The sequence below is a fragment of the Stenotrophomonas chelatiphaga genome, assembly GCF_032054965.1.
Classification (GTDB): domain Bacteria; phylum Pseudomonadota; class Gammaproteobacteria; order Xanthomonadales; family Xanthomonadaceae; genus Stenotrophomonas; species Stenotrophomonas chelatiphaga.
This window is the reverse complement of record NZ_DAMBRS010000013.1, coordinates 55,341-112,014: the sequence shown is the minus strand read 5'-3', so window position 1 is coordinate 112,014 and position 56,674 is coordinate 55,341. Positions and strand designations below refer to the sequence as shown.

At 65.6% G+C, this 56,674-nt stretch carries 52 protein-coding genes and 1 pseudogene (2 of these 53 only partly in view); 29 read left to right on the top strand and 24 right to left on the bottom strand.

What is annotated here, in order from left to right:
* On the top strand, positions 1-1,098 hold the 3' portion of the coding sequence (locus RTX79_RS15100; RefSeq protein WP_312684585.1) for a UbiH/UbiF family hydroxylase. It extends 84 nt beyond the left edge of the window; the window shows 1,098 of its 1,182 coding nt (coding positions 85-1,182); its start codon lies off the left edge, out of view; it ends in the stop codon at positions 1,096-1,098.
* A gap of 49 nt (positions 1,099-1,147) precedes the next feature.
* Here RTX79_RS15100 and RTX79_RS15095 read toward each other — a convergent pair whose 3' ends face one another.
* Positions 1,148-1,549, bottom strand: coding sequence for an EF-hand domain-containing protein (locus RTX79_RS15095; protein ID WP_312684584.1), 402 nt, complete (start codon positions 1,547-1,549; stop codon positions 1,148-1,150).
* A 100-nt stretch (positions 1,550-1,649) separates the two neighbouring features.
* Here RTX79_RS15095 and RTX79_RS15090 point away from each other — a divergent pair, with 100 nt between their 5' ends.
* The gene (locus RTX79_RS15090) at positions 1,650-2,102 is read left to right on the top strand and encodes a hypothetical protein (protein WP_312684583.1); all 453 of its coding nucleotides are present in this window, start codon (positions 1,650-1,652) and stop codon (positions 2,100-2,102) included.
* Complete coding sequence (locus RTX79_RS15085) at positions 2,099-2,575, top strand: hypothetical protein (protein WP_312684582.1); 477 nt, start codon at positions 2,099-2,101, stop codon at positions 2,573-2,575. The genes RTX79_RS15090 and RTX79_RS15085 overlap by 4 nt, the downstream gene beginning before the upstream one ends.
* Before the next feature lie 78 nt (positions 2,576-2,653).
* On the opposite strand, the gene rlmM is transcribed toward RTX79_RS15085, so the two are convergent.
* The 3 genes from rlmM to RTX79_RS15070 form a co-directional block, all read right to left on the bottom strand.
* Positions 2,654-3,736, bottom strand: coding sequence for a 23S rRNA (cytidine(2498)-2'-O)-methyltransferase RlmM (gene rlmM, locus RTX79_RS15080; protein WP_312684581.1), 1,083 nt, complete (start codon positions 3,734-3,736; stop codon positions 2,654-2,656).
* Positions 3,720-4,280 carry a nucleoside deaminase gene (locus RTX79_RS15075; protein WP_057687288.1) on the bottom strand — a complete coding sequence of 187 codons (561 nt, stop codon included), beginning with the start codon at positions 4,278-4,280 and terminating at the stop codon, positions 3,720-3,722. Before RTX79_RS15075 ends, rlmM begins: the two co-directional genes overlap by 17 nt.
* A gap of 142 nt (positions 4,281-4,422) precedes the next feature.
* Positions 4,423-6,171, bottom strand: coding sequence for a glutamine--tRNA ligase/YqeY domain fusion protein (locus RTX79_RS15070; protein ID WP_312684580.1), 1,749 nt, complete (start codon positions 6,169-6,171; stop codon positions 4,423-4,425).
* A 130-nt stretch (positions 6,172-6,301) separates the two neighbouring features.
* Here RTX79_RS15070 and RTX79_RS15065 point away from each other — a divergent pair, with 130 nt between their 5' ends.
* Positions 6,302-6,565, top strand: a complete 264-nt coding sequence (locus tag RTX79_RS15065) for a DUF2007 domain-containing protein (protein WP_312684579.1) — start codon at positions 6,302-6,304, stop codon at positions 6,563-6,565.
* A gap of 30 nt (positions 6,566-6,595) precedes the next feature.
* Positions 6,596-7,258 carry a peptide-methionine (S)-S-oxide reductase MsrA gene (gene msrA / locus RTX79_RS15060; RefSeq protein ID WP_312684609.1) on the top strand — a complete coding sequence of 221 codons (663 nt, stop codon included), beginning with the start codon at positions 6,596-6,598 and terminating at the stop codon, positions 7,256-7,258.
* 497 nt (positions 7,259-7,755) lie between these two features.
* Here msrA and RTX79_RS15055 read toward each other — a convergent pair whose 3' ends face one another.
* From RTX79_RS15055 to ahpC, 5 genes are all read right to left on the bottom strand, one after another.
* A complete protein-coding gene (locus RTX79_RS15055; protein ID WP_312684578.1) occupies positions 7,756-8,715 on the bottom strand; it encodes a transaldolase in 960 nt (319 codons plus the stop codon).
* A 54-nt stretch (positions 8,716-8,769) separates the two neighbouring features.
* The gene (gene rnk / locus RTX79_RS15050) at positions 8,770-9,174 is read right to left on the bottom strand and encodes a nucleoside diphosphate kinase regulator (protein WP_312112093.1); all 405 of its coding nucleotides are present in this window, start codon (positions 9,172-9,174) and stop codon (positions 8,770-8,772) included.
* A 130-nt stretch (positions 9,175-9,304) separates the two neighbouring features.
* The gene (locus RTX79_RS15045) at positions 9,305-10,270 is read right to left on the bottom strand and encodes a LysR substrate-binding domain-containing protein (RefSeq protein WP_312684577.1); all 966 of its coding nucleotides are present in this window, start codon (positions 10,268-10,270) and stop codon (positions 9,305-9,307) included.
* An 83-nt stretch (positions 10,271-10,353) separates the two neighbouring features.
* Positions 10,354-11,946 carry an alkyl hydroperoxide reductase subunit F gene (gene ahpF / locus RTX79_RS15040; RefSeq protein ID WP_312684576.1) on the bottom strand — a complete coding sequence of 531 codons (1,593 nt, stop codon included), beginning with the start codon at positions 11,944-11,946 and terminating at the stop codon, positions 10,354-10,356.
* A 185-nt stretch (positions 11,947-12,131) separates the two neighbouring features.
* The gene (gene ahpC / locus RTX79_RS15035) at positions 12,132-12,695 is read right to left on the bottom strand and encodes an alkyl hydroperoxide reductase subunit C (RefSeq protein WP_057687484.1); all 564 of its coding nucleotides are present in this window, start codon (positions 12,693-12,695) and stop codon (positions 12,132-12,134) included.
* 339 nt (positions 12,696-13,034) lie between these two features.
* Between ahpC and prmC the strand changes: the two genes are divergently transcribed.
* The 6 genes from prmC (at position 13,035) to RTX79_RS15005 (ending at position 21,842) form a co-directional block, all read left to right on the top strand.
* Positions 13,035-13,886, top strand: coding sequence for a peptide chain release factor N(5)-glutamine methyltransferase (gene prmC, locus RTX79_RS15030; RefSeq protein ID WP_312684575.1), 852 nt, complete (start codon positions 13,035-13,037; stop codon positions 13,884-13,886).
* A gap of 51 nt (positions 13,887-13,937) precedes the next feature.
* Complete coding sequence (gene pip / locus RTX79_RS15025) at positions 13,938-14,879, top strand: prolyl aminopeptidase (RefSeq protein WP_312684574.1); 942 nt, start codon at positions 13,938-13,940, stop codon at positions 14,877-14,879.
* A 342-nt stretch (positions 14,880-15,221) separates the two neighbouring features.
* The gene (locus RTX79_RS15020) at positions 15,222-19,490 is read left to right on the top strand and encodes an RHS repeat domain-containing protein (RefSeq protein ID WP_312684573.1); all 4,269 of its coding nucleotides are present in this window, start codon (positions 15,222-15,224) and stop codon (positions 19,488-19,490) included.
* Between the two features lie 544 nt (positions 19,491-20,034).
* The gene (locus RTX79_RS15015) at positions 20,035-20,556 is read left to right on the top strand and encodes a hypothetical protein (RefSeq protein ID WP_312684572.1); all 522 of its coding nucleotides are present in this window, start codon (positions 20,035-20,037) and stop codon (positions 20,554-20,556) included.
* A 54-nt stretch (positions 20,557-20,610) separates the two neighbouring features.
* Complete coding sequence (locus tag RTX79_RS15010) at positions 20,611-21,156, top strand: RHS repeat domain-containing protein (RefSeq protein WP_312684571.1); 546 nt, start codon at positions 20,611-20,613, stop codon at positions 21,154-21,156.
* Entirely contained in the window at positions 21,153-21,842 is a 690-nt protein-coding gene (locus RTX79_RS15005; RefSeq protein ID WP_312684570.1) for a hypothetical protein, read from the top strand. The genes RTX79_RS15010 and RTX79_RS15005 overlap by 4 nt, the downstream gene beginning before the upstream one ends.
* Before the next feature lie 169 nt (positions 21,843-22,011).
* Here the strand turns inward: RTX79_RS15005 and RTX79_RS15000 are convergent, their stop codons facing one another.
* Complete coding sequence (locus RTX79_RS15000; protein ID WP_312684569.1) at positions 22,012-22,899, bottom strand: LysR family transcriptional regulator; 888 nt, start codon at positions 22,897-22,899, stop codon at positions 22,012-22,014.
* 108 nt (positions 22,900-23,007) lie between these two features.
* Between RTX79_RS15000 and RTX79_RS14995 the strand changes: the two genes are divergently transcribed.
* Positions 23,008-24,399: an MFS transporter gene (locus RTX79_RS14995; RefSeq protein ID WP_312684568.1), complete on the top strand. Its 1,392-nt coding sequence runs from the start codon at positions 23,008-23,010 to the stop codon at positions 24,397-24,399.
* Positions 24,400-24,528: 129 nt separating this feature from the next.
* Here the strand turns inward: RTX79_RS14995 and RTX79_RS14990 are convergent, their stop codons facing one another.
* The 4 genes from RTX79_RS14990 to RTX79_RS14975 are packed head-to-tail and all read right to left on the bottom strand — an operon-like array spanning position 24,529 to position 27,461.
* A complete protein-coding gene (locus tag RTX79_RS14990; protein WP_312684567.1) occupies positions 24,529-25,323 on the bottom strand; it encodes an N-formylglutamate amidohydrolase in 795 nt (264 codons plus the stop codon).
* Positions 25,316-25,870, bottom strand: coding sequence for an NUDIX hydrolase (locus tag RTX79_RS14985; RefSeq protein ID WP_309687948.1), 555 nt, complete (start codon positions 25,868-25,870; stop codon positions 25,316-25,318). Before RTX79_RS14985 ends, RTX79_RS14990 begins: the two co-directional genes overlap by 8 nt.
* Positions 25,867-26,832: a 5'-3' exonuclease gene (locus RTX79_RS14980; RefSeq protein WP_312684608.1), complete on the bottom strand. Its 966-nt coding sequence runs from the start codon at positions 26,830-26,832 to the stop codon at positions 25,867-25,869. Before RTX79_RS14980 ends, RTX79_RS14985 begins: the two co-directional genes overlap by 4 nt.
* Positions 26,833-26,879: 47 nt before the next feature.
* On the bottom strand, positions 26,880-27,461 hold the full coding sequence (locus RTX79_RS14975) for a nitroreductase family protein (RefSeq protein ID WP_312684565.1): 582 nt from the start codon (positions 27,459-27,461) through the stop codon (positions 26,880-26,882).
* A 445-nt stretch (positions 27,462-27,906) separates the two neighbouring features.
* Here RTX79_RS14975 and RTX79_RS14970 point away from each other — a divergent pair, with 445 nt between their 5' ends.
* The 6 genes from RTX79_RS14970 (at position 27,907) to RTX79_RS14950 (ending at position 37,401) form a co-directional block, all read left to right on the top strand.
* Positions 27,907-30,222 carry a DUF1631 domain-containing protein gene (locus RTX79_RS14970; protein ID WP_428696016.1) on the top strand — a complete coding sequence of 772 codons (2,316 nt, stop codon included), beginning with the start codon at positions 27,907-27,909 and terminating at the stop codon, positions 30,220-30,222.
* A 189-nt stretch (positions 30,223-30,411) separates the two neighbouring features.
* The gene (locus tag RTX79_RS14965; RefSeq protein ID WP_312684564.1) at positions 30,412-30,738 is read left to right on the top strand and encodes a hypothetical protein; all 327 of its coding nucleotides are present in this window, start codon (positions 30,412-30,414) and stop codon (positions 30,736-30,738) included.
* Positions 30,692-34,090 (top strand): DUF6531 domain-containing protein, encoded by a 3,399-nt coding sequence (locus tag RTX79_RS14960; protein ID WP_312684563.1) that lies wholly within the window; start codon positions 30,692-30,694, stop codon positions 34,088-34,090. Before RTX79_RS14965 ends, RTX79_RS14960 begins: the two co-directional genes overlap by 47 nt.
* Positions 34,087-34,809, top strand: coding sequence for an RHS repeat-associated core domain-containing protein (locus RTX79_RS18310; RefSeq protein WP_428696015.1), 723 nt, complete (start codon positions 34,087-34,089; stop codon positions 34,807-34,809). The genes RTX79_RS14960 and RTX79_RS18310 overlap by 4 nt, the downstream gene beginning before the upstream one ends.
* 538 nt (positions 34,810-35,347) lie before the next feature.
* A complete protein-coding gene (locus tag RTX79_RS14955) occupies positions 35,348-35,647 on the top strand; it encodes a hypothetical protein (RefSeq protein WP_312684562.1) in 300 nt (99 codons plus the stop codon).
* A 992-nt stretch (positions 35,648-36,639) separates the two neighbouring features.
* Positions 36,640-37,401: a hypothetical protein gene (locus RTX79_RS14950; protein ID WP_312684561.1), complete on the top strand. Its 762-nt coding sequence runs from the start codon at positions 36,640-36,642 to the stop codon at positions 37,399-37,401.
* Positions 37,402-37,663: 262 nt separating this feature from the next.
* Here RTX79_RS14950 and RTX79_RS14945 read toward each other — a convergent pair whose 3' ends face one another.
* Positions 37,664-37,891: a hypothetical protein gene (locus RTX79_RS14945; protein WP_312684560.1), complete on the bottom strand. Its 228-nt coding sequence runs from the start codon at positions 37,889-37,891 to the stop codon at positions 37,664-37,666.
* Between RTX79_RS14945 and RTX79_RS14940 the strand changes: the two genes are divergently transcribed.
* Together RTX79_RS14940 and RTX79_RS14935 are read left to right on the top strand one after the other, a co-directional pair.
* Positions 37,881-38,321 carry a hypothetical protein gene (locus RTX79_RS14940; protein WP_312684559.1) on the top strand — a complete coding sequence of 147 codons (441 nt, stop codon included), beginning with the start codon at positions 37,881-37,883 and terminating at the stop codon, positions 38,319-38,321. The two genes, RTX79_RS14945 and RTX79_RS14940, sit on opposite strands and share 11 nt — an antisense overlap.
* Positions 38,322-38,423: 102 nt before the next feature.
* Complete coding sequence (locus tag RTX79_RS14935) at positions 38,424-39,509, top strand: NAD(P) transhydrogenase subunit alpha (RefSeq protein ID WP_312684558.1); 1,086 nt, start codon at positions 38,424-38,426, stop codon at positions 39,507-39,509.
* Between the two features lie 216 nt (positions 39,510-39,725).
* Here the strand turns inward: RTX79_RS14935 and RTX79_RS14930 are convergent, their stop codons facing one another.
* Genes RTX79_RS14930 through RTX79_RS14920 form a run of 3 tightly spaced genes read right to left on the bottom strand, consistent with a single transcriptional unit; the run spans position 39,726 to position 41,081 of the window.
* Complete coding sequence (locus tag RTX79_RS14930) at positions 39,726-40,175, bottom strand: DUF3106 domain-containing protein (protein ID WP_312684557.1); 450 nt, start codon at positions 40,173-40,175, stop codon at positions 39,726-39,728.
* Between the two features lie 4 nt (positions 40,176-40,179).
* On the bottom strand, positions 40,180-40,506 hold the full coding sequence (locus tag RTX79_RS14925) for a hypothetical protein (protein ID WP_312684556.1): 327 nt from the start codon (positions 40,504-40,506) through the stop codon (positions 40,180-40,182).
* Positions 40,503-41,081, bottom strand: coding sequence for an RNA polymerase sigma factor (locus RTX79_RS14920; protein WP_312684555.1), 579 nt, complete (start codon positions 41,079-41,081; stop codon positions 40,503-40,505). The genes RTX79_RS14925 and RTX79_RS14920 overlap by 4 nt, the downstream gene beginning before the upstream one ends.
* A gap of 96 nt (positions 41,082-41,177) precedes the next feature.
* Between RTX79_RS14920 and RTX79_RS14915 the strand changes: the two genes are divergently transcribed.
* The gene (locus RTX79_RS14915) at positions 41,178-41,498 is read left to right on the top strand and encodes an NAD(P) transhydrogenase subunit alpha (RefSeq protein ID WP_312684554.1); all 321 of its coding nucleotides are present in this window, start codon (positions 41,178-41,180) and stop codon (positions 41,496-41,498) included.
* Positions 41,495-42,955, top strand: coding sequence for an NAD(P)(+) transhydrogenase (Re/Si-specific) subunit beta (locus RTX79_RS14910; protein WP_312684553.1), 1,461 nt, complete (start codon positions 41,495-41,497; stop codon positions 42,953-42,955). The genes RTX79_RS14915 and RTX79_RS14910 overlap by 4 nt, the downstream gene beginning before the upstream one ends.
* Positions 42,956-43,112: 157 nt before the next feature.
* Here RTX79_RS14910 and RTX79_RS14905 read toward each other — a convergent pair whose 3' ends face one another.
* Entirely contained in the window at positions 43,113-43,544 is a 432-nt protein-coding gene (locus RTX79_RS14905) for a hypothetical protein (protein ID WP_312684552.1), read from the bottom strand.
* A 121-nt stretch (positions 43,545-43,665) separates the two neighbouring features.
* Here RTX79_RS14905 and sufT point away from each other — a divergent pair, with 121 nt between their 5' ends.
* From sufT to RTX79_RS14880, 5 genes and pseudogenes are all read left to right on the top strand, one after another.
* Positions 43,666-44,217, top strand: a complete 552-nt coding sequence (gene sufT / locus RTX79_RS14900) for a putative Fe-S cluster assembly protein SufT (protein ID WP_057508116.1) — start codon at positions 43,666-43,668, stop codon at positions 44,215-44,217.
* Positions 44,218-44,283: 66 nt separating this feature from the next.
* Positions 44,284-45,378 carry a branched-chain amino acid aminotransferase gene (locus tag RTX79_RS14895; RefSeq protein ID WP_312684551.1) on the top strand — a complete coding sequence of 365 codons (1,095 nt, stop codon included), beginning with the start codon at positions 44,284-44,286 and terminating at the stop codon, positions 45,376-45,378.
* 391 nt (positions 45,379-45,769) lie between these two features.
* Positions 45,770-47,521 carry a S8 family peptidase gene (locus RTX79_RS14890; protein ID WP_312684550.1) on the top strand — a complete coding sequence of 584 codons (1,752 nt, stop codon included), beginning with the start codon at positions 45,770-45,772 and terminating at the stop codon, positions 47,519-47,521.
* A gap of 297 nt (positions 47,522-47,818) precedes the next feature.
* A complete protein-coding gene (locus RTX79_RS14885) occupies positions 47,819-49,570 on the top strand; it encodes a S8 family peptidase (protein ID WP_312684549.1) in 1,752 nt (583 codons plus the stop codon).
* Positions 49,571-49,780: 210 nt separating this feature from the next.
* Positions 49,781-51,085, top strand: a pseudogene (locus RTX79_RS14880) (S8 family peptidase); the annotation flags it as partial.
* A gap of 69 nt (positions 51,086-51,154) precedes the next feature.
* Here RTX79_RS14880 and RTX79_RS14875 read toward each other — a convergent pair.
* From RTX79_RS14875 to wrbA, 3 genes are all read right to left on the bottom strand, one after another.
* Positions 51,155-51,640 (bottom strand): asparaginase domain-containing protein, encoded by a 486-nt coding sequence (locus tag RTX79_RS14875; protein WP_057508134.1) that lies wholly within the window; start codon positions 51,638-51,640, stop codon positions 51,155-51,157.
* A gap of 76 nt (positions 51,641-51,716) precedes the next feature.
* Positions 51,717-52,055, bottom strand: a complete 339-nt coding sequence (locus tag RTX79_RS14870; protein ID WP_083491972.1) for a DUF2069 domain-containing protein — start codon at positions 52,053-52,055, stop codon at positions 51,717-51,719.
* The gene (wrbA, locus tag RTX79_RS14865) at positions 52,055-52,645 is read right to left on the bottom strand and encodes an NAD(P)H:quinone oxidoreductase (protein WP_312684604.1); all 591 of its coding nucleotides are present in this window, start codon (positions 52,643-52,645) and stop codon (positions 52,055-52,057) included. Before wrbA ends, RTX79_RS14870 begins: the two co-directional genes overlap by 1 nt.
* A 77-nt stretch (positions 52,646-52,722) precedes the next feature.
* On the opposite strand from wrbA, the gene RTX79_RS14860 reads away from it, so the two are divergent.
* Together RTX79_RS14860 and RTX79_RS14855 are read left to right on the top strand one after the other, a co-directional pair.
* Positions 52,723-53,997, top strand: coding sequence for a YihY family inner membrane protein (locus tag RTX79_RS14860; RefSeq protein ID WP_057508122.1), 1,275 nt, complete (start codon positions 52,723-52,725; stop codon positions 53,995-53,997).
* Positions 53,994-54,590 (top strand): TlpA family protein disulfide reductase, encoded by a 597-nt coding sequence (locus RTX79_RS14855; RefSeq protein WP_312684548.1) that lies wholly within the window; start codon positions 53,994-53,996, stop codon positions 54,588-54,590. The genes RTX79_RS14860 and RTX79_RS14855 overlap by 4 nt, the downstream gene beginning before the upstream one ends.
* A 69-nt stretch (positions 54,591-54,659) precedes the next feature.
* Here the strand turns inward: RTX79_RS14855 and ppk2 are convergent, their stop codons facing one another.
* Both ppk2 and RTX79_RS14845 read right to left on the bottom strand, forming a co-directional pair.
* The gene (ppk2, locus tag RTX79_RS14850; RefSeq protein WP_312684547.1) at positions 54,660-55,439 is read right to left on the bottom strand and encodes a polyphosphate kinase 2; all 780 of its coding nucleotides are present in this window, start codon (positions 55,437-55,439) and stop codon (positions 54,660-54,662) included.
* 46 nt (positions 55,440-55,485) lie between these two features.
* Positions 55,486-56,674: the 3' portion of a tetratricopeptide repeat protein gene (locus RTX79_RS14845; RefSeq protein ID WP_312684546.1), read on the bottom strand. The gene runs 515 nt beyond the window's last position; only the last 1,189 of its 1,704 coding nucleotides appear in the window; the start codon falls outside the window, past its right edge; the stop codon is at positions 55,486-55,488.

Below are 56,674 nucleotides of genomic sequence, written 5' to 3'. Positions count from 1 at the left end.
GGCCTGTCGGTGGCCGTGGTCGAAGGCCACGAGCCGGCACCGTGGCAGGCCGCGCAGCCGGACCTGCGGGTGTTCGCCTTCGCCACGGACAATGTGCAGCTGCTGCAGCGGCTCGGGGTGTGGGAATCGATCACGCGCGGTCGCGCGCATCCCTATCGGCGCATGCAGGTGTGGGATGCCGCCGGGGGCGATGACCTGCTGTTCGACGCGGACCGCTTCGGCCGCAGCGAACTGGGCTGGATCATCGAAAACGGCCTGCTGGTGGATCGGCTGTGGGCGGCCCTGCCGGGCGCCGGGGTCGAGGTGCATTGCCCGGCCCGCGTCGAAGGCATGGAACAGGACGAGCACGGCGTGCGCCTGCGGCTGCAGGACGGGCGCCGCATCGAGGCGGGCCTGGCCATCGCCGCCGATGGCGCCGAATCCACGCTGCGCCAGCTGGCCGGGATCGCCGTGGACCGCCACGATTACCATCAGCGTGGCGTGGTGGCCTACGTGGACAGCGAGCTGCCCAACCAGGCCACGGCATGGCAGCGTTTCCTGCCGGGCGGGCCATTGGCGCTGCTGCCGGTGGCCGAACGACGCAGCTCAATCGTGTGGACCTTGCCGGAAGACGAGGCCGCGCGCGTGCTGCAGCTGGACGAAGCCGCGTTCAACCGCGAACTGACCCGCGCCTTCGGCGGGCGGCTGGGCGCGCTGCAGCTGGCGTCCAGCCGCGCCGCTTTCCCGCTGCGCCGCCAGCTGGCCCGCCATTACGTTGCCGGCCGCGTGCTGGCGCTGGGCGATGCGGCGCACGTGGTGCATCCGCTGGCCGGCCAGGGGGTCAACCTCGGCCTGCGCGACGTGGCCGCGCTGCAGCGCTGGCTGGCGCCGTCGGCGCAGCGGCGTGGCCAGCCGCAGCTGTCACCGCAGCGGCTGCAGCGCTGGGCGCGTGAGCGCCGCAGCGACAACACGATCGCCGCCTACAGCTTCGATGGCATCAACCGGCTGTTCTCCAATGACGAACTGCACCTGACCCTGGCACGCGGCCGCGTGCTGGGTTGCACCGGCAAGCTGTCACCGCTGCTGCAGGTGTTCTGGAAGCGCGCGGCGGGGGTCTGATCGCCGCCTTCGAGGTGGGTGACGACCGTTGGTCGTCACAGCTCAACCCTCAATCCAGCAACCACCCGGCCAGGTCATCACGATCCAGCTTGCCGCGGCGTTTCACGTCCAGCGAAATGAACTCATCAGCCAGCGATGGATTGGCCTGCGCCTCGTCGCGACTGATGTAGCCGTCAGCGTCGACATCCAGTTCGGCGAAGTGGATCCGGTACTGGCCGGCAGCGCTGGACGGCGTCAGCGAACGCACCGTCACCGGCGTCTCGCCCAGCGGCACCACGATGTCCACGCTGCCGGTCACCCGGCCGGCGGACAGCTCCTGCGCACGCACCACGCCGCCGTCATCGCGCAGCGGCTGGCTCTGCGCGGGGGCAGGACGCGGCTGTTGCGCGACTGCGGCCGCGCTGGCGAGCAGCAGGAGGAAAAAGTAGAGGCGGCGGGGTGACGACGACATCAGCGAACTCCGGACAGTCCAGGCAGCATGCGCGCCGAATCTGAAAGCTGCCATTGCGCGCAGCCGCCATAGTCTCACGAACGCCAATCAGCAGGAATTATTGAAGATGTACGTGAGCGATTGGGCCACGAATGCGAGCAACGCGCTTTGGAGGTTGTTCCACCCCGCTCGGGCGGACCGGGTGGACACGGCCCTTCGCATCGCGAACGGAAAAGACCTGGAGCGCAAGCCGCTGGCCGTCCTGCTCCGCGCGGTCAGCAACGCTGCCAGTCAGCGCAATGATGCCGGGTGCAGCTCGCCCGCGTACTGGCTTTGGGCGCATGCGAGCGGGAAAACGCAATTGTCACCGTTGATGGTGGTTGACGCGGTACAAGCGCTCAAGCAGGACGAGAGCGGGAGGTTGGAGTCCCTGCTACGGAACAGCGGAGGTACGCGGCCGGGGAGTACCCATGCAGGACAGATCAACGCGACCCGCGAGGTGATCGCTGCGGCGCGACAGTTCAGCAGGCACGTGCGCGTGGCGGCGTCTTCCGCGCAGGGCGGCACGCCGTGAGCTTTGCGGTAAAGGGCTGCCTGGCCCCTCTGCGTGCGCTGCAGCGCCATTGGCCCGGCATGAGCAGCCGAACCGCCGACCCGCTGGATGCGGGAACCTGCAAGGCGGTGGAGAGCGTGCTGATCACGGTGGCCAATGCCAGCGACGCCGGCCTGGTGCCCTCCAGCCGAGCACAGAAACTGCACGATCGGGTGCAGCGCGAGCAGCTGCAGGAAACGGCGCGGCCGATGAGCCGGCGCAAGCTGGCGTGCAACCTGCGGCGCCTGCAGGGAGAGTATGAAGCCAAGCGCAGCGAGCTGCGGGCATCGGGACTGCGCTGGTCGAAGGACTGGATGATGGGCGTGGAAGACTACGATGCCGACGCGCTCGCCCGGGTGTACGCGCGTATCGAGGCGGCGTCGGCCGTCATCAACAGTGCGGAAGCGGCGCGGGCCGAAATGGAGCTGCCACGCGCGCGTCCCGCGACCTGGTGACGCAGGTGCCAAGCCCGCGCCGGCCTGCGAGGACCCGGTGGCGCGCCACGTGCACGCCACCCGGCGTCACCGGGTGGCTCAGCGCAGTGGCGATGCCAGCACGGTGATCTCTTCGCGGTCGTGGTAGAGCTGCTTGGCGCGCACGGTCAGCGACTTGCCGGCCTGTTCCTCGAACAGTTCCAGGCACAGGCGGGTTTCATCCCAGCGCTTCTTCATCGGCAGTTTCAGGTTGAAGATCGCGTGCTTGCACCAGCCTTCGCGGAACCAGGTCGCCATGCGCTCGGCCACCCGGCGCGGCTGCTCCACCATGTCGCAGACCATCCAGTCCAGCGACTGTTCGGGCGACCAGTGGAAGCCATCGGCACGCAGGTGTTCGACCAGGCCGGTGTCCAGCACGTGCTGGCGCAGCGGACCGTTGTCGATGCTCAGCACCCGCAGGTGCTGGCGGGTCAGTACCCAGGTCCAGCCGCCCGGTGCGGCGCCGAGATCGGCCGCGCGCATGCCGGGTTTCATCAGCGCTTCGCGTTCTTCGGCGGTGAGCAGCGTCAGCAGGGCCTCTTCCAGCTTCAGTGCGGAGCGCGAAGGCGCGTCCGGCAGCAGCTTCAGGCGCGGTATTCCCAGCGCCCACGGGGCACTGTCGGCGGGTGCAGCGACGCAGACGAAGGCATGGGTGCCGTCGACGAACACCACGTGCAGGCGCGGCAGCTTCTCGTTCGGCTTGTCGGTCAGCTTGCCGGCCTTGCGCAACGCCGGACGCAGCGCGTTGCCGAACGCGCGCGACAGCCCGGACAGCGGCTTGCCGGCGTCCGAATCGGGATGTTCCACCCACAGGTCGCCAAAGCGCGGTGCATCGCGCAGTACCGCCAGCATCGGGGTGATGCGGTCGGCCGGATCCAGCTGCGGCAGTTCAGCCAGTACCACCAGCTTCTGCCGCGCGAAGATCAGCTCGCGCCAGGACAGCATGCGGCTGAGCGCGGCGGCTTCGTCGCACATGAAAAGCACGTAGCCATCATTGCGCTGGGTACGCGCATAGCCGGCGAAACCGAACTCGCCCGCGCGCGCGGTCAGTTCGCCCGCCAGTTCCGGTTCGAAGCCCTGGCGGCACAGGCACAGCAGGCCTATCCCTGCCGTGGCAGCAGACGTATCAGTAGCGGGCGCCATCGGCTTCTCCATAAGCGCGCAGCACGGCGCGCGCGTCGTCGCGGTTGAGGCCCTGCACCACCTCGATACCGCGCTTGTTGAGTTCACCCACCCAGTCCGCCGGCAGCGGGCCTTCGTCGAACGGGGTCAGTTCTTCCACGTCGGCCGCACTGGCGCCGATCAGCAGCCGATCGATGCCAGCCCAGACGGTGGCGCCGTAGCACTGGCAGCAGGGCTGGGACGACGTCGCCAGCGTGATCGGGGACAGCACATCGTTCAGTCGCGGGGTCTGCAGGCGCTGCTGGGCCAGCATGTAGGCCATGTTCTCGGCGTGCGCCAGCGACGTGTTGTGGGGCATCACGCGGTTCACGCCCACGGCGATGACCTGGTCATCCGGGCCGAACACCACCGCGCCGAACGGGCCGCCGCTGGCATGCTCGACGTTCGACCTGGACAGCGCGATGGCCAGCGCGACCTTGGCCTCGTCGCCGGGATAGCGCTGATCCAGGTCGATCTGGTCATGGATCCAGGCGGGAAGGGTCAGGTGGACTTGCGCATACAGCATCGCGGGGTGCCTCTCATCGGGTTACGGGGGTGGAACACAACAGCAGCCGCGCGCAGTGTAGCCCGCGTCCGATGAAGCGGACGGGCAGGGGCGGCAGGCGGCGATGGCGCGCGGGGGTGGCCGCGCGCGCAGGATGTCGGGGTCAGGCCGACCAGGTATCGCGCAGGGTGACGCTGCGGTTGAACACCGGGCGGGTCGCGGTGTGGTCGCGGCGATCGGCCACGAAGTAGCCGGTGCGCTCGAACTGGAAGGACAGCTCCGGCGGCGCGATGGCGGCGGCGGGCTCGACGTAACCTGTCACGGTGCGGCGCGATTCCGGATTCAGGTAGTCGCGGTAGGTCTTGCCTTCCGATTCGTCGTCCGGGTCGGCGACCGAGAACAGGCGGTCGTACAGGCGCACTTCGGCCGGCACCGCATGCACGGCGCTGACCCAATGGATGGTGCCCTTGACCTTGCGGTTGGCGCCTTCCATGCCCGGGCGCGATTCCGGATCCAGCCAGCCGCGCAGTTCGGTGATGGTGCCGTCGGCATCCTTGATCACCTCATCGCAGCGGATGATGCCGGCACCGCGCAGGCGCACTTCGCCACCCGGCAGCAGGCGTTTGAAGCCCTTCGGCGGCACTTCGGCGAAGTCTTCGCGCTCGATCCACAGTTCGCGCGAGAACGGCACGTTGCGGGTGCCGAACGACTCGTCCTTCGGGTGGTTGCTGAAGGTCAGCGATTCTTCATGGCCTTCCGGCAGGTTGACCAGCACCAGCTTGACCGGGTCGATCACCGCCATGCGGCGCGCCGCAGCGCTGTCCAGGTCTTCGCGCAGCGCGCCTTCCAGCACGCTGAAATCGATCTGCGAATTCTGCTTGCTGATGCCCACGCGTTCGGCGAACAGGCGCATCGCCGCCGGCGTGTAACCACGACGACGCAGGCCCTGCAGGGTCGGCATGCGCGGGTCATCCCAGCCGTCCACCAGCTGTTCGGTGACCAGCGCCATCAGCTTGCGCTTGCTCATTACCGTGTAGTTGATGTTCAGGCGCGAGAACTCGATCTGGCGCGGCTTGGCCGCTTCACGCGGCAGCCCGGCATCGACCAGCGGCGCGGTCAGCGCATCGTCATGCGCGAAGTCCACGTTGTCCACGCACCAGTCATACAGCGGCCGGTGGTCTTCGAATTCCAGCGTGCACAGCGAATGGGTGATGCCTTCCAGCGAATCGCCGAGCGCATGGGCGAAGTCGTACATGGGGTAGATCGGCCAGTCCGAACCGGTGTTCTGGTGCTCGACGTGCTTGATGCGGTACAGCGCCGGATCGCGCAGGTTGATGTTGCCGCTGGCCATGTCGATCTTCGCGCGCACGGTGCGTGCACCGTCCGGGAACTCGCCGGCGCGCATGCGCGCGAACAGGTCCAGGTTTTCTTCCACGCTGCGCTCGCGGTAGGGCGAGGGGCGGCCGGGTTCGGTCAGGGTGCCGCGGTAGGCGCGCACTTCTTCGGCCGACAGGTCGCACACGTAGGCCTTGCCGTCGCGGATCAGCTTCTGCGCGGCCAGGTAATAGGCCTGGAAGTAGTCCGAGGCATGCCGCAGCTCGTTCCATTCAAAGCCCAGCCAGCGCACGTCGTCCTGGATGGCGGCCACGTACTCGGGGTCTTCCTTGGCCGGATTGGTGTCGTCGAAGCGCAGGTTGCAGACGCCGCCGAACTCGCCGGCGATGCCGAAGTTCAGGCAGATCGACTTGGCATGGCCGATGTGCAGGTAGCCGTTGGGTTCGGGCGGGAAGCGGGTCTTGATCGCCTGGTGCTTGCCGCTGGCCAGGTCCTCGCGCACGATCTGGCGGATGAAATCGCGCTTCTCGGGGCTGTCGACGGGGGTCTCGGGGCTGGCAGGGGTGTGCTCGGACATGATGCGGCAATCAAGGGCAGAAAGACCGCCAGTCTAGCGTGTCGGGGGCTGGCTTGCCCGGTGCGGCTGCAGGCAGCGGTCCGTACATCGGGGCGGGCGTATGCTGGCAGCCAGCCGCCGAGGAGATGCCATGCACATCGTATACAAGGCCGACAACCTGTTTGACGCGCATCTGGTCAAGCACGCGCTGGAGGAAGCGGGCATTCCTGCCTTCGTGTTCGGCGAATCGCTGCTGGGCGGGATGGGTGAACTGCCGCTGTTCGGCGTGCTGCGGGTGGCCATCCCCGAGGCGGCACGGCCGGAAGCTGAAGCGATCGTTGCCGGACTGGACTTGGGCCCTGCCCCTGGCGACCCCATTTCAGACACAGACGATCTTGCCGGACAGCCGGCCTAGGAGCACCACATGTTGGGACTTGGTAACGGCATCCTCGGCATCGGGGCCTTCAAGCAGCGCCTGCCGCGTCCGGAAGAGGCCCTGCCGGGCCGCGACCAGCCGCTGCCGCTGCACAGCAACCAGCACTTCGTGAACAGCCATCCGCTGAAGGACCGGTTCGCCGGATTCGAGCGGATCCGCTTCGCGCTGGGCTGCTTCTGGGGCGCCGAGCGAAAGTTCTGGACGCTGCCGGGGGTGTACAGCACCTCGGTCGGTTATGCCGGTGGCGTGACGCCGAATCCGACCTACGAAGAGGTGTGTTCCGGGCTCACCGGCCACACCGAGGTGGTGGAGGTGGTGTTCGACCCGAAGCTGGTCAGCGTGGCGCAGCTGCTGCAGGTGTTCTGGGAAAGCCACGACCCGACCCAGGGCATGCGCCAGGGCAACGACACCGGCACCCAGTACCGTTCGGCGATCCACTGCCTGACCGAGGCCGAGTACGCCGCGGCGGTGGCCAGCCGGGATGCGTATGCGGTGCAGTTGGAGGCGGCCGGCTATGGGCCGATCACCACCGAGATCGTGTATCCGGCACCGGAGTACTACTACGCCGAGGACTATCACCAGCAGTATCTGGCGAAGAATCCGAATGGTTACTGCGGGATCGGCGGCACCGGTGTGAGCTGCCCGATCGGGTTGCCGCCTGCGGCGGGCTGAGGCTTTTCAGTCAACGTCAACGTCTACGTCAACGTCAAAAGCGGGCAGGGCTGCGGGTTGGTGGGGCGGGGTGGCTGTGCAGGACACGCCGTGAATCCGTCCATGGAGGCTCGCTTTTCGCATCCATGCGAAAAGACGGTCCTGCACAGCCACCCCGCCCCACCTTCGACAGGTCCATGGTGGCCATGGACAAGGCGGTGGGCGGGAAGGTTAGGAGGAAGAAGGGGTCAGGATCCTTTCGCGCAGCGAAAGGACCCTGACCCCTTCCTTTGCTTTTTTTTTATTTTCATTGCGCGGGTGGCGGCCACCGGAACCTGTCAGAGGGTCGGGCGGTGGGGCTGGGCGGGGGCGTTGAGCGCCATGGATGGCGCGAAACGAGGCCCGCATGGATGCAGCTTCTGCCGTCCCCCGCATAGCCTCCCCGCCCGGCCCACCCCCAGCTTCAGCCTGAAAGCCACCCGCGAGGGGGTCTCACCCGTTCGACCACCCCAACCCCATCACAGCTCCGCGCGGATCCGCGCCCGCAGGCTTTCCAGATCCTTGGCGAACGCCTCGATCCCGGTCGCCAGCTTCTCCGTCGCCATCGGATCGGCAGCAAGGTCGGCGGCAAAGCGTGCCCCATCGATCGGTGCAGTTGCCACCGCTTCAGCGGAACCTGCTACCAGCACGCGCGGCAGGTCGCCGTGCTCGGCATCCAGCTTTTCCAGCAGATCCGGCGAAATCGTCAGGCGATCGCAGCCGGCCAGTGCTTCGATCTGCGCAGTGGAACGGAACGAAGCGCCCATCACCACGGTCGGCGAACCGCGGCGCTTGAACTCGGCATATACGCCGCGCACGAACACCACGCCGGGGTCTTCATCGATGCTGGCCGGCGCCTGGCCGTTGGCCACGTACCAGTCCAGGATGCGGCCGACGAAGGGCGAGATCAGGAACGCACCGGCTTCGCTGCAGGCCAGTGCCTGGGTGGGATTGAAGATCAACGTCAGGTTGCAGTCGATGCCTTCGTCCTGCAGCACGCGTGCCGCTTCGATGCCTTCCCAGGTCGCGGCGATCTTGATCAGGATCTTCTCGCGCGGCACGCCGGCGTCGGCGTACATCTGCACGAAGCGGCGCGCCTTGGCGATGGTGGCCTCGGTGTCATGCGACTTGTCCGCATCCACTTCGGTGGACACGCGGCCCGGCACCAGCGTGCTCAACAGCGTGCCGACACCGACGGTCAGGCGGTCCGCAACAGCGTTGACCACGCTTTCGCGGTCACCGCCCTGTGCGCGGCCCCAGGCCAGTTCGCGGGCGATCAGGTCCGCATAGACCGGCAGGTCCAGCGCCTTCTTCACCAGGGTCGGATTGGTCGTGCAATCGACCGGCTGCAGCCGCTTGATGGCGTCGTAATCACCAGTATCGGCGACCACCACGGAGAGGTCGCGCAGCTGGGCCAGTTTGGACGGGGTAGTGCTCATTGCAGCTCCATCAGTGCGGGCGCGCGTGGGGCGCAGCCGGGTAACAGGAATTCTTCAGAGGGCGTCGTCGTGCACCGCGGTGACGCGCAGCTTGAGCTTGCGTCCGCCGGGGGCATCCCAGTCGATGCTCTGGCCGATGGACAGGCCCAGCAACGCGGTACCGACCGGCGCCAGCACCGACACCTTGTGTTCGTCGACGTTCGCTTCGCGCGGGTAGACCAGGGTCAGGACGTGCTTCTCACCGGAGGTGGCATCTTCGCATTCAACGCGCGAGTGCATCTTGACGACGCCTTCGGGCATCTCGCCGGGCGCCTTCACGGTGGCGCGGGTCAGTTCGTCGGACAGCGCAGCAGCAGCCGGCAAGGCGCTTGCGGCGGGGGAATCCAGCAGGGCCTCCAGACGGGCCAGATCATGGGAAGAAACGGTAATGGACGGCGGCAGGCCGCTTGCGGTGGTCATGGGACTACTCCTTGAAAGGGACCATACAAAAGGCGGCACCAGTTGGCGCCGCCTGATTCTATTGTGGGGACAAACGGGGCAGGAATCGACCCACCCGCGCGCGCCGCCGTCTTCATTGTTCGGCTGCGGCTCAGCCCGGCAGGGCGTTGATGTCGCTTTCGGCTTGTCGTGAGGGCAGCAACGGCCCGCCCGACAACGTGAACAGGGAGGCGGGAAGGTGCTTGAACTGGTCCGCCAGCTGCTCCAGGAACCCGTTCATCGCCGAGCTGCGTCGCCACGCCATCGCGATCCGGCGACTTGGCGGATTGTCACCGACCAGGTCGAGCAGCCGGATGTTGTCCGAACGCGGAACCGGCGGCTTCACCGACAGCGTCGGCATCAAGGTGATGCCCACGTCGGCAGCGACCATCTGGCGCAGTGTCTCCAGGCTGGTGGCGCGGAACTCGGATTTCTCGTTGGCGCCGAACAACCGGCAGACTTCCAGCGCCTGGTCGCGCAGGCAGTGGCCATCTTCCAGCAGCAGCAGGCGCTGTGCGGACAGCTCCTGCACATCCAGCTGGCGGCGGTTGGCCAGCGGATGCTGGGCCGACACGGCGAGCAGGAACGGCTCCTCGAACAGGAACTCGGTGTGCAGCTGCTCATCCAGCACCGGCAGCGCCAGCAGTGCGGCATCCAGCTTGCCTTCGCGCAGCCGGGCCAGCAGCACGTCGCTCTTTTCTTCAACCAGCAGCAGCTCCAGGTGCGGGAAGCGCTCGCGGATGCGTGGAATCACATGGGGCAGCAGGTAGGGCCCCAACGTCGGGAAGATCCCCAGCCGGACCGCGCCTGCTTCCGGGTCGCGGCTGCGGCGCGCGGCTTCCTTCATCTGTTCCACTTCAGCCACGATGACGCGGGCCCGCGCGGCCGCATCCACGCCGGCGGGCGTCAGCATCACTTTGCGCGGCGCGCGTTCCACCAGCGGCAACCCCAGCTCTTCTTCCAGCTTGCGGATCTGGGTGGAAAGGGTGGGTTGGCTGACGAAACACGCCGCGGCGGCCTTGCCGAAATGGCGATGGTCGGCCAACGCCACCAGGTACTTCAGATCACGTAGGTTCATCCTGAGACCTCATTGGGTAGGGACCGGGACGGCGTGGCTTACCCAGCGGACATGCGGTGATCCCGGTGACCTGGGACCCTGTGTCAGGCAGCTTCGGCGACGGCACCGCTGCTCTTGGTCATGGACGAACGGATCAGGTGATCGAAGGCACTCAAGGCAGCCGTCGATCCAGCGCCCATGGCGATGATGATCTGCTTGTACGGTACGGTCGTGCAATCTCCGGCGGCAAACACTCCGGGAAGATTGGTCTGGCCGCGATCATCGATGACGATTTCACCTCGCGGCGAAAGGGTGATGACGTCAGTCAGGAATTCGGTATTGGGCAGCAGTCCTATTTGCACGAAGATGCCTTCCAGTTCCACCCGGTGCGAATCGCCGCCGATGCGGTCCTTGTAGACAAGCCCGGTCACCTTCTGCCCGTCACCCAGGACTTCCGTGGTCTGTGCGCTGGTCAGCACGGTCACGTTGCCCAGGCTGTGCAGCTTGCGCTGCAGGACCTCGTCGGCGCGCAGCCTGTCGTCGAATTCCAGCAGGGTGACGTGGGACACCAGGCCGGCCAGGTCGATCGCCGCTTCCACGCCGGAATTGCCGCCGCCCACCACCGCCACGCGCTTGCCCTTGAACAGCGGGCCATCGCAGTGCGGGCAGTACGCCACGCCCTTGTTGCGGTACTGGTCTTCACCGGGCACGTTCATCTGCCTCCAGCGCGCGCCGGTGGACAGGATCACGGTGCGCGACTTGAGCACCGCGCCGTTTTCCAGCTGCACCTGGACCAGCCCGTCGTCGCCGGCCGGCACCAGGCCGGTGGCACGCTGCAGGTTCATGATGTCCACGTCGTACTCGCGCACGTGCTGTTCCAGCGCCATGGCCATCTTCGGGCCTTCGGTTTCCTTCACCGAAACGAAGTTCTCGATCGCCATCGTGTCCAGCACCTGGCCGCCAAAACGCTCGGCAGCCACGCCGGTCCGGATGCCCTTGCGTGCGGCATAGATCGCCGCGGCCGCGCCGGCCGGACCGCCGCCCACCACCAGCACGTCGTAGGCCTCCTTGGTCGCCAGCTTGGCGGCGTCGCGCTTGGCTGCACCGGTATCGAGCTTGGCCACCACCTGTTCCAGCGTCATCCGGCCCTGGTCGAACAGCTCACCGTTGAGGTAGACCGTCGGCACCGACATGATCTGGCGCTGCTCCACTTCGTCCTGGAACAGGGCGCCGTCGATGGCCACGTGCTGGATGCGCGGGTTCAGTACGGCCGCCAGGTTCAGCGCCTGCACCACGTCCGGGCAGTTCTGGCAGGACAGCGAGAAATAGGTCTCGAACTTGTACTCGCCTTCCAGGTTCTGCACGGCCTCGATGACCTCGGCAGTGGCCTTGGACGGGTGGCCGCCGACCTGCAGCAGGGCCAGCACCAGCGAAGTGAACTCATGGCCCATCGGCAGGCCGGCGAAGGTCAGGTGGATGTCCTGGCCCGGGCTGCCCAGGTCGAAGGAGGGCACCCGGCCGACGCCGTCGCGCAGCACGGTCAGGCTGATCTGGTCGGACAGGACGTCAAGGGTGGTCAGCAGCTCCAGCATCTCCTGCGCCTTGGCGCCGTCATCGGCACGCGCGGTGATCTGGATGGGGCGCGTCACGCGCTCCAGGTAGGTTTTCAGCTGCGACTGCAGGTTGGCGTCCAACATGGTCTTCTCCTGGCTTCAGGCAAAACGGGGGCGTGGCACCGCGACAGAGCGTAGCGGACCAGCAGGGGGTAGGGGTGAACCGAAGACAGCCGCAGGGGAAGGGGCTGGCGGCTGCTGGCATCAGCGGCTGGCTTCGGTTCACCCCCACGCCCGCGTGGGGCGGGCATGGGAGCAACGTGCAGCGTTTAGATCTTGCCGACCAGGTCCAGCGACGGGGTCAGGGTCTTCTCGCCTTCCTTCCACTTGGCCGGGCAGACCTGGTTCGGGTTGGCGGCGGTGAACTGGGCAGCCTTCAGCTTGCGCAGGGTCTCGGACACGTCACGGGCGATCTCGTTGGAGTGGATCTCCAGGGTCTTGATCACGCCTTCCGGGTTGATGACGAAGGTGCCACGCAGGGCCATGCCATCTTCCTGGATGTGCACGCCGAAGGCGTTGGTCAGCTGGTGGGTCGGATCGCCGACCAGCGGGAACTGCGCCTTGCCGACGGCCGGCGAGGTTTCGTGCCAGATCTTGTGGGCGAAGTGCGAGTCGGTGGTGACGATGTAGACCTCGGCACCGGCCTTCTGGAACTCGGCGTAATGGTCAGCCGCGTCTTCGATTTCGGTCGGGCAGTTGAAGGTGAAAGCGGCCGGCATGAAGATCAGGACGGACCACTGGCCCTTCAGGGTACGGTCGGAAACCTTGATGAACTCGCCATTCAGGTACGCATTGGCTTCGAACGGCTGGATCTGGGTGTTGATCAGGGACATGGATATTCCTCTTGGGTGAAGGGGAGTGGGTCTAGCGACAGGACCTAGAGTACCGGCTTCAATTCAATAAGGACAATGCATTGATCGCATCTATCCAATAGGCTGTAACTATTAATAAGGAGGTGCGTCGTGAAGTCTGTCGGCGGGTGTTCGCGCTTTAAATAAATAGATTCAATGCCTTGCGTGCGTGATCGGATCGGGCTCCTGATAGCCTCAGCCAATGCTGGGTGACGCTGCAGCTGAACGAAGCGCATCGGCTCCGGTCCCGTGATGTCGCCGCGTGCCGGGTTCGTTGCGACGCCTTGGGCTAAGCTGCCGCCCCCACGCAAGGTCCTGACCATGAGCGCGCGACCCGACATGCTGATACGCGACCTGCTGGCTGACGCCTCAGCCCGGCTGGGCGGTGCGCAGGCCCGGCACGAGGCCGAGCTGTTGCTGCTGCATGCACTGCAGCGCCCCCGCAGCTGGCTGTTCGCGCATGCCACGGATCCGGTCGGCCTGGCCGAGCGCGACAGCTTCCACGCACTGCTGACGCGTCGCGTGGCAGGCGAGCCGGTGGCCTACATCACCGGCCAATGGGGCTTCTGGACGCTGCAGCTGGAGGTCACCCCGGCCACCCTGATCCCGCGGCCGGAAACCGAGTTGCTGGTCGAACAGGCGCTGGCCCGGTTGCCTGCGGAACAGCCATGCACGATCGCCGATCTCGGCACCGGCAGCGGCGCCATCGCACTGGCGCTGGCCAGTGAGCGTCCCCTCGCACAGGTGCTGGCGACCGATTTCAGTGCCGAGGCGCTGGCGGTGGCCACGCGCAATGCCGCGCGCAACACGGTGACCAACGTGGCGTTCGCGCAGGGCGCCTGGTATGCGCCGCTGCAGGGACGCCGCTTTGACCTGATCGCCAGCAATCCGCCCTACATCGCCAGCGACGATCCGCACCTTGCGCGCGGTGACCTGCGCTTCGAACCTGCGACCGCGCTCGCCTCCGGACACGACGGGCTGGATGACATCCGGCTGATCGCCGATGGGGCGACCGCCCACCTGCTGCCCGGTGGCTGGCTGCTGCTGGAACATGGCTGGGATCAGGGCGCGGCGATCCGCGCGCTGCTGCAGCAGGCGGGATTGAATGAAGTGGAAACGGTGCACGACCTGGAGCAGCGCGACCGGGTCACGCTGGGCCGGCGACCGGCCTAGAATGAGGGCTCTGTCCTGCCGCGCGCGGGGCATCACCACGGAGCTGCAAGCATGCGTACGCTGTACCCCGCCATCACCCCCTACGACGTCGGCACCCTGAAAGTCGATGACCGCCACACGCTGTACTTCGAACAGTGCGGCAACCCGGACGGCAAGCCGGTGGTGATGTTGCACGGTGGGCCGGGCGGCGGCTGCAGCGACAAGATGCGCCAGTTCCACGATCCGGCCAGGTACCGCATCATCCTGTTCGACCAGCGCGGTGCCGGGCGGTCCACCCCGCATGCGGACCTGGGGGACAACACCACCTGGGACCTGGTGGCCGATATCGAAAAACTGCGCGAGCACCTGTCGGTGGATCGCTGGCAGGTGTTCGGCGGCAGCTGGGGTTCCACGCTGGCGCTGGCGTATGCCGAAACCCATCCGCAGCGGGTGACCGAACTGGTGCTGCGCGGCATCTTCATGCTGCGCCGCTGGGAACTGGAATGGTTCTACCAGGAAGGCGCCAATCGCCTGTTCCCGGATGCGTGGGAGCATTACCTCAAGCCGATCCCGACCGTCGAGCGCCACGACCTGATTTCCGCCTTCCATCGTCGCCTGACCAGCGAAGACGAAGCCACCCGGCTGGCCGCGGCCAAGGCCTGGAGCGTGTGGGAAGGGGCCACCAGCTTCCTGCATGTGGACGATGACTTCGTCAACAGCCATGAAGACCCGCAGTTCGCGCTCGCCTTCGCGCGTATCGAAAACCACTACTTCGTCAACGGTGGCTTCTTCGAGGTGGAAGACCAGCTGCTGCGTGATGCGCACCGCATCGCCGACATCCCCGGGGTGATCGTGCACGGCCGCTACGACGTGGTGTGCCCGCTGGCCAACGCGTGGGAGCTGAGCAAGGCCTGGCCGAAGGCGAAGCTGGAGATCAGTCCGGCCTCCGGCCATTCCGCGTTCGAAGCCGAGAACGTGGACGCGCTGGTGCGCGCGACCGATTCGTTCGCCTGAACCCGCCCCGGTAGTGACGGCCGCTGGCCGTCGACAGCAACGGTAGTGACGGCCGCTGGCCGTCAGCTGCACCCGGTGGGTGACCGTCCCCGACCCGGTGGGTGACGACCGTTGGTCGTCACCGCGTGCAAATCCCAACCGACGCAATCGATCCGGAACCAGTAGATAACTGCCCCCTACTTTCGCGTTTCCCTGAGCGATGCAGTTCAATAAAAAACGATTGAACACTGCCCAAGTGCGGAACCGCGCACAGTGTTGAACGAATTGATCGACTGACAGCGCTGCGCGAGCCGCAGCATCACCTCCTCAGCTTCGCGCAGATAAGCGCTCGGGGAGGTTGTCATGGGTACACCGGAACGTTGCTCGGTTCGGATGGCGCTTGCACTCGCGCTGTGTATAGCCGCTGGCCCGGCAGATGCCATCGAGCACTATCTGGAGTACAGGAAGCAGGTCGAGACAGCGCAGAAGCTGTCCACGCTCAAGGACGATCTCTTCGGCGAGAACGTAAGCCTCTACAATGGTAAAACCGAGTTCGCCAACGTCGATATCGACGTTCCGGGTAATAGCGCGCTGCCGGTGCAACTGAGAAGACGCTTCAGCATAGAGCTGGACCTGATAGGCAGCACCAGCTTCAACGCCAATATCGACGGCGTAGGCGGATGGGAGATTGACGTACCCAGCATCTCTGGAACTTTTCCCAATTCCGGCTGGCCCGATGACCGCTGTACGGGAACGATGGTGCCCGGTCACCCTCCCATCTTCCAGCTGACCGAGATATGGCAAGGCAATGTCGTCCATATCCCGGGCGACGGCGACCGGGCGCTGCTGGGTGCGCTTCCATCCACTCCTGTGCCGACAGATGGTGTCCAACGCAAATGGACGACGTCCCAACGCGACGCCATCGATTGCATCCCCATGAAAAGCGGCCTCACGGGGGAAGGCTTCAGGCTGAAGACGACCAAGGGAATCGTCTATCACTTTGATACCGCGACCAGTCGCCTGGCGGGCACCATGGAGAAGTCGACTGGCGTGGGCCACCGTGCACGCGTAAGTCGCGTACGACGCTACCTGCTGGCCAGCCGGGTAGAGGATCGCTTCGGAAACTGGGTTCAGTACGAATACAACAGCCGGGGCCGGCCCGTTCGGATATGGTCCAACGATGGCCGCGATATCGTGCTTGTGTACGACGGCGAGCACCTGGCATACGCATCGTCGTCAGGACGGACGTGGCGATACCGGTACGGCACCGTGGAAGAGTCCGTCAGGCTTACCGAAGTCGTCCTGCCCGACAACTCGAAATGGACCTATTCCTACTCCACAGCCCTGAGGGTGCAAGTAGGGCAGTGGGACGGACATTCAAGGCCGGATTGCAGGGAGCAGCCGCCCGAGGCGGCAGGGGAGCTCACGCTGCAGATTGGCCATCCCTCAGGTGCGACAGGCACGTTCTATCTGAAGAATCTGCGTCACGGGCGCAGCGGGCTGCACATAAGCGAATGCGCCCAGCGCATCATCTCCGACGATGCAGGAACCCGGATTTACCACGAACTGCGCACACCCTTTTTCTTCGACGTCGTTTCGTTGCTCAACAAGACGATTACCGGTCCCGGCATTCGAGCGCCATTGGTCTGGAGCTATCGGTACGGCGCGGGCCTGGAGAAACTGTGGGGCTCAATCGGACAACCCGCAGAATACCCTTGCACCACGTGCAAACAGCACAAGACCGCCATAGTCACCAATCCAGATGGAACATCGACCCACTACATCTACGGCGCCCAATATGCATTGAACGAAGGGCGGCTGCTGGGAACTCGCGTCGTGGCTGCCGATGGCACGACCCTGCAGTCCCGTAACTCGCTGTACATGACCAATGAAGAGGCGGCCGCGCAGGCCTTTGCACCTGTCTACGGACTCATCCTTCATGGCGATGACCCCAGCACGGCCCAGGTCAGGCCCATTGTCGCCGAAGGAATCGAGCAGGAATCGACGCTATACCAACGTAGCCTGTTGGAGTTTGACGCCTTGGCGCGGCCGACTCGCAGTAATCACAAGGGGCCAAGCGGTGACCGCAGTGATCGGGTTCTCTACCACGATGACCGGGTTGCGTGGGTGCTGGGTCAGACGGCGTCCGTCACCAATGAGGACACAGGCAGTCTCGTCGAACGGACAGTCTTTGATTCACTGAGTCGACCGATTGAGGAGTGGGCCCACGAGCGGTTGGTCCAGCGGATGGCGTACCACGCAGATGGAATGCCAGCCTCGGCCACCGATGCGAGGGGCAACGCGACCCATCTCTCTGCGTGGAAGCGAGGTACCCCTGGCCTGATCGGATTCGCAGACGGCGCCTCGCAATCGGCGGTGATCGATGACAACGGCTGGCTCAAGGAAGTCATCAATGAACTCGGTGCGATCACACGCTATGAGCATGACGCTCTGGGTCGAATCACGCGCATCGGGTGGTCAGGAGACGAGGATGTCGAATGGACGCCCAGCACACTTCGATTCGAGCAGATCCATGCCGAGGAGCACGGCATCGCAGCCGGACACTGGCGCAGCACGGTAGTCCAGGGAAACTCAGTGCATGCCACCTACTACGATGCCTTGTGGCGCCCGCTGCTGACCGAGGCTTACGACGCCGCTGCACAGACCGAAACGCAACGTTGGCAGCGCTTCGACTACGATGAGGCAGGTCGTCAGATATTTGCTTCCTATCTGGCAGCTTCACCCTCGGTCAGCACCGGGGTGTGGACGAGCCACGACCCCCTTGGCCGCGCCCGCTCCGTTTCAAATGACTCCGAACAGGGAGTGCTGACCACCACCACCGACTATCTGCCGGGGGGAAGAACGCGCGTGACCTCGCCGCGCGGCTTCAGCACAGTGACGACTTTCATGGCCTTCAGTGAGCCCACTTACGATGCTCCGCTGCGGATAGAGCAGCCGGAAGGTGTCGTCACCGAGATCGCACGGGATGTCTTTGGCCAACCGAGCAGCATTGTCCGCAGAAACCTCGACGGCAGCACCCAGTTACGAAGAAGCTACGTCCAGAATCGCGAACGTCAGGTCTGCAAAATCATCGAGCCCGAAACCGGCGCAACGCTGTTCGCCTACGATGCGGCAGGTAATGTCGCATGGGGCGCGCAGGGGCTCGATCTGCCTTCAACGGACTCCTGCAACGAGGACTCGGATCAGCTTCAGGGAAAGAGGATTTTCAGAACGTGGGACGCGAGAAACCGACTGAGCAGCGTGAGGTTCCCCGACGGATCGGGTGATCAGGACTGGGTATACACAGCCGACGGGCTGGTGGAACGCGTGGTTACACGCAGTGCCAATGACGAAGGGTTGGTCACCAACACGTTTGCTTACAACACGCGTGGCCTGCTTGTGCACGAAACCGCGACCGATGCCGCTGTCGGTTTGCAATCGCTTGGTTATCGCTACAACGCGTTGGGCGCGCTCGCGGGGATCACCTACCCCAGTGGAGCAGAAGTCGATTACGCACCGAATGCCCTTGGCCAGCCTACGCGAGCGGGCATGTACGTATCGGGCGTCCGCTATCACCCTGGCGGAGGCATGAAAGATTTTACATACGGTAACGGCATCGTGCATTCAATGGAAACCAATGCACGGCAGATGCCTTCGCGCGTGGTCGATTCCCACGGTGCGATTGATGTGCAATACGAATACGACGTCGACGGCAACCCGTCTGCCATCCTCGATATCCGCGACGCGACCAGAACACGTACCCTGACGTACGACGGCCGTGGCCGTCTCATCACTGCAGCATCCCCTTCATTTGGCGGGGCAGGTGTATTCAACTACGGGTATGACGCGCTGGACAATCTTCGCGCCGCCAGGTTGGACGGTGGCAGGCACTACGACTATGACTACGACGCGCGTAATCGCCTGACGAACATTCGAAATCAACGTGGCGAAACCATCATTGGTCTGAATTACGACGCGCGCGGGAATTTGAGAAGACGAAATGCCGTCGGTTACATGTTCGATACCGGAAACCGGCTGCGCGGGACAGAGCGGGCGGAGCAGTACCGCTACGATGCGCACGGCCGCCGGATACTGTCATGGCAGCCGGAGACCGGAGCTTGGGTCCGGTCACTCTATGGAAACGATGGTGTGCTGCGCCGCAGGGACGACTGGAGTACAGGTAGCAGTACCGAGTACGTAACGCTCAATGGGAGTCTGGTCGCAGAAGTGACACGGGTTGTGGTGCCATTGACGCCGCAGCTCTCGCTGCCGGACTACAGTGCCGACGGCAATTATGAAGCGACATGGACGGCGCCTGCAGGGGCCACGCGCTATCAGTTGCGGGAACAGATCGGCGGCGGTGCCTGGAATACCGTGCTGGACGGGGCGGATCGCCGTTGGGCGGTGGTCAGTCGGCCAACCGCCGTCTATGGCTACGAAGTGCGCGCCTGCAGTCCGGGGGGGCTGCAGTCCATGGAGTCCTACGGCCTCGGTTGTGGTGCAGTTGGCGCCAACAGATGCGACGAGCATCAGCCTGCGAAGCGAGGCGGCCAACGGAATCTATGTAGTCAGCTGGACGGGCGTAGCGGGCGCCACTACCTACACGCTGGAGGAGCGCAGCGGGGCTTTTGACCCTTGGCGTGTAGTCCTGTCGTCGGCCGACACGGCCAAGGCATATAGCGGAAAGCCGGCTGGCAGGTATGACTATCGGGTCCAGGGCTGCAATCGTTCGGGGTGCGGGCCTTGGTCCCACGTTGCGACGACCGTGGTTCTCTACCCTCCGGCTGGCGCACCCACGCTGGCAGCCATTCCAAAAAATCTGACCGGTACGTTTGCAGTCACTTGGAGTGAAGCCCGCGGCGCTGACAGCTACGCGCTGGAGGAGAGCGTAGCCGGCGGTCCATGGGCGCAGGTGGCTTCGGGGGCGATACATCGACAAACCTTCCACGACAAGCCGAGCGGCCGCTACGCCTATCGGGCGCGTGGGAACAATAAAGCGGGCTGGGGCCCCTACTCGGCGCCGATTGAAGTGTCGGTCGTCCGACCGCCCGCAGCGCCGACGATCAGTGCGCCAGGGCATAGCGGGGACGGAAGTTACGTCATCAGCTGGTCAGCCGTACCGTTCGCGGTTACTTACGAGGTGCTCGAACGTCGCGATGGCGGCCCTTGGTCGCGCGTGTATACCACCGTCTCTACCCAGGCGCCCCGCAGCGGGATGGGCTTCGGGACCTATGACTATCAGGTGCGCTCCTGCAATGAGGCCGGTTGTGGGGCGTTCTCCAATGTCCTGCAGGTCAGGTCGGTACCGCCGCCGCGCACGCCGACAATCCAGAAATCACTGCAGACGCGGTGGACGTGTGCCGGCAAGGTCAAGGTCGCCTGCCAGATCGAATGGAAAGCGGAATTGGGCGCATCACGCTATGAAGTGCGCTCCACTCCTGAGCGGGTCGTCTATTCCGGGCCGGATACCAGCGTCTCCAAGGCGCACTCCAGCATCTATTGCGCGCCGACACACATCATCAGGGCCTGCAATGAGACTGGCTGCTCCGCAGACAGTGCACCCTTTGCGCAGGGGCTGCTGGACTTGGGCGAGGCGGGGATTCCGCGGCGCATCCCGGCACCAGGCGTCGTCGATTCCGATCAACCGGGCTTGGAAGGCCGCGGTGCGGCCGCTTGGCCTTCGTGTCCTGCCGGATGAGCTTGGCGAGGCATGTGAGTTCCTGTTGCAGGTAAACGCGGGGGAGGTAGGGCGATGAAGATCTTCAAGTGGCTGGTGTCAGCAGCGCTGATGGCGGCATCTGCCGTCGGGGGGGCGCAGACCCACGAAACCGTGCGGTACATCCATACCGATGCGCTGGGTTCGCCGGTCGCGATCAGTGACTCAGCCGGCACGGTCGTCGAGCGGTTCGATTACGAGCCCTACGGCGCGGCGATCGGCCAAGGCAGGACCGAACAGCCTTCCTATACCGGTCACGTAGCAGACAGCGCGACCGGGCTGCTCTACATGCAGCAGCGTTACTACGATCCGGAGCTGGGTGTCTTCATCAGCACCGACCCGATCGGCGTTGACGGAGCCGCGGCGCGGCCTCGCATTGATTTCGTTTTGGAAGGGACACCTCCCACGCCGTTGGATTCAAAAGCGGGCAATGCGAGGCTATCGCCCGCACAGCGCTCGCTGCAAGCTGATATCACTGCTGGAAGAGCTGTCACACCTGTCGGAAAGAATGCTGCTAAGGCAGGGTATGAGCCTGGTGAAAAAGTAACCCCGAGATTCTTTACCATAGAGAGATGGAAATGAGCAGCAAGTTCAAACGTCGCGTACTTGATGCATGCGAGGCGGCGCTGGTGAGGCATGGATTCAGGCGGGTGCGGTTGCATACCATCGCTCTGGATATATCGCCAGATTTTCAGGGCTGGGTTGGCCTGAACACTGGCGTCTATGGCGATAGAGTGTGCGTCACGCCAGCTGTAGGCATACATTGCGTGCCGCTGATGCGGCTGATCTGCAGTCTAAAAAAGCGGCATTACAAAGTCTCGGAGATTACAACATTTGCGTTTTCGTTGAACACCATCAAGAAAGGTATCGATCCGTTCAATTTCTTGTCGGAAGCAGACCTGGAGCATGAATCGGAGCGTCTTGCATCGTTCGTCGAGCAGTACGTCCCATTGATGCGCGATTTCTCAAGCTACGAGGCCGTTGTTGCAGTCTCCAAGTGGCGAAGCGATATGCTTGGCGGGTACCCCGAGAAGGTCGCTACTGCCCTGTACCTGATGGGTCGATCAGAGGAGGCAAGGGCATGGCTGGCTATCCAGTTGGAACATTTTCGCCTGAAGGAGCGTTCAACCTTCGAGCCTTTTGAGGAATTTGCTTCGAGGCTGCTGCACCTTATCGAGACGGAGGAGGTCAGTGCTCCGGCAGCGGCAGCGTCTTCGAGTGCTCATCTTGATGCGCGGTGGGACCATCTTCGCGGTTCATACCTCTGAGAGGTTCGGATGGCTATGGAGCTGCAGGCACGGCGAATGGCGGGTGTGCCGTTGCGATGTAGCTTCTAATGGCCTTCGCACACCGGTAGGCGGCGCGTCTACAGGGGCTTCTGATATGTATGAGCTCACCGCCTCGCGGCTGACGGCCAGCGGCCGTCACTGCCGGCGCCTACCAGTCGCCGGCCAGCAGCGCGTCGGCCAGCACCTTCATCTTCGGCGAGGCCTGCCGCGACGGTGGATACACCAGCGACAAGGCGCGTTCGCGGCCTTCAAACGGCTGCAGCACGCGCTGCAGCCGGCCATCGGCCAGTGCATCGGCCACCGCGAAATCCATCACCTGCACGATGCCGATCCCGGCCAACGCCGCATCCACCAGCGGATCGCCACTGTCGAACACCATCGGCGCCGCGGCGGTGAACTCGCGCAGCTGCCCATCGTGCAGGCGGAACTGCCAGTCCACCAGCCGCCCGCTGCGCAGGTTGCGCACCGCCAGGCAGGTGTGGTCCTGCAGCGCATCCACCGACGCCGGAGCGCCGTGCCGGGCGATGTAGCCAGGCGAGGCGACGGTCACCCAGCGCAGCGGCCGCAGCGGCCGCGCGACCATCCGCACATCACTGATCGGGCCGGTGCGCAGCGCGGCATCGAAGCCTTCTTCGACCAGGTCGACCAGCCGATCATTGAGCACCAGCTCGAACTGCAGCTGCGGGTGCTCGGCCATCAGCTTTCCCGCCATCGGCACCAGCACCTTGCGCCCGAACATCGACGGCGCGGTGAGCTTGAGCACCCCCGATGGCGTGCACGGCCGATCGCCGAGCTTGCGCTCGGCATCTTCCAGGCCACACAGCAGGGGCGTGCAGTGCTCCACGAACTGGCGCCCGTCCGGGGTCAGGCTGACGTTGCGCGTGTTGCGATGGAGCAGGCGCACGCCCAGCGCGCTTTCCAGCCGCCCGATCGCCCGCGACAGGCCGGACTGGCTGATGCCCAGCTGTCCTGCAGCGGTGGTGAAGCTGCGTGCCTCGGCGACCTGTACCAGCATGCGCACGGCATTGAGATCCATCGCTGATCCTTGATTGATGCGCTGATGCATTACAGAAATCGAAGTATCCCGCTTTCAATGTCGGCCGTCATCAATGAGACTGCCCGCCTTCCCCGCACGACCTTCGGCATGAGCGCTCCCACTTCCCCGTTTCCCCCGCGCCTGGCGCTGACCCTGCTGGCGATGGCGCAGCTGATCATCGCCCTGGACGCCACCATCATCTTCGTGGCCCTGCATGAGATGGGCGTGCAGCTGCGGATCAACGCACAGCAGCTGCAATGGATCGTCAGTGCGTACACCGTGGCCTTCGGGGGCTGCCTGCTGCTGGGCGGGCGCGCCGCCGACCTGCTCGGCCGTCGCCGCATGTATCGGCTGGGCATGGCGCTGTTCGCGCTGGCCTCGCTGGTCGGTGGCCTGAGCAGCAGCGCGGGGACGTTGATCGCCGCGCGCGCTGCGCAGGGCATCGGCGCGGCGCTGCTGTTCCCGGCCACGCTGTCGCTGATCAATACCATCTACGCCGAAGGTGCGACGCGCAATCGTGCGCTGGCGATCTGGAGCATGGCCAGCGCCGGTGGACTGGCGTTGGGCACGCTGCTGGGCGGGGTGCTGACCCAGGCCTTCGGCTGGTCGTCGGTGCTGCTGGTGATCGTGCCTTTCGCCGCTGCCTGCGCGGTGCTGGGCGGTTGCTGGCTGCCGCGTGACGCGGCGCCGCAGCGTGGTCGATCGTTCGATCTGGCCGGCTGTCTGACCGTGACGCTGGGCGGCAGCCTGCTGGTGACCTCGCTGGTGCAGGGGCCGGAATGGGGCTGGTCGGCACCCGCCACGCTCGGCTGCCTGCTGGTGGCGGTGGTGCTGCTCGGGGTGTTCGTGCTGATTGAACAGCGCAGCCGTGATCCGTTGATGCAGTTCTCGCTGCTGCGGCTGCGCAGCCTGCGCGCGGCGATGCTGCTGACCCTGCTGTTCATGAGCAGCTTCGGGGTGCAGTACTACTTCCTGGCGCTGTACTTCCAGGATGGTTACGGCTGGAGTCCGCTGCAGGCCGGACTGGCTTTCCTGCTGCCCACGCTGGTATGCACCTATGGCATCACCGTGGCTGAAAAGATGCTGGCGCGGCGCTCGCCGCGGCAGGTGCTGGCGTGGGGCATGGGGGCCGGTGCGCTGGGTATCGCGGCGGTGGCGCTGGCGCTTCCGCATGGCGCCAGCTACTGGGCGCTGTTGCCGGGCGTGGTGGTGTTGAGCCTGGGGCAGGGCATGACCTGGACGGCGATGTGGATCGTGGCCGGGCAGGGTGTGCCGGCGGCGCAGCAGGGCGTGGCATCGGGCATGGCCGCCACCGCACAGCAGATTGGCGGGGCGCTGGGATTGGCGGTGCTGGTGATGCTGGCCAATGCCGGGCGCCATGCCGATGCATCCGGCAGCAGCGTCGAGGCGCTGCAGGGGCTGGTCAACGCGCAGTACGGCGCGGCGGCGTTTGCGCTGCTGGGCGTGGGGGTTGCGTTGTGGCTGCGCCCGCCGCGCTGACGGGCTGCTTTGGTGGGGCACTGCCATGGAGCATTGGTGGGTGACGACCGTTGGTCGTCACGCTTCACGGGCAGCAGAGCGTGACGACCAACGATCGTCACCCACCAACGGGCGTCACGACCCAGGGCATTACCGGTGCAGCAGCTCCGCCTGCAGGCGGCTGAAAATCCGCGCCAGCCGTTCCGCCCAGGCCTGCTGGCCGGCTTCGTCGGCGATCAGGTCCTGGCGGATCTCCAGTTCCACATGCACCAGGCCACGGCCTTCACCGTGCACGGGCACCGCGTAATCACTGGTCGGGGTCACCGAGTACGGCTGGTTGTCACCGACCACCAGGTCGCCCTCTGCGCCCAGCGCGCGCAGCAGCGGCTGCGCGAAACGCGTGTCCTGGTGATACAGCACGCCGGCATGCCAGGGGCGCTGCACGCCGTTCATCACCGGGGTGAAGCTGTGCATCATCACCAGCAGGGTCGGGCGCGCGGCATCGCGGCGTGCATCCAGTTCCGCGTTGATGCGTGCGTGGTACGGCGCATGGATGGCATCGATGCGTTGCTGCCGCTGCGCCGCCGTCAGCGCCATGTTGCCCGGCACCACCGTGCCATCGCTGGTTTCGGGGATCAGCGTGGGCGATGCCAACGGGCGGTTGCAGTCGATCAACAGCCGCGAATAGGTCTGTTCAATGGCCCAGGCATCCAGCCGCCGCGCGAGTGCGCGGGTGGTGCCGGCAATGCCGATGTCCCAGCCGATATGCCGGTCCAGCTCCGCCTGCGGCAGGCCCAGTGCCGCCAGCGAGCACGGTATCTGCTGCCCCGCATGGTCGGCCAGCAGCAGGAAGTCGGAGCTGCCCTGTGGCTGGTGGATCGTGTACACCGTAGGGTCATGCGCGTCCAGCAACGCGGGCAGTGCGTGCGCTCTGGTGTCAGCCACGCGGGGTGCCGTCCAGATGGTGGTCGATCATCCACAGCCCGGCCCACAGCTTGGCGTCCAGCTCGTAGCCTTCGGCGATCTTCTGCACCAGCCAGGCAGCGGCCTGCGCACGCGGTATCTCGTGCACGGTGATGTCTTCGCTGTCATCACCGCCACCGGCCCCAACCCGGGTCAGCCCGGTGGCGCGCACGAAGGCGATTTTCTCGCTGCTGGCACCGGAAGACGTCGGGCCGATCATCAAGACCTCGGCGTGTTCGGCGGTCCAGCCGGTTTCTTCTTCCAGTTCGCGCACGGCGGAAATTTCGATGGATTCACCGGCGTCGATGTCACCGACCAGCCCGGCCGGCATTTCGATGGTCCGTGCCTGCAGCGGCACGCGGAACTGTTCTACGAACAGCACGTTGTCCTGCGGGGTGACCGCGATGATGATCGCCGCCAGTCCACCGGCATGGGTGCGTTCGCTGTACTCCCAGCTGCCGCGCACCACCATGCGCTGGAACTTGCCTTCGAAGACGACGCGCGGGGGTTCGTTGTTGCGCTGGCTCATGCGAACTCGCTTGATGGAGGATAAGGGGGTGGTGCGGAGGCGTCGGCCAGGCCGGCGGCGGCGAACAGCCGGCGGCGGGTCAGCGGGCCGAAGCGCAGGGTGCTGCACAGGCCTTCCAGCAGTTCGCCGTCGGCCTGGCCGCGCGGCATGCCGGCGACGGTGCCATCCAGCGGCGCGTTCAACGCGATGGTGGTCAGCTCGCGCCACAGCAATGCGTGTTCGCGCTGTTCGCGCAGCCGCACCGCCATCTGGCTCGCGCCGCGCAGGCGCAGGAACGGTACTTCGTCCAGACGCTCGTACAGCGCGTCCAGGCTGCCGAAATGGGCCAGCAGCACGGCGGCGGACTTGCTGCCCACGCCGGTGATGCCGGGGATGTTGTCCACCGCGTCACCGCACAGCGCGAGGAAATCGGCGACCTGGTGCGCGTGCACGCCGAGCCGGCCCTTCACCCCGTGCATGTCCCAGCGCACGTTGCGGGCGAAATCCCACTGTTCGTCATGCTGCAGCAGCAGCTGCGACAGGTCCTTGTCGGCGGAAATGATGATGCCGCGGTGGCTGGCCCGGTGCGCATGCAGCGCGCTGCCGATCAGGTCATCGGCCTCATAGTCAGCGTGGCCCATCACCGCCAGCCCGAGCGCGGCGCACAGCGCCTTGCAGTGCACGAACTGGCGCCGCAGTTCCTCCGGTGCCGGATCGCGGTTGGCCTTGTAGGCCGGGTAAAGGCGGTTGCGGTAGCAGCTGTCCAGCGCCTCGTCGAACGCGATGGCGATGTGCTGCGGGCGCTGGCGCTCCAGCAGTTCCAGCAGGAAGCGGGCAAAGCCATGCACCGCGTTGGTCGGCCAGCCCTGCGCGTCCTGGAACTGGTCGGGCAGCGAATGCCACGCGCGGAAGATGTAGATGCTGGCATCCACCAGGTACAACGGCGGGCGGGCACCGGCCTCAGCGGCAAGCGCCTGCGCGATGCCTTCGGCGATCGGATCCAGCGAATCCAGCGGGTCCACCCTCGCGCTCACGCCACGCCCGTCCAGTCCTGCAGCAGGGCGGCGGCATCGGGGCGCTCGCGCTCCGGGACGGCGGTCTTCGGGGTGCCGATGTGGATGAAGCCGGCAATCTGCTCGCCGTCGGCCAGCCCCAGGTGGGCGTGCACGGCCGGGTCGAAGGCCATCCAGGCGGTCAGCCACTGCGCACCGAAACCAAAGGCCTGGGCGGCCTGCAGCAACGCGAAGCAGACACAGCCGGCGGTCATCAGCTGTTCCTGCTCGGGCACCTTGGCGTCCGGCTTGGGGCTGGCCACCACGGTGATCACCAGCGGGGCATGCGCGAAGCGCTGGCGATCCTTGTCCAGCTGCGCGGCGGAAATGTCCGGGTCGCGCTGCAGCGCGCGCTCGGCCAGGAAGGCGCCCAGCGTCTGACGGGCATCACCGCTGATCTTCAGGAAGCGGAACGGCACGCGCTTGCCGTGGTCGGGAACGCGCACCGCCGACTGCAGCATGCGCAGCAGGGTGGCGGCGTCCGGGCCGGCCTCGCCCAGCTGCCGCGAAGGCACGGAACGGCGGGCGTCGAGGGCAAGCAGGGCAGCGGGTTCAGACATGCGGGAAAGCCATCCGTTTGGAGCGGAACGTCAGTATAGCGAGCGCCATCTGGCGCCCCGCTGAGTCCCTGACCCGCACGTCGTCGCGAACCGCCAAAGTGCGAACTCTCTTCACGTCATAGATGAACGGTTCATCACCTTGGCGGCGGTATAGTTCGAGGCCGGACGGGCCGCCGGCCCGTTTACCTCCCCCCAGTGACAACTGTGATGTCCATCTTGCCCCCGCCGTGCGCCGAGCGCGTTGCAGTGCTCGCGCTGCAGGCCCCGCAGCGCTTACGATACGTACCTTGCCGGTCGTCTGGTCATGAGGTACGGAAGTGAGGACTGTTTCACTGTCCGCGGTGGCTTGGACGGCCTACCATCGATCTGCTGGCGCTGGGGAGGCGCGGGCAGTCATGTCATCGTTGTCGTATCGAGATTCTGCGAAGGTGGGGAGCCTTCTCGCATGGTGACGCCCAGTCCGATGGGAGCGCCGGGACGCGACGTGTCCCAGCTCATGCTGGTCCGTGAGGCGGCATTGCCGGCCATCACGCTTGCGTTCACGACCGTGCTTGCGCGGTTTGACGACGTGCTGTTCGATCGCGCCGCTACTGCTGGCGCATCCCAGTTGTTGTTCCTGGACGGCATGCGTGAACTGCGTCGTCGGCGCCAGGAGATCAGCGACGGTTTCTCCGCCCACCTGCAGCGCAGCTGGGACGCGTTTGAAAGCGGCGCGCCGTTGTCGGCCGAAGCGACGCTGTCCGGGCACCGCGACGATGGCCTGAGCCTGGTCGGCGAACACGAGCTGGAATCGCGGCTGGCGGTGCGTCAGTTCGCGATGCTGCTGCTGCGCGATTTCAAATCCGTGCTCGGTCGGCTCGACCTGCGCCTGGGCTGGATCGGCGGTGGCCTGGAGCTGGACGCCGACACCAACCCGATCAGCCCTGAACAACTGGGCGTAGCCATCCACGAAGCCTTCGCCGGCTGCGAACTGGCCCCCGAAGTGCGGCTGGTGCTGATCAAGCTGTGCGAGCGCGACCTGCACGCCCCGATCGGCAAGATCTACGAAAAAATCGACGACCACCTGGCCAAGGCCGGGGTGCTGCCGAATGTCTCCGCGCCGCGCCGTGCGGCCCCGCAACGGGCGCCCAGCCCGCCGCCGCAGGGCATGCTCGACGATCTGGTGGAACAGCGTCATCGACCCGGCGCCGACGGTGCTGATGGCAGCCAGGGCGCACCGGCGTGGGCGCAGCGCTTCACGGACCGCTGGGCCCAGCAGCGCGGCAACCTGCAGGGCCACGCCGGCGATGTCGACGGTGGCCAGGGCGGTCCCGGCGGTGAGCAGGGCATGCTGCTGGATGCGCTGCACGAACTGCTGCGGCAGACCCGCCATGTGCGCGAGGACGCCACGTCCGCCGCGCAGGTCGCGGTGGGCCAGCAGCGACCGCTGAGCCAGCGCGAAATGATGTCGGTGCTGTCGCTGCTGCAGGCCACGCCGAGTGCCACGCTGCGTGCGGCGATCGGCGAAGACGGGGAATCGCTGGCGCAGCGCCTGAAAAGCGAAGTGCTGTCCAACGCCACCCAGCTGGGTGTGGATCCCAGCCAGGCCCGGCTGGACCCGCAGGACGAAGATGCCATCGACCTGGTCGGCATGCTGTTCGACGTGATGCTGGACGAGCGCGAACTGGAAGGGCGTTCGCGCGAGTTGATCGGCCGGCTGGTGGTGCCGTTCGTCAAGGTCGCCATGCTGGACCGCCGCATGTTCGTGCAGAAGACCCATCCGGCGCGCAAGCTGCTCAATTCGCTGGCCGAAGCGTGCGAAGGCAACACCGGCGAAAGCCAGGCCGAGCGCGTGCTGATGGGCAAGGTCGAAGAGATCATCGAACGGCTGGTGGCCGAGTTCAATGAGAACCTCGCCATCTTCCTGACCCTGGAAGAAGAGTTCCGCGATTTCCTGGCCCAGCACCGGCGCCGGATCGAGATCGCCGAGCGCCGCGCCGCGGAAACCCAGCGCGGCCAGGAAAAACTGGAGATGGCCCGTGCCCGCGCCAGTGCGGAACTGGATCGCCGCATCGCCGACGCCACGCTGCCGCAGGCGATCGCCGAGTTCCTGCGCCAGCCGTGGCAGCACCACCTGACCCTGGCGCTGCTGCGCGAAGGCGAAGAGGGTGCATCGGTGGCCGAAGCCCTGACCCTGGCCGACGGCCTGCTGGATGAAGTGGCTGAAGCGCGCCGCAAGATCGTCGGCAAGCCGTGGCTGCAGGCCTGGCAGCCGGCATTGGGGCGCGTGTTCGCCAGCGTCGGTGTGCACGGTGATGGCGCCGCACGCGCCGTGGATGCGTTGCACGACACCCTGCAGAGCATCGCCGAGTCGCGCCCGGAACTGGAGCGCGCGCTGCCCGAGCTGCCGCAGGTGGTGCTGCCCGCGCCGCCCGCATCGGATACCGCATCGGTGGACGTCACCGCATCGGTGGAAGACGACAATTTCGACAATGCCGACGCGGATCGATTCCGTCGCATGGAAGTCGGCATCTGGCTGGACTTCATCGACAAGGACGGCAAGGTGCAGGCCGGCAAGCTGTCGTGGATCAGCCCGATCTCGCAACGGCTGCTGTTCGTCAATCGCCGCGGCGTTCGCTTCTGCGTCGCATCGCCGGAAGAACTGGCGGTGATGGTGCGCCTGGGCCGCCTGCGCCCGCACGTGGACGACGGCGCCTTCGACAGCGCCATGCAAGGCGTGATCGACCGCCTGGATCCGCGCGGAAACACCACCGTCCACTGATTGATTGGGTAGCGCCGAGCCATCCTCGGCGGGCGCAGGGGCGGCAGCCGGTACCCGGTTGTCTCAAACCTGCAATGCGCTAACCGAGACGCTGGGCACAAACGTTCACGTCCTTTCTGCGTTCTGATGGCGCACGGGCTGCCGCGTTGGTTGCGGCTGCCACAACGTTCTCAACGGATGGAGACAAGGATGTTGACGTTTTCAATGGCAGTGCCGCGCATGTGCGCGGTAACTGTGCTTATGCTCATTCTGGCGCCTGGTCTGGCCCGCGCGCAGGAAGTCACCAAGGGCTGGCACACCTACGCCACCACCGGTGGGCAGCCTTTGCCGACCGAACGTGACGCCCAGCGCGTGATTGAAGCCTCCTTCGAAATGTATCAACAGTTTGGTGCCTTCTCGTGGGAGGTACGCGACCAGACCATTCTTGACGAAAAAAACAATCTACGCCTATCGGGTGAAGCCGCAGGCCATGAACCGGTCGCCTTGGAAGTACACGTCGGGATCGCGGAATTTTGATAGTGAAGAGCAGCTCCTGAGCTACCTGGTGTCTTTGGGTGATCCCCAGTGCCCCGCAGCCACCATCTCCGCACCCGACTGGAAGCGCATTTCAGCAGGCCCCGGCGGCGACGAGGTCAACAATACCGCCGAAGAATCCGAGTTTCAGCGGGTGTCGTACCATCAGGAAAGCGACGGCACCTGTAGCGCGATGGCGGGGAGGGCGTATGCGCAACGCCATCGCACGGTCGCCTGCCCGAACAGCATCGTGCTGAAGTGGAACTCCGGGCTCGCTGCGTGCGGCATGTCACCTGATTTTGAAGGGGCTGGTGCTATAGGTCTCGCCTATTGGAGCAGCCCGGTCACGAACGAGTGTCAGGTCGGCAACCCCTGCGATCGCACGACAGGTGACAAGTTCGAGACCGAGGAAGATCTCGCCCTCAGCTGGCTGACCTTCAATCGTTACTACCACTCTCAAAGCAGTACGGCCGGTGGTGCCTTCGGTCCGGGTTGGACACACTCGCACAATATCCGGCTCGCCATGGGGTTCGATACGACCACGATGCCTGCCGGGACAGAACTGAAGGTCGGCCTGGTCGAGGCGGACGGCAGCCACGTCGCATTCGTCAAACAGGGCACGGAGTACGAGGCAAACGATGGCAGCGGTGACCGCGTGTCGCAGCAGGACACCGACTGGACGCTGCGGCGCCGTGACGAAGTCATGGTGTTCAATGCAGCAGGGCGGCTGCAATGGCGTGAATTCGAAGACGGAACCTGGTTGCAGTATGTCCATGACGCACGCGGGCGCCTGTTGTCCATCACGCATTCGACGGGCCGCCAACTGACGCTGCAGTATCAGCTGCCCTCCGACGACGCGGTCATCTCCTCGCTTTCAATCGGCGACTCCGTCGTGGCTTCGTACCTGTACGCCAGCGACGGTAAATTGCTTTCGGCAACCTACCCCGACAGTGGTACGCGGACGTACCACTATGAGGACAGCCGCTTACCCCAGCACCTGACCGGCATCACTGCCGAAGATGCGCAGCGATTCAGTTGGTTCGGCTACGACGAAAAAGGCCGGGTCACCTGCAGCCGGCATTCGGGCGACTGCACGCAGAGCGACGTCGGTGTGGACGGCGTCAAACTGGCCTATACCGCGACGGGCACCGTTGTGACCGATGCACTCGGGCGGCAGTCGAACTTTGGTCTTACGGCCTCAGGCACCAGCGGCCTGCCGCGCAAGGTCAATGGCATTACCGATTCCCAAGGCAGCCTCAGCCGAATTTACCTTCCGGAATCCACGGATTTCCGCAGACGCGTGCAGAGCGTCACGGACCGTCGCGGCACGACGACCAGCCACCTGTATGCAGACATCAATGATCCCGCTGCGGGTGCCGTGCAGAGCCACACGGTGACCGAAGCAGTGGGCCTGCCCGAGCAGCGCGTATCGACCACCCACGTGGCGGTCGGCAGCAATCGCGTCGTACTGCAGCGCGAAGCCGAACGCGAAACCCGCATCACGCGCAATGCGAGGATGCAGCCGGTCTCGATCACCGTGCAGGACCTTGTCAGCGGGCATACACGCGTGACCATGTTTGCCTACTGCGAAACGGTGGGCGCTGATTGTCCGGAGGTTGGTCTGCTGCGCAGCGTGGACGGCCCGCGCAGCGGCGTGGCCGACACCGTCACCTACGCGTACTACACCGCAGACGACGCCGGCTGCAGCAGCGCTGGTGCGTGCATGTTCCGCAAAGGCGATCTACGCAGTACCACCAACGGTCTCGGACACAGGGTCGATGTGCTGGCCTATGACATGGCCGCACGCGTGCTTTCCACGCGGGACGCCAACAATGTAATTACCGATTATCGCTACCATGCGCGAGGCTGGCCGACGCAGGTCATCGTCCGTGGCGCTACCACGGCGTCCGACCGGATCACTTCGATTGCGTACTGGCCGACCGGCCAGGTCAAGCAGGTGATCCAGCCGGACGGCAGTGCGATCACCTACGAGTACGACGCCGCGCAGCGCCTCACCGACATCGCCGACACTGCCGGAAATTCCCTGCACTACGTGCTGGATGACGCGGGAAACCGTCTGCAGGAGAAGGTGCTCGATGATGCGGGCACGCTTCGCCGCACGTTGGCGCGGGTGTATGACGTACTGGGTCAGCTGGCTACCCTCAAGGATGCCGGAAACCACGCTACAAGCTATGGCTATGACGCCAACAGCAATCCAACGCTCGTAACAGATGCCTTGCTCCGCCCCAGCAAACAGGCATTCGATAAGCTGAATCGCCTGACGCGTTCGCTGCAGGACAGTGCCGGCATCGCGGCCGAAACGCGGATGCAGTACGACGCATTGGACAACGTAACGCGTGTCACCGATCCCAAGGGCCTGCACACCAACTACCAGTACAACGGGTTCGGTGACCTGCTGCTACTTGCCAGCCCGGACACGGGTAGCACGACGATGACCGTCGATGCAGCGGGCAACATGGCCACGCGTACGGACGCCCGCAGCGTCACCGCCACCTATGGCTATGACGCGCTGAACCGTGTGACGTCCATCGCCTACCCCGATCCCACCCAGGACGTGACGGTGCAGTACGACATTGCGCCGGCGGCATGCGCAACGACAGAGCGCTTCCCCATCGGCCGGGTGGGGCGTGTCGTCCATCCAGGCGGCACCACGCAGTACTGCCATGACCGCTTCGGTCAGGTGACCCGCAAGATCCAGACGATCAACAACGTCGCGACGACCTTGCGGTACACCTACACCAAGGCGGGGCGGCTTGCCTCTGTGATCTACCCCGGTGGCGCGGTGGCCGACTACGTGCGCGACGCGCAGGGTCGCATCACCCAGATAGGGCTGAAGCGAGGAACCCTGGCGCGACAGGTTCTGGTCAAGCAGGTAGCCCATGCGCCGTTCGGCCCGATCACCGGCTGGACCTATGGAAACGAACGTCGCCTGGACCGTCCGCATGATCAGGACTACAGGGTGGCCAGCGTCAGCGATGCGTCGGCCGGTGGGCTCAAGCTGGGATTCGGGTATGACGCGGTGGGAGCGCTTACCCAGCTGCATGCTGGTGCATCCGGAAGCGTGCTCGCGAACTACGGCTACGACGGAATGGGACGCCTGCTGCAGGCATCGGATGCTGCGGGGATGCCGACGCATACCTACGGCTGGGACGCGACCGGCAACCGGTTGCAGGCCGGCAGCGATGCCGGAACGCTGGCCTATCACTACCCGGCCACCAGCCATCGTCTGACCAGTGTGGGCGGGCAGGCGCGGAGCTATGACGCCGCGGGCAACACAACGCAGATGAATGGTCTGACTTACGCCTACAGCAGCGCTGGACGACACCGCGGGTGATCATTGATGCGGCGCGTAATGTGCCTGTGTGGGAGTGGGTGCTGACGGGTGAGGCGTTCGGCGCGGATGCTGCGAATGAGGATCCGGATGGGGATGGGATTGCGTTCGGGTTTGCACTGCGGTTTCCGGGGCAGCAGGCAACACCGGAAAGTGGGCTGAACTACAACTACCAGCGGGATTATGATGCTGGGGTGGGGCGGTATGTGCAGAGTGATCCGATTGGGTTGATAGGTGGGCCCAGTACGTACAGCTATGTGGAAGGAAATCCATTGAGATCCGTTGATGCACTCGGGCTACAGGTCGTGGGGAGTCCAAACGAGATGAGGCTATGGAGCCAGGGTCACAACATTCGCTCCCCTGACTTTGTCAAGGTGAGTGTGTCATTCTATGTTTTTGGCGCGTCGCGCTCGTTTTCTCGGAGCGGGAACACATTTGTGACTGGCGGACTAAGTCGACCTTATCCTTCTCCCAATGGGCGCTTGCAGGCTTCGCTGAGCCTTGGGTGGCTCAATCAATGCGAAGTTCCGACAGGCGCAAAGGTCGATGATCATCTCGGGGGGTTCGGCATCTCAGGTGCGGGTGGGTATCGCGGCGTGGGAGGCGGACTCAATTATTCTCCAAACGCCGGTACCTCGACTGAGTTGGGCATCGGGTTAGGTGGTGGGTTATCGCCTGGCGAGATCTCTCGTAGTGACGGAAGCTGGGGAGGTTCATGGTGAAATATAAACTCGTCTTTACGGCATTGGTCTGCATTTTTATTCTCATGAGTTGGCTATCTGTCACGCGAAGTCTCGTTAGAGGTGATTGGTCTGGTCGACCAAACGACACCGAACTGCAAGCCGCTAACGATGATTTGAGGTTTCCGCAGAATAGTGATGTACGAGCAAAGAGGACGTTGTCCCGCGGAACATTCATCGGCGTGACAACTGAGGCCGAGACGGCGTTGACGGTAGAGGTGGCCTCCAGACATTTTCTTGTCTTGGCAAGGCGCAATCACTGGGCGTTGCGATCTGACCGATTCGTCGCCACGGGGCGCAGGATGACCTTTTGCAAGGGAAGGTTTGCGTACGATATCGAGCTGTCAGAACGGGGGCGCGAAACACTTATATACGCGGGGACCTACTGGGAAACTGATGTAAATAGTCTTCGTTACTGTAAGGCGAAAACCGCGGCATAAGCCTGGATGCGTGGCTTCCAATGTGAACATCAGCTCAAAGGTGGCGGCTATAGGAACAAATATCCCGGCGGGAGGGAGCGATGACAGGGCCTGGCTTCGTTGTACTGGAAATTTATAGTTTGACTTTCTTCTCGCCTCGCGATGAAGAAAACCTGTTCTCCTGGCTTGGATCCGTTCCTGCCGTTGAAGAGATTAAAGGGGTGGGCGATTCGATATACTTGAGCGTGGCAACGACCCTTGGGGATAGTGACCTGTCTGAGCTAATTTCAGTTTTTACTCGTTACGGCATCGACATGGCGCAGCTCTCGGTTTTCGGTGATGGAAGGTTCCCGTGGCTGAGGAGAAAGGGGATGTTTTGGCACGAGCCAATATTCGGGTAACCATATTTCTCCAATGATTATGCGAACATGCCGGTGGCTCGGGCCAGAAAGGACTCCTCCCCAGTCCAGCTGGGAACGCCCTATCGTGGCTGAATATCTGGGGCAACTGAGGTGGATCGAAAAAATGTAGTTGATGCAACGGATTGCGATTGCGACTGTGTAGCTTCGCAATGAAGCCTCGTGGGTGGTCCTCTGTTTTGTTTGCAGTTTGTCTACTCGGTCCCGCCTGCGCGAGTAATGCTTCGCGCGGCTCGTCGGCGTCTTCTCTAGATATCCTGGTTGAAAAACTGCTTGACTCACCTCGAGCCCAGCAGGATACATTTGAATCGCTGGTTGAATTGGGGTCTGAGTCAATTCCTGCACTGGTTGGGCGTCTCGACGATGACCGGGAACTGTTGGGTCAACAGCTATCAGTAAGTAGCTCTAGATTTCCGAGTTACGAGAATGTTGCGCATTACGGTCCCCAGACAGTTCATGATGCATTGAGCCTTGTTCTGAATGGAATTTCTCATCAAAGTTTTATATTCGTCTATAACGGATCGAATCGATTGGAGAGATCTGAGAACTCTCGCGCCTGGCGTGTTTGGTGCAGGGAAAAGTTCCCGGTACCAGCTGATGAGTGTGGCTATTAGAACCGATGTTTATCCTGGCTATGAAAGGGGGGGCAAGGAAGGTCTGTGCTAAATAGAGATGGTAACCGTTCGTTTCTATTCCGCTCCGGACGAGTTGTGCTTGGTTGAACAGTATTGGATCAGTGTCCGATGTCTTCGGTCAGAGGGTGCTCTGGATCGAAACGCTCAGGTTGGAATGGTTCGTTCAGTTGTTGCAGGAATAGTTGCAGCTTTGACGTTGTCGAGCTACCTGAGCCCATAGAACCGCGTCCCCTAGCTAAGACTGATACGCAGGAAACTGGCGCGTTAGGTACTGGTCCAAGAGGTAGGCCATGCGCCGTTGGCCCGGTTGCCGGTTGGACCTATGGCAACGAACGTCGCTTGAACCGTCCGCATGATGAGGACTTCAGTGTGACCGGCGTCAGCGATGCGTCGGCCGGTGGGCTCAAGCTGGGATTAGGGTATGACGCGGTTGGAGCGCTTACCCAGCTGCGTGTCGGTGCATCCGGAAGCGTGCTCGCGAACTACGGCTACGACGTAATGGGACGCCTGCTGCAGGCATCGGATGCTGCGGGGTGCCGGCGCATATACCAGCGGGATTATGATGCTGGGGTGGGGCGGTATGTGCAGAGTGATCCGATTGGGTTGATGGGTGGGAGCGGGACTTTTCTCTACAGCCTCGGTCGCCCGCTGGACCGAGTGGATTATGATGGGCTGGAAACGGTAGTAATAAAGTCAGGATCTGTTGAAGGTAATCCTTTCGGGCATATCGCGATTGCTACGACGGGTCATGGGGTATACAGCTATGGAACAAAGCATCCATATGGCAGTAGTACCGTCGACTATATTGGTTCCCAGCTCACGGAAAGGTTCGTGGAGGTTGTCCGGTTGAAGACCTCGCCCACGCAGGAAGCAGCTATCAGGAATTCGATGGAAGCTAGCCGCAGGCAACCTTACTCAGTCACATCAAATAACTGCGCCACGGCCGTGCAAGGTGCATTATCTTCCGCTGGCGTGGTTGGAGATCACGGCCACTTGCTGCCTGGGCAGGTCTACACTGACGCTCTTCTGAGTCCATCGAGAGTTGATTCTGATGTCATGATGAAGGGTGCGCCGGTCCCCGTAAAATATTCAAATTTCTGAGAGTTGGTGTAATGAGGCCTGTGATTGCATGTATTGCGTTGGCGCTTGCGGCTGTTGTGGTTTCTATTTATCTCCTTTCAAATAGCGGGATCAAGGAGAAGTCTATCTATGCAGATCTTCAGTTCGCTGAGGCCGATGGGCTTCGGTCCGCAGGAGAGGTGGTGGATAGAAGTCGCAACGGACATCAACTGGCCGGTATTGAGACGCGCGCTGGCGGCAGAGTATGGGTGTACCTTGGCGGAGTCGATAGGAGCGGGGGCATCTATTCAGTGCCCGGAATGGAGCAGGTTGGGGTGGAATGCAGGCTCGTCGAACGGCTGATAGCCAGTCGATCGGTATTTCCGGCCGTTTCTTCTGCGCTGAGAAAAACATGCATCAAATGATTGCGCGCGTGACGTCTTTGCCGCTTGATCTTGATGCGCACAACGCGCGGAATCGGCGAGATTCCATGGAACTGCCACTGGCTGCGGGAACAGACAATGAAGTCCATCCTGAGATCGCTGTTCTCACGTCGAAACGCCTTGTCTGACCTGGAGCAACTGATCCTCGACGAAGCGAAAACCTGTATGAGCCCGGAAACGGCCGTGCTGTGGCAGCGCCAAGTGGACGGTATCAACGACGTCCAGCGCGCGGTGGGAGGCGGTACCGTGGCACTGCGCCGCACGGTACGGGGCCGGCCGGCAGTCGATGACGCCATCGCGTTTCCGAACAGGGAGCCGGTCCTTGAAGTGGCAACAGTGGTGTTGGTGGTCGACGGCGGATTTGCGCCGATGAAGGCGCTGGTCAGCAGCTCTGGCGGGTTTCTTTCCTGCATCAGCTACGAAGGCAATGCCGCCTGGCTGGAGCAGTTGTCGCGAATGAAGCAGGCGTTTGATGTGCGCCTTGAGGCGCAGTTGATGACCGATCCGGGAGTGGGGTGAGGGAACCCGGTTTGCCGCTTCGCTCGCCGAGCGTGGCTCGGCGCTACCCCCACCCCCAAGCGCGCGCTACCATCGGCGCATCACTCGTTGGCGGGGAAGCGCATGGCCGTAGCGTTGCTGGGAGTAAAGGAAACTGCACCAGGAGAGCGCCGTGTGGCGCTCACCCCGGAAACCGCGAAGAAACTGGCCGCGCGCGGTGCCACGGTCTGGTTCGAGGCCGGTGCGGGCACATCGGCGGGCTTCCCCGATCAGGCCTATCTGGATACCGGCGCACTGCTGGTCGATGACAGCCGCTGGGCGGATATCGATGCGCTGCTCTGCGTGCAGTCACCCGATCCGGCGCGGCTGGCACGGTTGAAGCCCGGTGCCAGCGTGGTGGGGCTGCTGCAGCCGGCGCGCGATGCAGGGCTGGCTGCACTGGCCACGCAGCCGGGGCTGCAGCTGTTTCCGCTGCAACTGCTGCCGCGTACCACCCGCGCGCAATCGATGGATGTACTGAGTTCCCAGGCCGGCATGGCCGGTTACAAGGCCACACTGATCGCCGCCCAACGGGCGCCGCGCTTCTTCCCGATGCTGACCACCGCTGCCGGTACGGTGCGGCCGGCCAAGGTGCTTGTGGTGGGTGCCGGCGTGGCCGGTCTGCAGGCTATTGCCACGGCACGGCGGCTCGGCGCGCAGGTGGAAGGTTTCGATGTGCGACCGGAAACCCGTGAGCAGATCCAGTCGCTGGGCGCGCGCTTCCTTGACCTGGGGGTGAGTGCGGCCGGCGAGGGCGGCTATGCGCGTGCGCTGACCGATGAAGAGCGCGCGCTGCAGCAGCAGCGGCTGGCCGACCATCTGCGCGGCGTGGACGTGGTGATCTGCACGGCGGCAGTGCCGGGGCGGACTGCGCCGGTGATCCTGAGCCAGGCGATGGTGGAAGGCATGGCGCCGGGCAGCGTGATCGTCGACCTTGCGGCGGAGAGCGGTGGCAACTGTGCGGTGACCGTGCCGGGCGACTGCATCGAGCACGCCGGGGTGGTGGTGGATGGCCCGCTGAACCTGGCCAGCCTGGGCGCGGCGCAGGCCAGCGAGATGTATGCGCGCAACGTGTTGAACTTCGTCAGCCTGTTCGTGCAGGACGGGGAAGTGCGGTTTGACTGGGACGATGAGTTGTTGGCCAAAACGCGCTGGATGGCGGGTGGCTGAGCGGTAGTGACGGCCGCTGGCCGTCAAGTAGGGAGTGCGTGGTTGACGGCCAGCGGCCGTCACTACCGGAGCAACAGCGTGACGACCAACGGTCGTCACCTACCGAAGCAGCAGCAGGACGGCCAGCGGCCGTCACTACCGGGAGCAACAGCGTGACGACCAACGGTCGTCACCTACCGAAACAGCAACAGGACGGCCAGCGGCCGTCCCTACCGGTCAATCGCGGTTGCGCGGGGGTGGGGGATTGTCGCGCACCCACTGCCGGCGCTGGTCGTTGGTCATCGTGCCCCAGCGTGCGCGCAGTTCATTGCGCTGTTCCGGGCTCATGCCGCGCATCTTGCCGAACAGTGCGCGGGCCTGTTCGCGCTGCTCCGGACTCATGCCATCGAAACGGCGCATGCCTTTACGCGCCTGGTCGCGCTGCTCCGGTGTCATCGATTGCCAGCGCTGGCCGTGCTGCAGCATGCGCTGGCGTTGCGCAGGTGGGGCACTGTTCCAGCGGTCGCGCAGCGGCGCGACCAGTGCATCGCGCTGGGCCGGACTCAACTGTTCCCACGCCGGCGGCGCGGCATCCTGCGCGAGTGCCGCCGGCGCGAATGCCGCGCCACCAGCGCTCAGCAACACCAGCAGCACAGGCAGCAGGCGGGAAGGGAGATAGGCGTTCATCAGGTCACTCCATCGCCAGGTCGGTGCTGGCCAGCCACAGGTAAAGATCGGGGTTTTCATCCAGTGCGGTGCCATCGCTTTCCAGCGCGGCCACCATCGGCGCCACCGCAGGCACCGACGAAGGCGGCGAGCGCAGCTGCAGGCTGAGGCCGATGCCCAGCGCCGCTACCCCTGCGAAGGCGGTGGCCATCCACCACGCCGGGCGCCGCGGTGATGCTGCCGTGGCATGCCGCGCGCTGCGCAGGCGCGCCAAGGTGGCGGGCGACAGCGCCTGCACGGCCTGCTGGTGCAGGGCCTGCAGCTGGTCGTCGGGGGGCAGGGTGCGGCTCACGTCGGATTCTCCATCAGGGTTCTCAGCGCGTCGCGGGCACGCGCCAGGTGGGTCTTTACCGCGCCTTCGCTGCAGCCCATGGCGCGTGCGGTGGTGGCGCCGTCCAGGTCCTGCAGCACGCGCAGGGTGAAGGCTTCGCGCTGTCGCGGCGGCAGCGCGCGCAGCGCCTGCACCAGCGCATCGTACTGTTCGCGCTCGGCATGGACCTCGGCCGGGCCCGGGCCGTCATCGGCCCAGTCCACCGGCTCACCGTCGCTGTCCACGTTGTCGCGCCAGAACGGCAGGCGGAAGCGGCGACGGCGCTGCAGGTCGATCACCCGCCGGCGCAGGATGCTCCAGAACAGCGGCGGCCACTCGGCGGCCGGCTTGTCCCGGTAGTCCAGCATCCGGATCAGGCTGTCCTGCACTGCGTCCAGTGCATCTTCGCGATGGCGCAGGCCGGCCTCGGCGAAGCGGAACGCACGCGGTCCCACCCCGGCCAGGAACTGGTCCAGCGATGCGGGCGGTGCGTCGGCGGTCGGGGCCAGGGGGCTGCTCACCAGCACAGGGTACGGATCCTTCGTCGGGCTCACCATGGACAACGCGTGCAGGCAGCCGGCGTTGACAGCACAGCGCGCACGGTTCAGCGCGTGGTTATGATGGGGCCTACATCCAGAGCGGGAGTCGTGCCGGTGAGTGACGGATTCGTGGCGCTGTACATCTTCATGCTGGCGGCCATCGCCGGCCATGTGATCATCTCGCGGGTGCCGGTGATCCTGCATACCCCGCTGATGTCCGGTTCGAACTTCATCCACGGCATCGTGCTGATCGGCGCGATGGTAGTGCTGGGCCACGCGCAGACGCCGCTGGAAAAGATCCTCGGGTTCATCGCGGTGGTGCTGGGCGCGGGCAATGCCGCCGGCGGCTACGTGGTCACCGCGCGCATGCTGGAAATGTTCAAGCCCAGCATCAAGCCGGCGCCCACCGATGCCGCCAAGGAGCCGCAGCCTTGAACGTCAGCACGCCTGAACTGCTGGATTGGCTGGTCAAGACCAGTTACCTCGTCGCTGCCACGCTGTTCCTGCTCGGCCTGCAGCGCATGGCCTCCCCACTCACCGCCCGCAGCGGCATCCGCTGGGCCGGCCTCGGCATGCTGGTGGCCACCGTGGCCACTTTCTTCCTGCCCGAACTGCACAACATCCCGCTGATCCTGGTCGCGCTGGCGTTGGGCGGCGGGTTGGCGTGGTGGTCGGCCGGCAAGGTCGCCATCACCGACATGCCGCAGATGGTGGCGCTGTACAACGGCATGGGCGGTGGTTCGGCCGCGGCCATCGGTGCGGTGGAACTGCTGCGCTGGTCCGCGCTGGCCAACCGCGATACCAGTCATTGGAGCGCGCAGGCACTGGCCGACCTGGCCGCACGCCAGCCCTCGGCGATGGTGCTGACGCTGGCAGTGACCGGTGCGGCCATCGGCGCGGTGTCGCTGTCCGGTTCGGTAATCGCCTGGGCCAAGCTGGACGGCCGCCTGGACCGGCGCATCACCTGGCCGGGGCAGCAGGCGCTGAACATGATCGTCGCGGTGGCTGTGGTGGTGCTGGGCATCATCGCCGCCAGCAGCTTGGCGCCGTGGGCGATCATCGCCTTCTTCGTGCTGGCGCTCGCGCTGGGCGTGCTGATGACCCTGCCGATCGGCGGGGCGGACATGCCGGTGGTGATCTCGCTGTACAACGCGTTCACCGGCCTGGCGGTGTCCTTCGAAGGCTATGTGCTGGGCAACGAGGCGCTGATCATCGCCGGCATGATGGTCGGTGCGGCCGGCATCCTGCTGACCCGGCTGATGGCCAAGGCGATGAACCGGCCGATCAGCAACGTGCTGTTCTCCAACTTCGGCGGCGGTGCAGGCGGCGAGGCGCAGGAAATCACCGGCGCGCAGAAGCCGATCGATGCCTCCGACGTGGCGGCGATGATGGCCTTCGCCGAACGCGTGGTGATCGTGCCGGGCTACGGCATGGCCGTGGCGCAGGCGCAGCACAAGATCTGGGAGCTGGCGCAGCGGCTGATCGCGCGCGGGGTGAAGGTGAAGTTCGCCATCCATCCGGTGGCCGGTCGCATGCCCGGGCACATGAACGTGCTGCTGGCCGAAGCGGGGGTGCCGTACGACCTGATCGCCGACATGGACGACATCAATCCCGAGTTCCCCAGCACCGACGTGGTGCTGGTGATCGGGGCCAACGACGTGGTCAATCCGGTGGCCCGCACCGATCCGGCCAGCGTGATCTACGGCATGCCGATCCTGGACGTGGTGAATGCGCGCAACGTGGTGGTGATCAAGCGCGGGCGCGGGACCGGCTTTGCGGGGATTGAAAACGCGCTGTTCTATGCGGACAACACCCGCATGCTGTACGGCGATGGAGCGGCCGCGGCGGGTTCGCTGGTGAGTGAACTGAAAGGGCTGGATGGGGGGCACTGAAGCCCCCCGCAACGGCATGACGGCCAGCGGCCGTCACTACCGGGGCAACAGCGGCATGACGGCCAGCGGCCGTCACTACCGGGAGCAGCAGCGTGACGACCAACGGTCGTCACCGACCGGACAACGGTCGTCACCCACCGGAGCCATCGGGTTCGCGTCAGACGCGCTTCTGCCAGCCCAGCCAGATGGCGAACACCAGCGCCACCGGCAGCCACAGCCAGTCGGCGGTGACGTTGGCCAACCCCACCAGCGTCCACGCCAGGTGCGGGCCCATGCGCAGCGCGGACTCCCAGGGCGTCAGCCCCATCGACCCGCCCAGCCAGGCGCTGGCGATGCTCCACCAGGCCAGCGCGGTCACCAGCAGCGTACCGCCGGCGACCAGCAGCGCGCGCAGCACGCCGCCGCGCAGGGTGCCCAGGCGCAGCATGAACAGCAGTTCCAGCGCCACCACGATCGCCATCCAGCCCAGCTGGCGGCCGGTCATCAATGCGAAGAACACCCAGGCCAGCAGGGCCGTGCCGGCGCCGATCAGGTACATCACGGGCCAGAGCCAGGACACGGTCCTGGTGCGTACAGCAGGAGAGGGCATGCGGATTTCCCTTTGGATGCCAACAGGATACTGGGTTTGCCGCAGTGCACGGGCGGGCGCCGGGCCGCTGGGCTAAAATGTCGCCTTGCGCGGCGCGTCCGCAGCCCCCAGATCGAGCCTCATGTACTCCCGTAGCAGTGAACCAGTCCACTTCGAGCGCGACTGCGAGGCCGTCATGGTCCCGCAGGGCGAAACGGTGACCCTGCCCGCCGGCAGCTATGGCTACATCACCCAGGCGCTGGGTGGCAGCTATACGGTGTTCGTCGAAGGCAACCTGTTCCGCATCGCGGGGCGGGACGGCGATGCCATCGGCAAGGAGGCCCCGGCGCCGCTGGAGCTGGCCGACGACGCCAGTGACGAGCAGGTCGAACAGCTGGTGTGGCAGCAGCTGCGCACCTGCTTCGACCCGGAGATCCCATTCAACATCGTCGATCTGGGCCTGGTCTATGAAGTGGACCTCAAGCACCTGGACGACGGCCGCCGCGAGGTGGACGTCAAGATGACCCTGACCGCCCCTGGCTGCGGGATGGGCGACATCCTGGTCGATGACGTGCGCAGCAAGCTGGAAATCATCCCCACCGTGGCCCAGGCCGACGTGGAACTGGTGTTCGACCCACCGTGGGGCCGCCACATGATGTCCGAGTCGGCGCGGCTGGAAACCGGCATGCTCTGACCCGACCGTACGCCGCCCGCGTGGTGGAATCCCGGTAACAACCGCAACCAGAACAGGAAACATCCGGTGTCCCAGTCCAACATCAGCTTCGACGTCACCCGCTCGGCCCATCCGCGCAGCGCCGATGAGCGCGCCGCCATCCTGGAAAAGCCGGGCTTCGGCCTGCACTTCACCGACCACATGGTGGAAGTGCGCTGGGACAAGGACACCGGCTGGCACAACGCCAACGTGCGCCCCTACGGTCCGCTGCTGCTGGATCCGGCCGCCGCGGTGCTGCATTACGGCCAGGAAATCTTCGAGGGCATCAAGGCCTACCGCCACGCCGACGGGTCGGTGTGGACCTTCCGCCCGGATGCCAACGGCCGTCGCCTGCAGCGTTCGGCGCAGCGCCTGGCGCTGCCGGAACTGCCGGTGGACATCTTCGTTGAATCGTTGAAGCAGCTGGTCGCGCTGGACAAGGACTGGGTGCCGTCGGCCGACGAATCCAGCCTGTACTTCCGTCCGTTCATGATCGGCGATGAAGCCTTCCTCGGCGTGCGCGGCGCGCACAAGGCCGGTTACTACGTGATCGCCAGCCCGGCCGGCCCTTACTTCGCCAAGGGCGTGGCGCCGGTGTCGATCTGGCTGTCCACCGAATACGCGCGCGCGGCCAAGGGCGGCACCGGTGCGGCCAAGTGCGGCGGCAACTATGCGGCTTCGCTGCTGCCGCAGCAGAAGGCGCAGGCGCAGGGCTGCTCGCAGGTGCTGTTCCTGGACCCCACCGAAGGCAAGTACCTGGAAGAGCTGGGCGGCATGAACGTCTTCCTGGTCTACAAGGACGGCACGCTGGTGACCCCGCAGCTGTCGGGCAGCATCCTGGAAGGCATCACCCGCGAAAGCATCCTGCAGTTGGCCCGCGACCGTGGCATGAAGGTGGAAGAGCGCAAGGTCAGCATCGACGAATGGAAGCAGGGCGTGGCCTCCGGTGAGATCACCGAAGTGTTCGCCTGCGGTACCGCCGCGGTGGTGACCCCGATCGGCCAGCTGAAGGGCGAAGGCTTCGAAGTCGGCGACATCAACGCGCCGGCCGGTGAAGTGACCCTGTCGCTGCGCAAGGAACTAACCGACATCCAGTACGGTCGCGTGCCAGACCGTCATGGCTGGCTGGTCAAGCTGGGTTGATCGGCTGACGGTGTGCCGCCGAGCCACGCTCGGCCGAAGCCCCTGGAAAGCCCGTCCCCGTGACGGGCTTTTTAGTGCCCGGCCGATGTCGGCACAGTCATGCCAGGACAGGCCAGGGACAGCCGAAGACCGTGAAGGGTGTGTGAAAGTTCCTTCACCTTTACAAATTTTAGACACCAGAAGTCTCACTTCCGACATTTCATGTCCCTGAAGTGGGGCTGAAATGTTGTCGTCATCGGCTCGAAGCGACTAGTTTCAGTCCTGTGGACAGCGCACGGGGGACTGTCCGCCCCGGCCACCGATTCCTGCCAATGCAGCGCAGCCTGCGAATCGCGACCGGCGCCATCTGCCGAATCCGGCATCCATGCCAGAACCCAGAAAAGGAAATCCGATGTCCCAGGTTTCGCAACCGCGTTTGCGTCAGCGTGCATTGGTCGTCATGGGGGGCTCCGTGCTCACCTCGTTGCTGCTGGTGGCCCCGGCTTTCGCCGGCGATGTCCACCTCAGCGGCCTGTCGTCAGCGCCGACCCACAAGCAGTTCATCGTCAAATTCCGCGACAACAGCCCGCCGCTGGCCACCCCGTCCGCGCTGGCGAGCTCGCTCAAGACCGCTGCATCGGGCCTCTCGGCTGCGCAGGGACGCGCGCTGGGCCTGCAGCAGGTGCGCCGGCTGGCGCTGGGCCCGACCGTGGTCCGCGCCGACCAGGCCCTGGACGCTGCGCAGGCCGAACTGCTGATGCGCAAGCTCGCCGCCGACCCGAACGTGGAATACGTCGAGGTCGACCAGATCATGCGACCGACCCTGGTGCCCAACGACGCCCGCCTGGGCGAGCAGTGGGGCTTCGGCACGTCCAATGCGTCCATCAACGTGCGTCCGGCCTGGGACAAGTCGACCGGCACCGGCGTGGTGGTGGCGGTCATCGATACCGGCATCACCAGCCATCCCGACCTGAACGCCAACATCCTGCCCGGCTATGACTTCATCAGCGACGCGGCGATGGCGCGCGATGGCGGTGGCCGCGACAACAATCCCAACGATGAGGGCGACTGGTACGCAGCCAACGAATGTGGCGCGGGCTATCCGGCGTCCAACTCCAGCTGGCATGGCACCCACGTCGCCGGCACCGTCGCCGCAGTGACCAACAACAGCACCGGCGTGGCCGGCACGGCCTACAACGCCAAGGTGGTTCCGGTGCGCGTGCTCGGCAAGTGCGGCGGCTACACCTCCGACATTGCCGATGCGATCGTCTGGGCCTCCGGCGGCACCGTCAGCGGCGTGCCGGCCAATGCCAACCCGGCCGAAGTGATCAACATGTCCCTTGGCGGGGGCGGCAGCTGCTCGGCCACCTACCAGAACGCGATCAACGGCGCGGTGGGACGCGGCACCACCGTGGTGGTGGCGGCCGGCAATGAAGCCAGCAACGTCTCCACGTCGGTCCCGGCCAACTGCGCCAACGTGATCGCGGTGGCTGCAACCACCAACACCGGCGCGAAGGCCAGCTTCTCCAACTTCGGTGCCGGCATCGACATTTCCGCACCGGGCCAGGCCATCCTGTCCACCCTCAATACCGGCACCACCGTGCCGGGCTCGGCGACCTACGCGTCCTACAACGGCACCTCGATGGCAGCCCCGCACGTGGCCGGCGTGGTCGCGCTGATGCAGTCGGTGGCGCCCACCGCGCTGACCCCGGCGCAGGTGGAAACCATCATCAAGAACACCGCGCGCGCGCTGCCGGGTGCCTGCTCCGGTGGCTGCGGCGCGGGCATCGTCAACGCCGATGCGGCGGTGGTGGCTGCGCAGGGCGGTGGCGGTGGCAACCCGGATCCGGGCACCGGCACGGTGCTGCAGAACAATGTGGCGGTGAGTGGACTCGGTGCGGCATCCGGTGCGGCGCTGAGCTACACCGTCAGCGTGCCCAGCGGGGCCACCCAGCTGCGCGTGGCGATCAGCGGCGGGAGCGGGGATGCCGACCTGTACCTGCGCCAGGGCAGCGCGCCGACCGACACCACGTACACCTGCCGTCCCTACCTGAGCGGCAACAACGAGACCTGCACGATCAGCAACCCGGCTGCGGGGACCTGGCACGTGCGGATCAAGGCCTACAGCACGTTCTCCGGGGTGACCGTGCGCGCGCAGTACTGACCGAAGCCCTTCCAGTGTGTCCCTCGACGCCCCGGCCATGCCGGGGCGTCGTCGTATCGGCCTGCCCGGCGGTTGCCTGCCGTCGGGCGTTATGGCGAGTCCATCAACAGAAACTGCCTCGGTGTGGCTCCGGCATTTCCCGATGATGGGCGGCGTCGCAGGCGCGCAGCATGAGCATGCCGGTTACGCCGTGATGGTGTCGAACGCCGATCATCGCGTCGCCAGTGACAGCACCTGCTGCGGCGTTCTCGCTCTCCGCAGTGACGGGTGCCGTCCCACTGCGAGGAGTCAGCGAACATGTCCATCCATTGCCGTGTGCTTACCCGGTCCCATCCCGTTGCTGCAGCCGTTGCCTTGGTGATGGCGGGTCTCTGCGCGAGCCCGGTCGCCCGTGCCGGCAGCGTCGAGCTGCAAGGGCTCGACGGCAACGCCATGCATCAGCAGTTCATCGTCACCTACCGGCCGGGTAGTACGCCGGCATCGTCACTGGCAGGCGCGGCGCGAAGCCTGCAGCGCGCCGCCGATACACTCCCGCGCAAGGCCGGCACGGCGCTGCAGGTGCGCGCACTGCGGCGCATGGCGATCGGCAGCACGGTCGTGCGTACCAACGTCGCCCTGGATGCCGCCGAGGCCGAGCAGCTGATCCGCGCGCTGGCACTGCAGGAAGAAGTGGACGCCGTGCAGCTGGACGCGGTCCTGCGCCCTTCATGGGTTCCCGATGATCCCCGGCTGGGCGAGCAATGGGGCCTGGGCACCGGCAACGCCGCGCTGGGTGTCCGCCCCGCGTGGGACATCGCCAGCGGCAAGGGCGTGGTCGTGGCGGTCATCGACACCGGCATCACCCGCCATCCCGACCTCGACGCCAACATGCTTCCGGGCTATGACTTCATCAGCGATCCGGCAATGTCCCGCGATGGTGATGGGCGCGATGGCGATGCCGCCGACGAGGGCGATGGCTATCCGCCCGGTGCATGCAATTCCGCCGGGGGTTCGCGCTCGAGCTGGCACGGCACCCATGTTGCGGGGATCGTTGCCGCGTCCACGAACAATGGCATCGGGGTCGCCGGCACGGCGTTCAATGCCCGGATGGTGCCGGTGCGTGTGCTGGGCCGGTGTGGCGGCTTCCAGTCGGACATCGCCGATGGCATCGTCTGGGCAGCGGGCGGGCGGGTGCCGGGCGTGCCGGACAATCCCCATCCGGCGCAGGTGCTGAACCTGTCACTGGGCGGTTTTGGCAGCTGCGACAGGGCCACCCAGCAAGCGGTCGATACGGCCATCGCGCATGGCGCGTCGGTGGTCGTGGCAGCGGGCAATTCCAACGACGATGTCGCGCGTTACCGCCCGGCGAACTGCCGCGGCGTGGTGGCCGTGGCAGCCAGCAACGCCGCTGGCAACCGTGCAGCGTTCTCCAATCATGGCGCGGGCATCGCCGTCGCCGCGCCGGGCGAGAGGATCCTGTCCACGCTCAATGAGGGTCAGCAGGATCCGGCGCAGCCCAGCTACGTTGCCTACGATGGCACCTCGATGGCGGCACCGCATGTGGCCGGCGTGGTTGCGCTGATGCAATCGGTGGCGCCCAAAGCGTTGCTGCCAGGCCAGGTGGACGCTTTGCTGCGAAGCACCGCGCGGCCGTTACCCGGGACCTGTCCGGGCGGCTGCGGCGCGGGACTTGTCGATGCGGGCGTCGTAGTTGCCAGGGCAGCGGCAGGCGATACCGGTCCGGGCCCCGATCCGGGTTCGGCGGAACTGCAGAACGATGTACCAGTCCGCGGGCTGAGTGGTCGCGCCGGGAGCGAGCGCTGGTACACCTTCGACGTGCCGGCGGGCAGCAACCTGCTGGTGGCGCAGATCGGCGAAGGATCCGGCGATGTTGATCTGTACACCCGCCACGCGCTCCGGCCCACCGACACCGAATACAACTGCCATCCTCTGGGCACCGGCAACAGCAAGACCTGCGTGCGTGTCTGGCCAGGCTCTGGAACCTGGCACATACGGATCAAGGCGGTCAGCGATTACAGCGGGCTGATGGTCAAGGCCAAGGCCGAATAGCGCAACGCTCCAGCACCTACGCCTGCAGACCGGGCTGAGGAGATTTCCTCCATGCCTGCGCGATGTGCGGGAGGGTCCAGGTGGGTAAATGGCCGATATCTGCCGTAGCCGGACAAGCACACGATCGACTGGCCACAAAACCAGAGGAGTCTCCAGATGAAAATGTCCTGCCAGAAAACGTTCCTGTCACCTGCCATTGCCTGCGTGCTGATGGCGATGTGCAACGCACCGGCCCACGCCGGCGACGTAGATCTTTCCGGCCTGCTGCCGTCGGACACCCATCAGCAGTTCATCGTCCACCTGCGTGAGGGCAGTGCACTGCGCGAGAATGAAGCCGCGATGCAGGCGGCACTGGGCCGTGCCGGAAGCGGTATGCGCATGGCAACCGGCGGCATGCAGGTGCTGCGCCAGATGGCCACCGGGCCGATGGTGGTGCGCGCCGCGCAGGCGCTGGACCGTGCGCAGGCCGGTGCCTGGATGGCGGCCATGGCGAGTGATCCCGACGTGGACCATGTGCAGGTGGATCGCATCCTGAAACCGGCGCTGAATCCCGACGATCCCCGGTTGAACGAGCAGTGGGGCTTCTCCAGCAGCGCTGCATCACTCAATGTGCGACCGGCTTGGGACAAGGCCACCGGCGCCGGACAGGTGGTGGCGATCATCGACACAGGCCGTACCCGTCATCCGGAGCTGGATGCCAACACGCTTCCGGGTTACGACTTCATCAGCAGCGGCAGCATGGCCGGCGACGGCAACGGTCGGGATGACAACCCCGATGACACCGGCGACAGCCAATGGGGCCAACCGTCCAGCTGGCATGGCACCCATGTCGCCGGTACGGTAGCGGCAGCCACCAACAACAGACTCGGCGTCGCCGGCACGGCCTTCGACGCCAAACTGGTGCATGTCCGCGTCCTCGGCAAGGGCGGCGGTTACACCTCCGACATCGCCGATGGCATGGTCTGGGCTGCGGGCGGAATGGTCAATGGCGTCCCGCGCAATGCGAATCCCGCCAAGGTGCTGAACCTGTCGCTGGGCGGCCAGGGAGCCTGCGATCGCGCGTCCCAGGCTGCCGTGGACGGCGCGATCCGCAACGGTGCGACGGTGGTCGTCGCGGCGGGAAACAGCAACGCCGATGTCTCACGGTTCAGCCCGGCGAACTGCCGTGGGGTGGTGGCGGTAGCGGCCACGACCTCGCGTGGCGCACGCGCCGGCTTCTCCAACTACGGCAGGGCAATCACCCTGGCGGCGCCCGGCGAGAACATCCTTTCCACGCTCAACAGCGGCCGCACCACGCCGGGTGCGCCTGCCTATGCCGCCTACAACGGCACCTCGATGGCGGCCCCGCACGTTGCCGGCGTGGTCGCGTTGATGCAGTCGGCTGTCGATGGCCGCCTCACCCCGGCCCAGGTCACCGAGATCCTGAAACAGACCGCGCGACCGTTGCTGGTCGGTTGCCCGCAGGGCTGCGGCGCAGGCATGGCAGACGCCGATGCCGCGGTGGTCCGGTCCATCGAAGTGGCGGCATCGCAGTGAGGTGATGTCGCGCAGGAGCCGCCCGGGAGGGGTGGCTCCTGATCGGTCTCAGGCCGCTTCGAAGCGGTTTTCGGCCACGTTCTTGCGCACGCTCTGCGGGTCCCAGATGCGTCCGTTCATCGCGATGTACACACCGGCCGGCAACGACTGCACCGCGCCGATGGCGCAGCCGATGTTGAACTCCGCATCGGATCCGCGGAAGCGGGCCGGGCTCAACGCGCCGGTCATCACGATGGTCTTGTCGGGGATGGTCGACAGCACCTTGCCGGTGGCCACCATCGAGTCGGTGCCGTGGGTGACCAGCACGTGGCGGGTCGGCTGGGCGGCGATGGTGGCACGGATCAGCTCGCGGTCGTCATCGCTGATATGCAGCGAATCCTTGCGCAGGATCGGAATGACGTTGAAGCGGAAGGTCACGCCGAGTTCGCGCAGGATCATGCCGATCTGCGGGTCGCCGATCTGGTAGTCCGATTTGTCGTCGAAGTAGATCTTGTCGATCGTGCCACCGGTGGTGACGATCAGGAGGTCTTCCATCATGGGCATGTCTTCGGAGCCTGGAACGGCGCTGCAGGAACAGGAACGCAGATGATACCGGCCCCCGGTGGGGGCGTCAGCGTTGCTTTCGGCTGAAACGGGCGCGCAGGCCGGGCAGGCTGCCGGCAAAGATCACCACCAGCGACAGGCCGATCGCCAGCCAGGCCAGCAGGCGCGTCCCGGCATCGCTCCAGGCGCTCATCACGCCATGGCTGAACCAGCCCAGCGCCAGCACGCAGGCCCAGAACCCGGCCTTGCGCCAGCCCATCCGCAGTGCAATCGCCAGCGCCAGCGGCGGGGCCGTGAACACCAGCTGGGTGGCCAGCCAATGACGGTCATTGAAGAACCAGCACGCGTACAGTGCGGCCAGCCCCAGCAGGGCGAGCAGCAGCACGCTGCGCGCGCCCGGGGCCATCAGGCCAGCCGCCGTGCGATATCGGCGACCCGACGGCCGAGCGCGCGCGCCAGCGTGGCTTCGTCTTCGCTGGGCTGTGGATCATCGCTGGCACCGGCGACATGGCTGGCACCGTACGGTGTGCCGCCGCTGGTGGTATGGCTCAGCGCGGCTTCGGTGAAGGGAATGCCGACGATCAGGCAGCCGTGGTGCAGCAGCGGCAGCTGCATGGACAGCAGGGTGGATTCCTGGCCGCCATGCATCGAGGCGGTGGAGGTGAACACTGCGGCCGGCTTGCCGGCCAGGGTGCCATTGACCCATTCCGCGCCCAGGCCATCCAGGAAGTGCTTCATCGGGGCGGCCATATTGCCGAAACGCGTAGGGCTGCCGAGCAACAGCCCGTCGCACTCGGCCAGGTCTTCCACGCTGACATACGGCGCGCCTTCATCGGGGACAGGCGGGCGCGCGGTCTGGGTGACGGCGGCCACGGCGGGCACGCTGCGCAGGCGCGCGCCCATGCCGGGGACCTCGCCGATGCCCCGCGCGATCTGCCGCGCCAGCCGTGCCACCGAACCGCCGCGGCTGTAGTAGAGCACCAGGATTTCGCCCATCACCAACCCGCTTTCTCGTCCAGGAGACGCCAGTATGGCTATCCTGCGGCCATCCTGCATCGGGTACCCTTGCGCCGATGGAACCGTTGAACACGATCAATCTATGGATGGAGCGCGCGCGCGACCGTCCGCGCGCGGCAAGCTTCGGCCGTTTCCTGTGGCGGCGCTTTCTTGATGACCGCCTGTTCCAGGCCGCTGCCGCCCTGGCCTACACCACCGTGTTCGCGCTGGTACCGCTGGCGATCGTGGTGTTCGGCGTGCTGTCCGCCTTCCCGGTGTTCGACCGCTGGAGCGACCAGCTCAGCGACTACGTGTTCTCCAACTTCGTGCCCAGCGCGGCGCGCGCGGCCGAAGGCTACCTGCGGCAGTTCAGCGCCAGTGCCGGGCAGCTCACCGCTGCGGGCTTCATCGCGCTGGTGATCTCGCTGTTGATCACGCTCAACAGCGTGGAAGAGACCTTCAACCAGATCTGGCGGGTGGGATCGTCGCGGCCCAAGCTGACCCGTTTCCTGGTCTACTGGACCGTGCTGACCCTGGGCGCGATGCTGGCCGCCGCCTCGCTGGCGGTGTCGGCGCGGGTCTTCGCGCTGCCCTTGTTCGGTACCCAGGAAGGGCAGTGGCTGGCGGACTTTTCGCTGCGGCTGGCGCCGGTGCTGATCGAGTTCGTCTGCATCACGCTGGTGTACCGCGTGGTGCCGCACCACACGGTCAAATGGAAGCATGCCGTGCCCGGTGCGATCCTGGCGGCGATCCTGCTGGAACTGGTGAAGTGGGGCATTGGTGCCTACCTGGGCAGCTTCCAGTCGTACCAGAAGCTGTATGGCACCGTGGCGTTCGTGCCGATCCTGCTGCTGTGGATCTACCTGTGCTGGGTGGCGGTGCTGCTGGGGGCCTCGCTGGCTTCTTCGATGGCCGCCTTCCGCTACCAGCCGGTGGAACTGCGACTGCCGCAGGGCTACGAGTTCTATGCGCTGCTGCGGCTGCTCGGGCGCTTCCAGCAGGCGCGCGCGCTGGGCAAGGCACTGGACGAAGACGAAATCCTGCAGCACGAGCCGATGATGACCGACTCGCTGCTGCAGCAGCTGCTGTGCGACATGGAGCGCATCGCGCTGGTGCGTCGCGTGGAGAGCGGCGAGTGGATGCTGGCACGGGACCTGGATCAGCTGACCCTGGGCGACCTGTACGAATCGACCCAGCTGCGCATCCCGGTGGCCGAACAGCACCTGCCGTATCGCCAGGACAGCCTGGGCCAGGCCGCGCTGGCGGCGCTGGACGAACTGCGCCTGCCACTGCGTGAGAAACTCAAGCGTCGCGTCAGCGACATCTATCCCCCCGGAGATACGCCCCGATGAGATGCACGTTGTTGGTCGTCACCCTGTCCGTGCTGCTGGCCGCCTGCAAGCCGGCCGCCGAGCCTGCTGCGAATGCGCCGGCCGCCACCCCGCCGGCGACCGATGCGACCCCGCCGGCGCCTGCCGCCGATCCGGATGCCGCGCTGGGCGCAGCCGATGGTGCCGCCGCCGCCGAGCGGGTCACCGCCGAGTTCCCGACGCTGAAGGTCAAGACCGTCGACGGCGCCGACTATGACCTGGCCGCGCACCGCGGCAAGTGGGTGGTGGTGAACTTCTGGGCCACCTGGTGCGCCCCGTGCCGCAAGGAGATGCCGGAACTGTCGGCGCTGCACGCGATGCGCAGCGAGATCGAGGTGGTCGGCCTGGCCTATGAAGAGATCGAACCGGCCGACATGCAGGCGTTCCTGAAGGAGCGGCCGGTGACCTATCCGATCGCCATCGTCGACCCGTACGATCCGCCGGCCGACTTCGCCACCCCGCGCGGCTTGCCGCTGACCCACCTGGTGGACCCGCAGGGCAAGGTGGTGCACTCGTTCGTCGGCCCGGTGACGGCGGCGGACATCGAAGCGCGTATCGCCAGCAGCAAGTCCTGAGACCCGCCGGCAGGCCGGGGGCCAGGTTTCTTCTGCAGCGCAGAAGGCACCTAGCCCCGAAGCGCTGGCTCAGTCGATCGGGAACGCCTCGATCGGTTCCAGCAGCGCGTAGTGCTCGCGGTGCAGCTTGCCTTTCAGCTTCGGCAGCTTCGGCAGCGCCTCGTCGACATGGGTATCGGGCAGCCGGTCGAGCAGGTTGCGCACCAGGGTCAGCCGTCCCGTGCGCTGGTCGTTGAAGTCCACCAGCGTCCACGGCGCACCGGGACGGTGGGTGGCCTCCAGCATGGCTTCGCGGGCCTGGGTGTAGGCCTCGTACTTGTCGCGCGACTGCAGGTCCACCGGTGACAGCTTCCAGCCCTTCAACGGATCGGCATGGCGCTCTGCGAAACGTTCCTCCTGCTGCGCCTGGTCAACCGCCAGCCAGTACTTGAACAGCAGGATGCCGTCGTCCACCAGCAGCTGTTCGAACACCGGTGCCTGCTGCAGGAACTGCCGGTACTGCGCATCGCTGCAGTAGCCCATCACCTGTTCCACGCCGGCGCGGTTGTACCAGCTGCGGTCCATCAGCACGATCTCGCCGGCGGCGGGCAGGTGGCTGGCGTAGCGCTGGAAGTACCACTGGGTGGCTTCACGGTCGGTCGGCTTGGGCAGTGCGACCACCCGGCATTGGCGTGGGTTGAGGTGCTGGCTGATGGCCTGGATGGCACCGCCCTTGCCCGCGGTATCGCGCCCTTCGAACAGCACCAGCACGCGCTGGCCGGTCAGCTGCACCCAGCGCGCCATGGTGGCCAGTTCCAGCTGCATCGGTTCCAGCAAGGCCTCGTAGGCCTTGCGCTTGAGCTTTGCCATCGGCGACTCCGGTCAGGGGGAAGCCGCAGTGTGCCGCGTGCGCGGTTCAGGCGGTGTGCGCGCCCTGCCAGCCGTGTTCGCCGGCCAGCTGCTGCAGCAGCCGGGACAGGTCGGCGGCGAAGCCGCCCATGTCGAACAGGCCGCTGCCGGCGCGTGCCTCGGCCAGCTGCGCGCGCAGCAGCGCCAGCGCGGCGGGGTCATTGCCCAGTGCCGTGGCGCGGGCGATGAAAGCGGCATCGTCGGCCACGTTCATCGCATGCAGGCCGAGGTGGTGGTTCAAGCTGCCGGCCACGCGCGCGGCGAAGGTGTCGCAGGGGCAGGTCAGGACCGGGCAGCCGGCCCACAGCGCATCCGATGCAGTGGTGTGCGCGTTGTACGGATGGGTATCCAGGAACAGGTCGGCCAGTGCATAGCGGGCCAGGTACTGCGCATGCGGCAGCTTGGCCATGAACACCAGCCGCGCCGGATCCACCCCGGCCGCGCGTGCCGCATCGCGCAGGCGGGCATCGGCGCGGCCCGGCCCGGACAGCAGCCACAGCACGCTGCCGGGCACGCCCTGCAGCACCTGCAAGGCACGCGCCACGCTGCGCGGATTCAATTTGTAGCTGTTGTTGAAACAGCAGAACACCACGCCGCGCTCCGGCAGGCCGCAGGCGGCGCGCGACGGTGCCGGCTGCAGCAGGCGGGTGTTGTCCGAAGGCTGGAAGGCACGCGGCAGGCGCAGCACGCGTTCGCTGAAGTGTGCGTCCAGCGCGGCCGGCAGCACGAACGCGTCGGCCAGCACCACGTCCATCCACGGCGCACCGGAGGTGCCCGGATACGCGAGCCAGTTGACCTGCAGCGGCGCCGGGCGCAGCGCCAGCACTTCCGGCGCACCGCCGCCGCCCCAGCCGCGCAGGTCGAACAGCACGTCGATGCCTTCGGCGCGGATCCGTGCCGCCACGTCGGCATGCCGCAGGCCGGCCACCTCATGCAGGCGGGTGGCGGCGGACAGGCGCTGCCGGATGGGGCTGCCATCGTCGCGGTTGAGCGCGAACAGATGGATATCCAGCGCCGGGTCCTGCCGCAGCTGTTCGAACACCGCCACGGTCAGCAGGCCGGTGGGGTGCGCGCCGAAGCCGTTGGAGAGCAGGCCGATCCGCAGCGGGCCGCGTTGCCGCACCGCGGTCGGCGGCAGCGGCCGCACGCCGCCGAACTGCGCCGCGCGCAGCCGCGCACAGGCCAGCTGTTCGGCG

Excerpts from the sequence above, each read along its gene's own strand:
- RTX79_RS15095 (WP_312684584.1), bottom strand. The coding sequence starts at position 1,549 with ATGTCGTCGTCACCCCGCCGCCTCTACTTTTTCCTCCTGCTGCTCGCC.
- rlmM (WP_312684581.1), bottom strand. The coding sequence starts at position 3,736 with ATGGCGCCCGCTACTGATACGTCTGCTGCCACGGCAGGGATAGGCCTG.
- RTX79_RS15075 (WP_057687288.1), bottom strand. The coding sequence starts at position 4,280 with ATGCTGTATGCGCAAGTCCACCTGACCCTTCCCGCCTGGATCCATGAC.
- RTX79_RS15070 (WP_312684580.1), bottom strand. The coding sequence starts at position 6,171 with ATGTCCGAGCACACCCCTGCCAGCCCCGAGACCCCCGTCGACAGCCCC.
- RTX79_RS15065 (WP_312684579.1), top strand. The coding sequence starts at position 6,302 with ATGCACATCGTATACAAGGCCGACAACCTGTTTGACGCGCATCTGGTC.
- RTX79_RS15055 (WP_312684578.1), bottom strand. The coding sequence starts at position 8,715 with ATGAGCACTACCCCGTCCAAACTGGCCCAGCTGCGCGACCTCTCCGTG.
- rnk (WP_312112093.1), bottom strand. The coding sequence starts at position 9,174 with ATGACCACCGCAAGCGGCCTGCCGCCGTCCATTACCGTTTCTTCCCAT.
- RTX79_RS15045 (WP_312684577.1), bottom strand. The coding sequence starts at position 10,270 with ATGAACCTACGTGATCTGAAGTACCTGGTGGCGTTGGCCGACCATCGC.
- ahpF (WP_312684576.1), bottom strand. The coding sequence starts at position 11,946 with ATGTTGGACGCCAACCTGCAGTCGCAGCTGAAAACCTACCTGGAGCGC.
- ahpC (WP_057687484.1), bottom strand. The coding sequence starts at position 12,695 with ATGTCCCTGATCAACACCCAGATCCAGCCGTTCGAAGCCAATGCGTAC.
- prmC (WP_312684575.1), top strand. The coding sequence starts at position 13,035 with ATGAGCGCGCGACCCGACATGCTGATACGCGACCTGCTGGCTGACGCC.
- pip (WP_312684574.1), top strand. The coding sequence starts at position 13,938 with ATGCGTACGCTGTACCCCGCCATCACCCCCTACGACGTCGGCACCCTG.
- RTX79_RS15020 (WP_312684573.1), top strand. The coding sequence starts at position 15,222 with ATGGGTACACCGGAACGTTGCTCGGTTCGGATGGCGCTTGCACTCGCG.
- RTX79_RS15010 (WP_312684571.1), top strand. The coding sequence starts at position 20,611 with ATGAAGATCTTCAAGTGGCTGGTGTCAGCAGCGCTGATGGCGGCATCT.
- RTX79_RS15005 (WP_312684570.1), top strand. The coding sequence starts at position 21,153 with ATGAGCAGCAAGTTCAAACGTCGCGTACTTGATGCATGCGAGGCGGCG.
- RTX79_RS15000 (WP_312684569.1), bottom strand. The coding sequence starts at position 22,899 with ATGGATCTCAATGCCGTGCGCATGCTGGTACAGGTCGCCGAGGCACGC.
- RTX79_RS14995 (WP_312684568.1), top strand. The coding sequence starts at position 23,008 with ATGAGCGCTCCCACTTCCCCGTTTCCCCCGCGCCTGGCGCTGACCCTG.
- RTX79_RS14985 (WP_309687948.1), bottom strand. The coding sequence starts at position 25,870 with ATGAGCCAGCGCAACAACGAACCCCCGCGCGTCGTCTTCGAAGGCAAG.
- RTX79_RS14975 (WP_312684565.1), bottom strand. The coding sequence starts at position 27,461 with ATGTCTGAACCCGCTGCCCTGCTTGCCCTCGACGCCCGCCGTTCCGTG.
- RTX79_RS14970 (WP_428696016.1), top strand. The coding sequence starts at position 27,907 with ATGGTGACGCCCAGTCCGATGGGAGCGCCGGGACGCGACGTGTCCCAG.
- RTX79_RS14965 (WP_312684564.1), top strand. The coding sequence starts at position 30,412 with ATGTTGACGTTTTCAATGGCAGTGCCGCGCATGTGCGCGGTAACTGTG.
- RTX79_RS14960 (WP_312684563.1), top strand. The coding sequence starts at position 30,692 with ATGAACCGGTCGCCTTGGAAGTACACGTCGGGATCGCGGAATTTTGAT.
- RTX79_RS14955 (WP_312684562.1), top strand. The coding sequence starts at position 35,348 with ATGACAGGGCCTGGCTTCGTTGTACTGGAAATTTATAGTTTGACTTTC.
- RTX79_RS14940 (WP_312684559.1), top strand. The coding sequence starts at position 37,881 with ATGAAGTCCATCCTGAGATCGCTGTTCTCACGTCGAAACGCCTTGTCT.
- RTX79_RS14945 (WP_312684560.1), bottom strand. The coding sequence starts at position 37,891 with ATGGACTTCATTGTCTGTTCCCGCAGCCAGTGGCAGTTCCATGGAATC.
- RTX79_RS14935 (WP_312684558.1), top strand. The coding sequence starts at position 38,424 with ATGGCCGTAGCGTTGCTGGGAGTAAAGGAAACTGCACCAGGAGAGCGC.
- RTX79_RS14930 (WP_312684557.1), bottom strand. The coding sequence starts at position 40,175 with ATGAACGCCTATCTCCCTTCCCGCCTGCTGCCTGTGCTGCTGGTGTTG.
- RTX79_RS14920 (WP_312684555.1), bottom strand. The coding sequence starts at position 41,081 with ATGGTGAGCCCGACGAAGGATCCGTACCCTGTGCTGGTGAGCAGCCCC.
- RTX79_RS14905 (WP_312684552.1), bottom strand. The coding sequence starts at position 43,544 with ATGCCCTCTCCTGCTGTACGCACCAGGACCGTGTCCTGGCTCTGGCCC.
- sufT (WP_057508116.1), top strand. The coding sequence starts at position 43,666 with ATGTACTCCCGTAGCAGTGAACCAGTCCACTTCGAGCGCGACTGCGAG.
- RTX79_RS14890 (WP_312684550.1), top strand. The coding sequence starts at position 45,770 with ATGTCCCAGGTTTCGCAACCGCGTTTGCGTCAGCGTGCATTGGTCGTC.
- RTX79_RS14885 (WP_312684549.1), top strand. The coding sequence starts at position 47,819 with ATGTCCATCCATTGCCGTGTGCTTACCCGGTCCCATCCCGTTGCTGCA.
- RTX79_RS14875 (WP_057508134.1), bottom strand. The coding sequence starts at position 51,640 with ATGGAAGACCTCCTGATCGTCACCACCGGTGGCACGATCGACAAGATC.
- RTX79_RS14870 (WP_083491972.1), bottom strand. The coding sequence starts at position 52,055 with ATGGCCCCGGGCGCGCGCAGCGTGCTGCTGCTCGCCCTGCTGGGGCTG.
- wrbA (WP_312684604.1), bottom strand. The coding sequence starts at position 52,645 with ATGGGCGAAATCCTGGTGCTCTACTACAGCCGCGGCGGTTCGGTGGCA.
- RTX79_RS14860 (WP_057508122.1), top strand. The coding sequence starts at position 52,723 with ATGGAACCGTTGAACACGATCAATCTATGGATGGAGCGCGCGCGCGAC.
- RTX79_RS14855 (WP_312684548.1), top strand. The coding sequence starts at position 53,994 with ATGAGATGCACGTTGTTGGTCGTCACCCTGTCCGTGCTGCTGGCCGCC.
- ppk2 (WP_312684547.1), bottom strand. The coding sequence starts at position 55,439 with ATGGCAAAGCTCAAGCGCAAGGCCTACGAGGCCTTGCTGGAACCGATG.